The organism is Apilactobacillus micheneri, assembly GCF_002993975.1.
Taxonomy (GTDB): Bacteria; Bacillota; Bacilli; order Lactobacillales; family Lactobacillaceae; genus Apilactobacillus; species Apilactobacillus micheneri.
The window spans coordinates 288,356-346,026 of record NZ_POSO01000001.1; the positions used below are offsets into that span (position 1 = coordinate 288,356).

Annotated in this window: 57 protein-coding genes, 1 pseudogene and 1 riboswitch (2 of these 59 running past the window's edge); of the genes and pseudogenes, 21 read left to right on the forward strand and 37 right to left on the reverse strand. The window is 30.1% G+C overall.

Annotation, left to right across the window (positions count from 1 at the left end; genetic code table 11):
- Positions 1-452, reverse strand: the 5' portion of a protein-coding gene (locus C7N41_RS01495; RefSeq protein ID WP_105963965.1) for a Cof-type HAD-IIB family hydrolase. Its footprint begins 352 nt before the window's first position; the window shows 452 of its 804 coding nt (coding positions 1-452); the start codon lies at positions 450-452; the stop codon falls past the left edge of the window.
- Positions 453-540: 88 nt separating this feature from the next.
- Positions 541-939 carry a transcriptional regulator Spx gene (spx, locus tag C7N41_RS01500; protein ID WP_105963966.1) on the reverse strand — a complete coding sequence of 133 codons (399 nt, stop codon included), beginning with the start codon at positions 937-939 and terminating at the stop codon, positions 541-543.
- A 211-nt stretch (positions 940-1,150) separates the two neighbouring features.
- On the opposite strand from spx, the gene C7N41_RS01505 reads away from it, so the two are divergent.
- Positions 1,151-2,707 (forward strand): bifunctional metallophosphatase/5'-nucleotidase, encoded by a 1,557-nt coding sequence (locus C7N41_RS01505; protein WP_105963967.1) that lies wholly within the window; start codon positions 1,151-1,153, stop codon positions 2,705-2,707.
- A gap of 34 nt (positions 2,708-2,741) precedes the next feature.
- On the opposite strand, the gene rny is transcribed toward C7N41_RS01505, so the two are convergent.
- Entirely contained in the window at positions 2,742-4,325 is a 1,584-nt protein-coding gene (gene rny, locus C7N41_RS01510) for a ribonuclease Y (RefSeq protein ID WP_225362834.1), read from the reverse strand.
- 165 nt (positions 4,326-4,490) lie between these two features.
- A complete protein-coding gene (locus tag C7N41_RS01515; protein ID WP_105963968.1) occupies positions 4,491-5,459 on the reverse strand; it encodes an alpha/beta hydrolase in 969 nt (322 codons plus the stop codon).
- Between the two features lie 101 nt (positions 5,460-5,560).
- Between C7N41_RS01515 and C7N41_RS01520 the strand changes: the two genes are divergently transcribed.
- Positions 5,561-5,983: a helix-turn-helix domain-containing protein gene (locus C7N41_RS01520; protein WP_105963969.1), complete on the forward strand. Its 423-nt coding sequence runs from the start codon at positions 5,561-5,563 to the stop codon at positions 5,981-5,983.
- Positions 5,984-6,016: 33 nt separating this feature from the next.
- Here C7N41_RS01520 and C7N41_RS01525 read toward each other — a convergent pair whose 3' ends face one another.
- Positions 6,017-7,345, reverse strand: coding sequence for an ammonium transporter (locus C7N41_RS01525; protein WP_105963970.1), 1,329 nt, complete (start codon positions 7,343-7,345; stop codon positions 6,017-6,019).
- A gap of 175 nt (positions 7,346-7,520) precedes the next feature.
- Between C7N41_RS01525 and C7N41_RS01530 the strand changes: the two genes are divergently transcribed.
- Positions 7,521-8,363, forward strand: coding sequence for an SAM-dependent methyltransferase (locus C7N41_RS01530; protein ID WP_181400480.1), 843 nt, complete (start codon positions 7,521-7,523; stop codon positions 8,361-8,363).
- 220 nt (positions 8,364-8,583) lie between these two features.
- Here the strand turns inward: C7N41_RS01530 and C7N41_RS01535 are convergent, their stop codons facing one another.
- Positions 8,584-9,111: a hypothetical protein gene (locus tag C7N41_RS01535; protein ID WP_140925924.1), complete on the reverse strand. Its 528-nt coding sequence runs from the start codon at positions 9,109-9,111 to the stop codon at positions 8,584-8,586.
- 15 nt (positions 9,112-9,126) lie between these two features.
- Entirely contained in the window at positions 9,127-9,516 is a 390-nt protein-coding gene (locus C7N41_RS01540) for a hypothetical protein (protein WP_105963972.1), read from the reverse strand.
- Positions 9,517-9,601: 85 nt separating this feature from the next.
- On the opposite strand from C7N41_RS01540, the gene C7N41_RS01545 reads away from it, so the two are divergent.
- A complete protein-coding gene (locus C7N41_RS01545) occupies positions 9,602-10,207 on the forward strand; it encodes a pseudouridine synthase (RefSeq protein ID WP_318530554.1) in 606 nt (201 codons plus the stop codon).
- Positions 10,147-10,488 carry an RluA family pseudouridine synthase gene (locus C7N41_RS07895; protein WP_318530555.1) on the forward strand — a complete coding sequence of 114 codons (342 nt, stop codon included), beginning with the start codon at positions 10,147-10,149 and terminating at the stop codon, positions 10,486-10,488. Before C7N41_RS01545 ends, C7N41_RS07895 begins: the two co-directional genes overlap by 61 nt.
- 63 nt (positions 10,489-10,551) lie before the next feature.
- Here the strand turns inward: C7N41_RS07895 and C7N41_RS01550 are convergent, their stop codons facing one another.
- Both C7N41_RS01550 and C7N41_RS01555 read right to left on the reverse strand, forming a co-directional pair.
- Positions 10,552-12,942: a phosphoketolase family protein gene (locus tag C7N41_RS01550; RefSeq protein WP_105963973.1), complete on the reverse strand. Its 2,391-nt coding sequence runs from the start codon at positions 12,940-12,942 to the stop codon at positions 10,552-10,554.
- 242 nt (positions 12,943-13,184) lie between these two features.
- A complete protein-coding gene (locus C7N41_RS01555; protein ID WP_105963974.1) occupies positions 13,185-13,913 on the reverse strand; it encodes a GntR family transcriptional regulator in 729 nt (242 codons plus the stop codon).
- Positions 13,914-14,016: 103 nt separating this feature from the next.
- Between C7N41_RS01555 and ybaK the strand changes: the two genes are divergently transcribed.
- Positions 14,017-14,520 (forward strand): Cys-tRNA(Pro) deacylase, encoded by a 504-nt coding sequence (gene ybaK / locus C7N41_RS01560; RefSeq protein ID WP_105963975.1) that lies wholly within the window; start codon positions 14,017-14,019, stop codon positions 14,518-14,520.
- 1 nt (position 14,521) lies between these two features.
- On the opposite strand, the gene C7N41_RS01565 is transcribed toward ybaK, so the two are convergent.
- The 3 genes from C7N41_RS01565 to C7N41_RS01575 are packed head-to-tail and all read right to left on the reverse strand — an operon-like array spanning position 14,522 to position 18,109.
- Positions 14,522-15,154 carry an HD domain-containing protein gene (locus C7N41_RS01565; protein WP_105963976.1) on the reverse strand — a complete coding sequence of 211 codons (633 nt, stop codon included), beginning with the start codon at positions 15,152-15,154 and terminating at the stop codon, positions 14,522-14,524.
- A gap of 50 nt (positions 15,155-15,204) precedes the next feature.
- Positions 15,205-15,705, reverse strand: coding sequence for a DUF1836 domain-containing protein (locus C7N41_RS01570; RefSeq protein WP_105963977.1), 501 nt, complete (start codon positions 15,703-15,705; stop codon positions 15,205-15,207).
- A gap of 52 nt (positions 15,706-15,757) precedes the next feature.
- Positions 15,758-18,109 (reverse strand): HAD-IC family P-type ATPase, encoded by a 2,352-nt coding sequence (locus tag C7N41_RS01575; protein ID WP_105963978.1) that lies wholly within the window; start codon positions 18,107-18,109, stop codon positions 15,758-15,760.
- Between the two features lie 87 nt (positions 18,110-18,196).
- On the opposite strand from C7N41_RS01575, the gene C7N41_RS01580 reads away from it, so the two are divergent.
- The 4 genes from C7N41_RS01580 (at position 18,197) to C7N41_RS01595 (ending at position 22,263) form a co-directional block, all read left to right on the forward strand.
- Positions 18,197-19,051, forward strand: a complete 855-nt coding sequence (locus C7N41_RS01580; protein ID WP_105963979.1) for an aldo/keto reductase — start codon at positions 18,197-18,199, stop codon at positions 19,049-19,051.
- A gap of 57 nt (positions 19,052-19,108) precedes the next feature.
- A riboswitch (Lysine riboswitch) is annotated at positions 19,109-19,290 on the forward strand.
- Positions 19,291-19,453: 163 nt separating this feature from the next.
- Positions 19,454-20,956 carry a glutamate/gamma-aminobutyrate family transporter YjeM gene (yjeM, locus tag C7N41_RS01585; protein ID WP_318530556.1) on the forward strand — a complete coding sequence of 501 codons (1,503 nt, stop codon included), beginning with the start codon at positions 19,454-19,456 and terminating at the stop codon, positions 20,954-20,956.
- Positions 20,957-21,142: 186 nt separating this feature from the next.
- Positions 21,143-21,886 (forward strand): SDR family oxidoreductase, encoded by a 744-nt coding sequence (locus C7N41_RS01590; RefSeq protein WP_105963980.1) that lies wholly within the window; start codon positions 21,143-21,145, stop codon positions 21,884-21,886.
- Positions 21,886-22,263: a MerR family transcriptional regulator gene (locus C7N41_RS01595; RefSeq protein ID WP_105963981.1), complete on the forward strand. Its 378-nt coding sequence runs from the start codon at positions 21,886-21,888 to the stop codon at positions 22,261-22,263. Before C7N41_RS01590 ends, C7N41_RS01595 begins: the two co-directional genes overlap by 1 nt.
- On the opposite strand, the gene C7N41_RS01600 is transcribed toward C7N41_RS01595, so the two are convergent.
- From C7N41_RS01600 to C7N41_RS01610, 3 genes are all read right to left on the reverse strand, one after another.
- Positions 22,264-22,875 (reverse strand): SAP domain-containing protein, encoded by a 612-nt coding sequence (locus C7N41_RS01600; protein WP_105963982.1) that lies wholly within the window; start codon positions 22,873-22,875, stop codon positions 22,264-22,266.
- A gap of 77 nt (positions 22,876-22,952) precedes the next feature.
- On the reverse strand, positions 22,953-23,117 hold the full coding sequence (locus C7N41_RS01605; RefSeq protein WP_105963983.1) for an LEA domain-containing protein: 165 nt from the start codon (positions 23,115-23,117) through the stop codon (positions 22,953-22,955).
- A 66-nt stretch (positions 23,118-23,183) separates the two neighbouring features.
- Complete coding sequence (locus C7N41_RS01610; protein WP_105963984.1) at positions 23,184-23,867, reverse strand: glycerophosphodiester phosphodiesterase; 684 nt, start codon at positions 23,865-23,867, stop codon at positions 23,184-23,186.
- A gap of 86 nt (positions 23,868-23,953) precedes the next feature.
- On the opposite strand from C7N41_RS01610, the gene C7N41_RS01615 reads away from it, so the two are divergent.
- A complete protein-coding gene (locus C7N41_RS01615) occupies positions 23,954-24,634 on the forward strand; it encodes a type 1 glutamine amidotransferase domain-containing protein (RefSeq protein ID WP_105963985.1) in 681 nt (226 codons plus the stop codon).
- A gap of 31 nt (positions 24,635-24,665) precedes the next feature.
- Here C7N41_RS01615 and C7N41_RS01620 read toward each other — a convergent pair whose 3' ends face one another.
- The 3 genes from C7N41_RS01620 to C7N41_RS01630 form a co-directional block, all read right to left on the reverse strand.
- The gene (locus C7N41_RS01620; protein WP_105963986.1) at positions 24,666-25,208 is read right to left on the reverse strand and encodes a biotin transporter BioY; all 543 of its coding nucleotides are present in this window, start codon (positions 25,206-25,208) and stop codon (positions 24,666-24,668) included.
- A gap of 123 nt (positions 25,209-25,331) precedes the next feature.
- Positions 25,332-26,285: a biotin--[acetyl-CoA-carboxylase] ligase gene (locus C7N41_RS01625; protein WP_105963987.1), complete on the reverse strand. Its 954-nt coding sequence runs from the start codon at positions 26,283-26,285 to the stop codon at positions 25,332-25,334.
- A gap of 134 nt (positions 26,286-26,419) precedes the next feature.
- Positions 26,420-27,460 (reverse strand): zinc-binding dehydrogenase, encoded by a 1,041-nt coding sequence (locus tag C7N41_RS01630; RefSeq protein WP_105963988.1) that lies wholly within the window; start codon positions 27,458-27,460, stop codon positions 26,420-26,422.
- Positions 27,461-27,663: 203 nt separating this feature from the next.
- Between C7N41_RS01630 and C7N41_RS01635 the strand changes: the two genes are divergently transcribed.
- Entirely contained in the window at positions 27,664-28,251 is a 588-nt protein-coding gene (locus C7N41_RS01635) for a helix-turn-helix domain-containing protein (protein ID WP_105963989.1), read from the forward strand.
- Positions 28,252-28,269: 18 nt separating this feature from the next.
- On the opposite strand, the gene C7N41_RS01640 is transcribed toward C7N41_RS01635, so the two are convergent.
- Positions 28,270-28,650, reverse strand: coding sequence for a hypothetical protein (locus C7N41_RS01640; protein WP_105963990.1), 381 nt, complete (start codon positions 28,648-28,650; stop codon positions 28,270-28,272).
- A 63-nt stretch (positions 28,651-28,713) separates the two neighbouring features.
- Positions 28,714-29,001 carry a hypothetical protein gene (locus C7N41_RS01645; RefSeq protein WP_105963991.1) on the reverse strand — a complete coding sequence of 96 codons (288 nt, stop codon included), beginning with the start codon at positions 28,999-29,001 and terminating at the stop codon, positions 28,714-28,716.
- Between the two features lie 161 nt (positions 29,002-29,162).
- On the opposite strand from C7N41_RS01645, the gene C7N41_RS01650 reads away from it, so the two are divergent.
- Positions 29,163-29,750 carry a helix-turn-helix domain-containing protein gene (locus C7N41_RS01650; RefSeq protein ID WP_105963992.1) on the forward strand — a complete coding sequence of 196 codons (588 nt, stop codon included), beginning with the start codon at positions 29,163-29,165 and terminating at the stop codon, positions 29,748-29,750.
- A gap of 25 nt (positions 29,751-29,775) precedes the next feature.
- Here C7N41_RS01650 and C7N41_RS01655 read toward each other — a convergent pair whose 3' ends face one another.
- Positions 29,776-30,906, reverse strand: coding sequence for a YdcF family protein (locus C7N41_RS01655; protein WP_105963993.1), 1,131 nt, complete (start codon positions 30,904-30,906; stop codon positions 29,776-29,778).
- A 100-nt stretch (positions 30,907-31,006) separates the two neighbouring features.
- Complete coding sequence (locus tag C7N41_RS01660) at positions 31,007-31,546, reverse strand: hypothetical protein (RefSeq protein WP_105963994.1); 540 nt, start codon at positions 31,544-31,546, stop codon at positions 31,007-31,009.
- A gap of 189 nt (positions 31,547-31,735) precedes the next feature.
- Between C7N41_RS01660 and C7N41_RS01665 the strand changes: the two genes are divergently transcribed.
- Positions 31,736-32,761: a DUF805 domain-containing protein gene (locus tag C7N41_RS01665; protein WP_105963995.1), complete on the forward strand. Its 1,026-nt coding sequence runs from the start codon at positions 31,736-31,738 to the stop codon at positions 32,759-32,761.
- 135 nt (positions 32,762-32,896) lie between these two features.
- Positions 32,897-34,177, forward strand: a complete 1,281-nt coding sequence (locus C7N41_RS01670; protein WP_105963996.1) for a hypothetical protein — start codon at positions 32,897-32,899, stop codon at positions 34,175-34,177.
- Between the two features lie 29 nt (positions 34,178-34,206).
- Here the strand turns inward: C7N41_RS01670 and C7N41_RS01675 are convergent, their stop codons facing one another.
- From C7N41_RS01675 to C7N41_RS01710, 7 genes are all read right to left on the reverse strand, one after another.
- Complete coding sequence (locus tag C7N41_RS01675; protein WP_105963997.1) at positions 34,207-35,100, reverse strand: GIY-YIG nuclease family protein; 894 nt, start codon at positions 35,098-35,100, stop codon at positions 34,207-34,209.
- 19 nt (positions 35,101-35,119) lie between these two features.
- Positions 35,120-37,636: an SIR2 family protein gene (locus tag C7N41_RS01680; RefSeq protein WP_105963998.1), complete on the reverse strand. Its 2,517-nt coding sequence runs from the start codon at positions 37,634-37,636 to the stop codon at positions 35,120-35,122.
- On the reverse strand, positions 37,633-38,019 hold the full coding sequence (locus C7N41_RS01685) for an SIR2 family protein (RefSeq protein WP_105963999.1): 387 nt from the start codon (positions 38,017-38,019) through the stop codon (positions 37,633-37,635). The genes C7N41_RS01680 and C7N41_RS01685 overlap by 4 nt, the downstream gene beginning before the upstream one ends.
- A 19-nt stretch (positions 38,020-38,038) precedes the next feature.
- Positions 38,039-39,238: a restriction endonuclease subunit S gene (locus C7N41_RS01690; RefSeq protein ID WP_225362843.1), complete on the reverse strand. Its 1,200-nt coding sequence runs from the start codon at positions 39,236-39,238 to the stop codon at positions 38,039-38,041.
- A gap of 9 nt (positions 39,239-39,247) precedes the next feature.
- On the reverse strand, positions 39,248-40,843 hold the full coding sequence (locus C7N41_RS01695) for a type I restriction-modification system subunit M (RefSeq protein ID WP_105964001.1): 1,596 nt from the start codon (positions 40,841-40,843) through the stop codon (positions 39,248-39,250).
- Between the two features lie 14 nt (positions 40,844-40,857).
- Entirely contained in the window at positions 40,858-44,019 is a 3,162-nt protein-coding gene (locus C7N41_RS01700; RefSeq protein WP_105964002.1) for a type I restriction endonuclease subunit R, read from the reverse strand.
- 400 nt (positions 44,020-44,419) lie between these two features.
- Positions 44,420-44,692 carry a hypothetical protein gene (locus tag C7N41_RS01710; RefSeq protein WP_105964004.1) on the reverse strand — a complete coding sequence of 91 codons (273 nt, stop codon included), beginning with the start codon at positions 44,690-44,692 and terminating at the stop codon, positions 44,420-44,422.
- 100 nt (positions 44,693-44,792) lie between these two features.
- Between C7N41_RS01710 and C7N41_RS01715 the strand changes: the two genes are divergently transcribed.
- On the forward strand, positions 44,793-45,116 hold the full coding sequence (locus C7N41_RS01715; protein WP_105964005.1) for a hypothetical protein: 324 nt from the start codon (positions 44,793-44,795) through the stop codon (positions 45,114-45,116).
- Between the two features lie 47 nt (positions 45,117-45,163).
- Here the strand turns inward: C7N41_RS01715 and C7N41_RS07730 are convergent, their stop codons facing one another.
- The 8 genes and pseudogenes from C7N41_RS07730 to C7N41_RS01745 form a co-directional block, all read right to left on the reverse strand.
- Positions 45,164-45,340: a hypothetical protein gene (locus tag C7N41_RS07730; protein ID WP_167390222.1), complete on the reverse strand. Its 177-nt coding sequence runs from the start codon at positions 45,338-45,340 to the stop codon at positions 45,164-45,166.
- Positions 45,341-45,411: 71 nt separating this feature from the next.
- Complete coding sequence (locus C7N41_RS01720) at positions 45,412-46,899, reverse strand: hypothetical protein (RefSeq protein ID WP_105964006.1); 1,488 nt, start codon at positions 46,897-46,899, stop codon at positions 45,412-45,414.
- Positions 46,900-46,980: 81 nt separating this feature from the next.
- Complete coding sequence (locus C7N41_RS01725; protein WP_105964007.1) at positions 46,981-47,397, reverse strand: Hsp20/alpha crystallin family protein; 417 nt, start codon at positions 47,395-47,397, stop codon at positions 46,981-46,983.
- 40 nt (positions 47,398-47,437) lie between these two features.
- Positions 47,438-47,686 (reverse strand): annotated as a pseudogene (locus C7N41_RS07765) (Hsp20 family protein); the annotation flags it as partial.
- A gap of 32 nt (positions 47,687-47,718) precedes the next feature.
- Complete coding sequence (locus C7N41_RS07770) at positions 47,719-47,862, reverse strand: hypothetical protein (RefSeq protein ID WP_225362836.1); 144 nt, start codon at positions 47,860-47,862, stop codon at positions 47,719-47,721.
- 207 nt (positions 47,863-48,069) lie between these two features.
- The gene (locus C7N41_RS01735) at positions 48,070-49,386 is read right to left on the reverse strand and encodes a GH25 family lysozyme (protein ID WP_140936091.1); all 1,317 of its coding nucleotides are present in this window, start codon (positions 49,384-49,386) and stop codon (positions 48,070-48,072) included.
- A 143-nt stretch (positions 49,387-49,529) separates the two neighbouring features.
- Positions 49,530-50,831 (reverse strand): sensor histidine kinase, encoded by a 1,302-nt coding sequence (locus tag C7N41_RS01740; RefSeq protein WP_105964009.1) that lies wholly within the window; start codon positions 50,829-50,831, stop codon positions 49,530-49,532.
- A complete protein-coding gene (locus C7N41_RS01745) occupies positions 50,828-51,517 on the reverse strand; it encodes a response regulator transcription factor (RefSeq protein WP_105964010.1) in 690 nt (229 codons plus the stop codon). The genes C7N41_RS01740 and C7N41_RS01745 overlap by 4 nt, the downstream gene beginning before the upstream one ends.
- A gap of 110 nt (positions 51,518-51,627) precedes the next feature.
- Between C7N41_RS01745 and C7N41_RS01750 the strand changes: the two genes are divergently transcribed.
- From C7N41_RS01750 to C7N41_RS01770, 5 genes are all read left to right on the forward strand, one after another.
- Positions 51,628-52,026: a GtrA family protein gene (locus C7N41_RS01750; RefSeq protein ID WP_225362837.1), complete on the forward strand. Its 399-nt coding sequence runs from the start codon at positions 51,628-51,630 to the stop codon at positions 52,024-52,026.
- Entirely contained in the window at positions 52,023-54,125 is a 2,103-nt protein-coding gene (locus tag C7N41_RS01755; RefSeq protein ID WP_105964011.1) for an ArnT family glycosyltransferase, read from the forward strand. Before C7N41_RS01750 ends, C7N41_RS01755 begins: the two co-directional genes overlap by 4 nt.
- An 18-nt stretch (positions 54,126-54,143) precedes the next feature.
- A complete protein-coding gene (locus tag C7N41_RS01760; protein WP_105964012.1) occupies positions 54,144-55,109 on the forward strand; it encodes a glycosyltransferase family 2 protein in 966 nt (321 codons plus the stop codon).
- Positions 55,110-55,222: 113 nt separating this feature from the next.
- Positions 55,223-56,158, forward strand: a complete 936-nt coding sequence (locus C7N41_RS01765) for a restriction endonuclease (protein ID WP_140923867.1) — start codon at positions 55,223-55,225, stop codon at positions 56,156-56,158.
- A 249-nt stretch (positions 56,159-56,407) separates the two neighbouring features.
- On the forward strand, positions 56,408-57,671 hold the 5' portion of the coding sequence (locus C7N41_RS01770) for a hemolysin family protein (protein ID WP_105964014.1). The gene runs 116 nt beyond the window's last position; only the first 1,264 of its 1,380 coding nucleotides appear in the window; its start codon is at positions 56,408-56,410; its stop codon lies beyond the right edge, outside the window.

A 57,671-nucleotide genomic window follows, 5' to 3' on the forward strand; every position in this document is an offset into this window, starting at 1 on the left:
GCTTTACTATATTCCTTATCAGATAGGTCATCAAATTTAGCATTAATAAATTCTAAATCAGAATTTAAAACTTCTTTATAAGTAGACTTAACTAAGTCTGTTAATTCATATACTTTTTCAAAATCTAAAATATCTAATGGTAAATCGTTCTCTTTAGCAAAGTTATGCACCAAATCAAAATCTTTTAATTTTAAGCCTTTTTTGAATAGTAAGTGCTTATCACGATTTCTAATAACCATTGCTCCATTAAAGGTAATGGTGTAGTCTTGTCCTTCTGTTAATCCTAATTGTTCAATATATGGCCACACTGCATTAATTGGACGCCCAGTACATAAAACAATTTTAATGCCTTGGCTATGTAGTCTTTTCAAAATATCTTCATTTTTTGGGCTAATTTCTTTATGTGAATTTAATAAGGTATTATCTAAATCTAACGCAATCATTTGTATCATAAAATTCATCTCCCCTGTTAATACCATTCTATACAAAAAAAGCATTAATTCAAATATGAATTAATGCCGTATACTCTAAAAATCAAGCTTAAGCTTCGAGTTGTGATTCGAGTTCCTTCAATTCAGTTTCGCGAATAGAACGTGGTAAGAAACGACGAATTTCTTCTTCGTTATAACCAACTTCTAGACGCTTGTTATCAAACACGATAGGGCGCTTAATTAAATCTGGATATTTAACAACTAAATCAACTAATTTTGATAATGATAGACTATCAAAATCAATGTTTAATTTCTTAAATATTTTGGAACGAGTTGAAATAATATCTTCACTACCATTTTCAGTTAAACGAAGAATTTGTTTTACTTCGTCTGCATTTAATGGATTAGAATTGATGTTTCTTTCCTTAAATGAGATATTATGAGCTTTTAACCAAGCTCTGGCTTTACGACTTGAAGCACTACTTGGTGCAACATAAAGATTCAACATATCTATCACCTCTAAAATCGCTTAATTAACGAAAAAACAAGTATATCTAATTATAAATACTTACTAATAGTAAATATTCATAACTACTTTTATGCTAACACAATAGAATTAGAAATCAACAGCATTTAAAAACATATTATAAATTTACACAATCATAAAATAAGATTATAATTTCAATAAATGAACGGAATATATACGGGAGTGAAAAAGAATGAAAATTAACATTTTAGCAACTAGTGATACTCACGGATTCTTATTCCCTACTAACTATGTAAATTTAAAAGATAATAAACCTTTTGGGCTTTTAAGATGCGCATCTTGCTTTAAAGACCAAAAAGAAAAAATGGAAAATACTGTAACTATCGACAATGGTGACTTTATAGAAGGATCGCCTTTAGCGTATTTTATAGCTAAAGTTAAAAAGCAACCTTCACCCTCTCAAATTAGTAATACCTTCAATATGATGGATTATGATTTTGGAGTTTTAGGTAACCATGAATTTAATTATGGATTGGATTATTTACATAAAGCAATTAAAGAATCTGACCGCCAATTTTTATGTGCTAATATTATCGACGAGCACAATAATCATCCACTTGGTAAACCATATGCAATTAAGAATATCAATGGTATTAAAATTGGCTTTTTAGGCTTAACCACTCAAGGTACTACCAAATGGGAAAATCCCGATAATCTAAAGGGTCTAACATTTTTATCAGCAGCTGATACTGCTAAAAAATACATTCCTGAAATGCGTAAACAAACCGACTTAAATGTTATTGTTTATCACGGTGGTATTGAAAAAGATGAATTTGGCAATCCCACTGAAGAACTAAATGGCGAAAACGAAACCTACGAAATTTTGTCTAACATTGATGGTATTGATGCCATCGTTACTGGTCACCAACATCGCAAAATTGCTGGCCACCTATTCAATGTTCCAATCATCCAAGTAGGTCATCGTGGTGAATATGTGGGACACATTGAACTAGATATTGATCAAAAAGACGGCAAATATTTTGTAAAAAATAGTAATGCCGAATTAATCGAAACAAAAGACTATAAAATAGATAACGAAATTGCTAAAACATTATTACCTACACAAAATCAAATTAATAATTGGTTAGATGAACCGATGGCAAATATTCAAGGTAATATGGAGTTTAATGATTCTTTTAATGTTCGTTTAAATAAAAATAGTTTTATTCAATTTATCCAAGAAATTCAAATGACAACTATGGGTGTTGATATTTCAGCTACTGCTCTCTTTAACAATGAAGCGCATGGATTTGAGAACCCAATCACGATGCGTAATATTATAACTAATTATGTCTATCCAAATACACTAGCTGTGTTAGAAATAACCGGTGCTGATTTAAAAGCTGCTATTGAAACTAGTGCCAAATATTTTACAGCTGAAAATGGAAATATAACCATTAATCATGATTATATTTTCCCTAAAGCTAAGCATTATAACTATGATATGTATGAAGGAATTGACTATGTAATCAATGTTGCCAAACCATTTGGTCAACGTGTTACAAAATTACTGTATCATGGCAAACCAGTTGTTAGTGATCAAAAACTAAAAATTGCTTTAAATATTTATCGAGCTGTTGGTGGTGGTAATTTTACAATGTTTAATGCTAGTAAAATTATCAAAAAAGATGGTCGTATGATGAGTCAATTAATCGCTGATTATTTAAGAAATCATAAAAATATTAAAGCCAAAAACAATCATAACTTTAAAGTGATTTATGAACCATAAAAAATAACCTCTAGAAAAATCTAGAGGTTATTTTTTATTTACTACTTGAATACTGTTTTTTGCGTTTTCCAACATATTGAACTGCTTTTAATGAACGAATAGCTGTCACTTTAATTTTACCAGGATAAGTTAATTCATCTTGAATCTGATCTCTAACATGTTGAGTAAGTGCTTTACTCTTGTCATCATTCAGAATTTCTGGATTAACAATAATTCTAATCTCACGACCAGCTTGAATAGCATAACTATCTTTAACACCTTTATGTTGATTAGCAATATTTTCAAGATTTCTTAAACGAGTAACATATTCTTCAATTGATTCACTTCTAGCACCAGGTCTAGCTCCTGACATTGAATCCGCAGTTGCTACTAAAATGGAAATGGCATTAGTTGGCTCGACATCCCCATGATGAGAAGCAATTGCATTAACAACAACGGGATCTTCATCAAATGCTTTAGTCAATTTAACTCCTAACTCAACATGCGTCCCATCAACTTCGTGGTCAATGGCTTTTCCAATATCGTGCAACAAACCTGCGCGTTTGGCTAATTTAACATTCATTCCCAATTCAGCAGCTAACACACCAGTGATTTGAGCAACCTCAATTGAATGATATAAAACATTTTGCCCATAACTAGTTCTAAATTTTAGTTTTCCAATAATCTTCATTAAATCAGGATGCATTAATCCCACTTTTAATGAACGAACAACATTTTCACCAGTTTCACGCAAACCAGCATGTACATTTTGTGTTGAAACATTAACTTGGTTTTCAATATTACTATTAGTAAATTGGCGAGAAATAATTAAGTTTTCGATGGTTGTACGAACAATTTCACGACGAAAGGCGTCATGAGTAACAATATGCAATAATAGCAAATTTTCATCATCAAATATTAATTCAGTTCCCGTCAACGATTCTAATAGTCGAATATGTTGTTCGTCTCTTCCAATTAACTTAGCTTTTAGATCGCCATTTGGTAAAACTATATTTCTTTCAATGTGTGTCTTGGGTTCATCACGAGCACCACGTTGAATTGATTCAATTAATAATGAGTTAGCTCGTTTATTAGCAGAAACCTTACTTTCAGCCAATTGATACTTAACTTCAATATCCATTTCTCGTTTTAACTTTTGCTTAGTATTTACTAATACATAATCACGAGCTTGATCAAAATTAAAATCACTAATTTGTTCAAGTTTAGCATGCCGTTGATTTAAAATATCATGGGCATTATCTAAAGTCTTATCAACATCTGAAGCCAGTGCATCTTGTTGTGACTTACGATTATTTAAGTCGTTGGAAAACCCTAGTAAACGTTCTTTCATTTGATCTAAAAATTCTTCATGTTGATCAAGACGTTGATTACGAGTCTCATTTTCATATTTTTGTGTGTCAATTTCATCATTAGAAGTCTTAATATATTGATCAATATCATGCTTTTCTTTATTAGCGATATTATTACAATATTCTTCAACTTTGCGATTATCATCTTCAAGATAGTATTTTGCCTTTATTTGTGCATTATTTATTTCATTATTCATTTTAAATTTATTGATAAATACACCAGCGATAATTCCTAATGACAAAAATAACGCAAATAATAAACCAACCAAAATGGCATCCCCCCTTTCTAAAATTATTAATTACTTTTTATATTAAATTTAATTTAAAGTATCTATATACTCTTATTATCATAACATTTTAAAACCCTTTTTTTATAATAATAAACAATAATTTTATAAAAAATAAGCTATAAAATCAATTATAGCTTATCTATATTAGTTAAAATAACGATCTAAGAAAGATTTGATTGTTTTAACATATAATTCTGGATTAGTTTGATAAGATGCCGCATGTGGAGCATTTTTAACTAATAATAGTTTTTTAGGTCCCTTGGTTGCATTGTAAACAGGATAAACCATTCTAGTAGGTACAAAATTATCTTTAGATCCATGAATAAATAACATTGGTTTATGATTCTTTTTAACTTGTTTCAAGGCAGAAGCTGTATACAAACTATAACCAGCTCTAATATGGGTAATACCACTTAAAATTGGTACTAATGGCCATCTAGGGAAATCTGATAAATGATATAACTGTTTTGCTTCATGATTAATTTCATCTGAAGCACTAGTGTACCCACAGTCTTCAATATAAGCCTTCAATTGAGATGGTACAGATTTTTCACCAGATACCATCATGGTAGTAGCACCCCCCATGCTAACTCCAAACATAATCAATTGAGAATCCTTACCATTTTCTTCAATTATTCGACGCATCCATTTGATATAATCCATACGATCGGGCCAACCATATCCTACGTAATTACCTTGACTTTGACCATGGCCACGACTATCAGGAGTTAAAACATTGTATCCCATTTGATGAAAGATATAAGCATATGGAGCCATTAGCTCTTTATTTCCCATATATCCATGTGCAATGACTACCGTTTTCTTTGTGGGTTTATCAGCTGGTAAATAGTTAGCAACTAGTTTTAGATGATCAGTTGTCGACATTTGGGTCCAACGATATTTTTTAGCTGATTTATACCACTGATCACCTGGATAAAGTGGTGATGATTTAGATATTTTTTTGTCCTTCAAGAAATTCTTCTTTCCTGGAACTACTGCCACATGATAGAAATATAGTCCAGCTCCCAAAAAGCCAAAACACAATAGGAAAAAGAATATGCCTAAAGTAGTTAAGAAAATTTTTATTTTTTTACCCAAATCAAACCACTCCATTTAATTTAATATTATTTTGATTATATGTTGCATATTACTAAAATACAACTATCTAACAGGATTTATTATTTTAAGTTATACTATTATTAGAGGTGATTCAGTTGTTTCCAATAAGATTAAAAGCATTAAGAAAAGGCCAAAAAATTAGTTTAAAACAATTGGCAGAAAACTTGAATAAGTATTCAAAGGATAGTAAACATCATAATACCCCTGCCCAAATTGGTAATTGGGAACGTGGTGTTAGGTCGCCATCATATTTAGAAATCAAAAAATTATCTTCATATTTTAATGTTAGCATGGACTACTTAATTGGTAGAACATCAATTCAACATGTCAATTTAGAGACTGTTTTAATGAGTGAAAATAAAATAACATTTAATGATCAAACATTGACTCATCATGATCGTTATGAAATTTTCCAATTAATTAATGGCTATTTGCATGGCAAAGATAACAATAATACAGAAAATAAAAATAATGAATATCAAGAAAGTTTAAATTTGGATTTAGATGATGATAAATAAAAAGATGATTTCAAGAAGAAATCATCTTTTTTGTTAATCTTTTGGTAAATTGGGATTATTTAAATGTCCAACTTGCCCTTTAAATTCATTAGCATTAACTTCAATATCTTTATTTTTATTAAATGCTCGATCATTAATTGAAACTGTATAGTCTGCGTTTTCACCATGTTCAGATTGATCTAGGCCACGCATTTCTTCCTGCTTAGTTACACGCATTGGCATAACTAATCTTAATAAAGAAATAATAATTGAACAGGCAATTACAACAAAAATAATAGTGCCAAATGTAGCAATTAGTTGAATAAATACCATATGGAAACCACCACCATAAAATAAACCATTGGTAGTTACGGCCGAGTTAACTGATTTAGTAGCTAAAAATCCGGTTAAAATGCTACCAACAATTCCGCTAACTCCGTGGCAACCAAAAGCATCTAAAACATCATCTACCCCAATTTTAGGCTTCAAATAATTTACAAATAAATAACTAGCAAATGTAGCTACAATCCCAATCACAAATGAACCTGTAATAGTGACAAAACCGGCAGCTGGAGTAATACCCACTAATCCACATAATGTTCCAGTACATACGCCATCTAATTGTGGTTTACCGACAAAATACATATCTAATAGCATCCAAACAAGCATTGAAGTGGCTGTTGCAACCGTTGTTGTCATAGTTGCTTGCATCGCAACATTGTTAACTGCTAATGCAGATCCAGCATTAAATCCATACCATCCAATCCATAAAATAGTCGTACCCAATAAAACCCAAGGTAAATTATAATGATGGGCATGGCGATTGCCTTTCATTCGCTTACCTAAAAAGATAGATAAAATTAAAGCAGTAATTCCCGCATTAATATGAACAACGGTCCCCCCAGCAAAATCTAAAGTTCCTAATTTTGCTAAAATACCATTTGGTGACCAAACCATATGTACCATTGGATAATATAAAACGATTGACCATAATATAATAAAAACCAATAGAAATTTAAAATGGATGCGTCCAACAACAGATCCAACAAATAACGCTGGGGTAATCACCGCAAACATCATTTCAAAAATAGCATAAACACTGGTTGGAATTTTATTAGGCATCAAAGTCTTTAAGTCAATTCCATGCATCAAAGGATTTGATAAGTTCCCAATAAATCCTCCAATATTACCAGAAAAAGATAAACTATAACCTAAAATAATCCATAATAAGATTGCCAAACCAGTAATAATAAAAACTGACAGCATCGTGTTAACTACATTTTTCTTTGAAACCAGTCCTCCATAGAAAAATGCTAAACCTGGAGTCATAAATAATACCAAAATACTTGATAAAAATACGAATGATGTACTAGCTAAATCCATTATTATCGCTTCCCTTATGTTTATGTAATGAATTATAACATTAAAAAGGGATAAATGTTAAAAATATTGAAATTTCGTTATTTTTTCGTAAGATAATGTTATAAGTTATTACATAAAATGTATTTTGCATCATTTGTTTTTTTCAAATACAATTAAATAGTTAAAGGTGGTTATTATGAATAAAAAACAGCTAATAAAAAAATTACGTAAAAATAAAAAAAAAGTCAAAAAGCCCTCATATATTGAAAGAATGAAAAAATATAGAAAAATCTTCAGTGATTTTCCTGCCATCATTTTTTTAGTTAATAATATATTGGAAGCTGATCGACTTTTAAGATCAAATCAATTACCACAAGATTTGCCAGAATTAATTTTACCCGATAATATTCAAGATGAAATTTTCCAGTTTGTTAATAATCAATACTCAATGAATGATCGTGAAGGTGACAAGGTATGGAATAAATATGTAGATCAATTGCCTATCTTAGATAAAGATTTAAGGTCATTTCGTGATTATTTAGAAGCTGAGTATGGCATGTGGGCATATATATCAGCTCCATTTACAAATGGTATTGCTAAATATCTAAATGGTAAAAAAACACTTGAAGTCATGGCTGGGAATGGTTATATTTCGAAGGGTTTGCGTGATGCCAGAGCAGATGTTATTTGTACTGATAGTATGAGCTGGCAAAAAGAAAATGAAACTGGCCATCATTTAGTAACTAATATTGAAAAATTAGATGCTAATGCCGCCTTTGATAAATATAAACATGAAATTGACGTTGTCATTATGTGTTGGTCGCCTGATGGTGTGGATATCGATTGGCAATTACTACAAAAAATTCGTGAATATAATAAAGATATTCATCTAATAGTAATTGGTGAAAAGTATGGTGCTACTGATTCCAAATCATTCTGGGATAATGCAAAAATTATTAATTCAGACATCGCAAATGAATTAAATAAACATCATCGCCCGTTTGACTTAATTAAAGATCAATTATATTTTGTAAATTAAAATAAAAAAATCCCCCAACTTAATAGTTGGGGGATTTTTGTGGCATTTATCAAATAAATGGATAAGTGGTGTTCACATCACCAACATTATCAAACACGCTACAATACGGTAGCATTATGTGTCCCACATCAAAAACGTCACTTAATCATCATCTGATGAAAACAACACAAGTTGCGTGACCTTCTCGACTCATCGCAAATTAATTATAACATGTTTTGAATTATTTTTTGCTAGATTTTTTCTTTTTAGTCGTTTTCTTTTTGCCTTTAGAATCTTGAGCCAATTCTTTTTCAGCTTTAAGACGTTTTTCTGTATTTTCATCAATTGATGCCAACTGATCTTTAGACCAATCAGCTATTTTTTGTTCTAGCTTAGCGTTATCAGAAAAATCATCTTGAGAAGATAATTCATCAATACGTAATTTAGAACGATTAACATCTGGTGATTCCACAATCATGTATATATTTAAGTCGCAATCTCCATCGCCAGACATCATTTTACTAATATTTTTAGAATAACGATACGGTAAGTTAACAATACAATTTTGCAAGAAAAAGCTGGTTTCTTCACCTTTTACATGTAGCATTGCAGACGCTAAGTGGCCCAAATTAACTTGTTCTTCCATAAATTTTAAAAGTGGTTGAAATGACTTAACTGGATTATTAGCTAAGTCGGCAGAGGTTACTTCAACAGTTTGCACCTCAAATTGTTCATCATTAATCTTATCAATGAATTCTTGTACATCCATTTTCATTTTTTACACCTATTTTTTCTTTATATTTCGTTTTACAATTCTTACATAGTCATTTTTTATACGTGGCCATGCAAGACGATACCAAAAGAGATTTACAATTACACCAATGATAGCAATTAAAATGGCACCAAAACGATGTAAAGCAGGCACATCAGAGCTTCTAAACATAGTATTGATAATTACAAATAAACTAAGTGTATAGATACCAATAATGACCCCTAAAAAATGATATGCAAACTTCCATCTAATGTAGCCTAAAACATTAAAACCAACATATAAAATAATTGCAATAATAATTGTTTTAAGTAAATCAGCACTATTTCCACTCATTAAAATATCGCATATAATAAATATTATTAATGATAATGCACTGACTAACGCAATTTTATGTTTATTCATATTCTCCTCCAGTACATTTTACTCATTTACACCTTATCACAACTTATTATATTTTACTAAAAAATTTTCAGAAAGCAGGCCTGAAATGCATAAGTGGATGTATCAAATAATAGTTCAAAATCTTAAATCGACTATTAGCATTAGAGAATATTTAAGCCAATATTTATTAATACCTAAACATTTAATTTTTTCATTAAGAAAAGATAAAAGAGTAACTGTTAATAAAAAATATTTACCCATGAATTTTACCGTCAAAAATGATGATCATATTAAAATTACATTTATTGATAATGATTTCAACTTGCCAACCCAAAATTTATTTCCTGATAATAGTCAAAGTATCAAAATATTATTTGAAAATAACGATTTATTAGTAGTAAATAAAAAACGTGGTATCAAGACCCATCCTAACAAGCCTCAGGAAATTGGAACTCTTTTGAACTTTTGTGAAGGATACCTAAATAAGTTCAATCAACACGCTTATATGATTCATCGCTTAGATCAAGAAACTTCAGGAGCCATTATAGTTGGTAAGAATCCTGCTGTTGTTCCAATTTTAGTAAGATTAATTAAGGACAAGACAATCCATCGTACATATTTAGCATGGGTTAATGGAATCTTCCATCAAAAATGGGTAAAATTAATTTACCCATTGGTTATGACCAAACAGATAAAAGAAAAAGAGCAATAAACGGTCCAAATGCCAAAAAAGCATTAACTGAATATCAAGTTATAAAAGAATACAAAAACAAATCTCTAGTCGAAATTAATATCCAAACAGGACGCACCCATCAAATTAGAGTTCATATGCAAGCAATGGGACATCCTATTATTGGTGATCCATTATATAATGAAAAAAACAACGTCGATAACATGTTATTACATTCTTGGAAACTAAAGTTGATCACACCATATTATATGCAAACAAAAATTATAGTATCGCCTATTCCAGAAGAATTTAAAATTGTATAACAAAAGAGCCGCATCCAAATGGATACGGCTCTTTTTAGGTTTTAAAAGTTAATTATTATCTAATTACTTTAATGGTTTCCATTGCCAATCATTTACTTCTGGTAAGTCAGTACCAACTTCACGGATGTAAGCATTGTGCTTGTCAACCATGTCATTCATACGTTGTACGAATGAAGCACCCTTAACAGAGTATTCTGGAATATCATTTACAACTTCCTTAGCTAAGTCGTAACGATCTAATTGGTTCAATACACGCATGTCGAATGGTGTAGTAATGTCACCATTTTCACGGTAACCATGAACATGTAAGTTATGGTTGTGACGATCGAAGAATACATCTTTAACTAGACCTTCGAAGCCGTGGAATGCAAATACAACTGGCTTGTCAGTAGTAAATAGACGATCAAATTCTTCATCAGTTAAACCACGAGGGTCAACCTTAGGTGAACGTAACTTCAAGAAGTCAACAACGTTGATGTATCTAATCTTCATTTCTGGGAATTCATCGTGTAATAATGAAATTGCAGCAAGACTTTCCCAAGTTGGTTCAGTACCAGCTGAAGCGATAACAACATCAGGTTCTTGACCTTGGTCAGTTGAAGCCCAGTCAATGTAACCTAAACCATTGTTTACAAGGTTAGTTGCTTCTTCAATTGAGAACCATTGTGGACGTGGGTGTTTTGAAGTAACAATTAAGTTAATCTTTTCTTCACTTGCGAATGCAACTTTACCAACAGCTAATAATGAGTTAGCGTCAGCTGGTAAGTATTCACGAATGAATTCAGGTTTCTTTTCAGATAAGTGAGTTAACATACCTGGATCTTGGTGAGTGTAACCATTGTGATCTTGTTGGAATACAGTTGAAGTATCAACAAAGTTCAATGATGGATAACGTTTTCTCCATGGTTGGTCAGCTGCTTTACGTAACCACTTGAAGTGTTGAGTTAACATTGAGTCAACTACACGACCAAATGATTCATAAGTAGCAAAGAAACCATGACGACCAGTTAGAACGTAACCTTCTAACCAACCTTCGTCTTGATGTTCAGATAATTGTGAATCAATTAAACGACCATCATGAGCGATGTATTGGTCATTTGGTTCCATAATGTCTTCCATCCATTGACGGTTAGTTTCATTGAACACACCGTATAGACGGTTTGACATTGATTCATCAGGACCAAAGGCACGGAAGTTGTTAGGGTTTGCATCCATAACAGCACCTAACCAGTTTGACCATACACTCATATCTTCAGCGACTGTTTCACCTGGAGTTTTAACATCAACAGCAAATTTCTTTACGTCTGGTAAAACTAGAGGCTTAGGATCGATACCACCATTAGTGATAGGGTTTACTGACATACGACGGTCACCCTTAGGTGCTAATGCCTTAATGTCATCCTTGATAGTACCATCATCGTTAAATAATTCTTCTGGCTTGTATGACTTCATCCAATCTACAAGTAGATCAGCATGTTCCATATTGTTTGAAGAAATTGGTAGTGGAACTTGGTGAGCACGGAATGAGTTTTCGATAGGTTCACCATCAAGACTCTTCTTAGGACCAGTCCAACCTTTTGGTGTTCTAACAACAATCATTGGCCATACAGGTTCAGTTGCTGTGTCAGCAGTTTCGTTTTCACGAGCATTCTTTTGAATGTCTTTGATTTCTGGAATAACTTCATCCATAACTTTAGCCATTTTTTCATGGTAAGCCATGTGATCGTCAAAGTCTTCTTCGTTTTCAACGAAGTAAGCTTTCCAGCCCATACCCTTGAAGTAGTCAGATAATTCTTCATCTGACATACGTGACATGATAGTTGGGTTTGAAATCTTGAAACCATTCATGTTAATGATAGGCAATACAGCACCATCTTTAACAGGGTTGATGAATTTGTCTGAGAACCAACCAGCAGCTAGTGGGCCAGTTTCAGCTTCACCATCACCAATTTCAACAGCAGCAATTACGTCAGGGTTATCTAGGATAGCACCAACACCATGTGATAGTGAGTAACCTAGTTCTCCACCTTCGTGAATTGAACCTGGAGTTTCAGGGGCAGCATGTGATGCAACTCCACCAGGGAATGAGAATTGTTTGAATAATTTAGCCATACCCTTTTCATCTTGTGAAATGTTTGGGTAAATGTCTGAGTAACTACCATCAATGTATGAGTTAGATACCATAACTTGGCCACCGTGACCTGAACCTTCAATGTAGAACATGTTTAGGTCATATTTATTGATTGCACGGTTTAAATGTGCATAAATAAAGTTTTGAGATACGATAGTACCCCAGTGTCCAATTGGTTTAACTTTAACATCGTCTGATGTTAACTTGTTCTTTAATAATGGGTTATCTCTTAGATATAATTGACCTACTGATAAGTAGTTAGCAGTACGCCAGTATTTGTCTAATTCTTCCAAATATTGTTTGGAATCGAAATCTTGTGCCATTAATTAACACTCCTTTTTAATAAAAAACTATTGAAATTAATAATGGTTTACATAAAAAATCATCAACAAAATGGTTAATAATTTTTAATACAATGAATATAATAACTGGTTTTTATAAAAAGTCAACCTTTTTATAATTGATACGGTCCAATTAATATAATTGTAATAAATCATTATTAATATCGTCATTATTATGAACGATTTATTGGTAATAGTCCAATATTTCTCACAAATTTTAACAATTAATCATCATTTAACATGACAAAGGTATTATACCTTAAATATTGATAATGAAGACGCATATTTGAAACTTCAAATGGCGTTCCATCGTCTAAGAAAAAGATTCCTTCCATCAATCCAACCGGTTCATTAGGCTTCAAATGAAGCAATTTTTGGTCTTGTTCATTTGAGGGACTAGCTAATATTGATAAAAATGATTGTGTTACACGTTTATTAATCTTGTCTTCAACATAATTAAAAATAGAACCTGAAACAATTTGTTTACTTAGTTCTGGTGCAATCTTAATTGGAATGTAACCTGTTTCAATCATAAATGGCTTATCATCGAACAAGCGAAGCCGTTGAATCTCATAAACAAAATCACCCTCAGATAAGAAAAGATCTTGCTGGATTTCTTTACTTGCTGGAATCACTTTAAAATCTAACAATTTAATCTTAGGTGTTTTCCCCTGACTTTTTAAACTATCAGTAATTCCTAGATTAGAACCTTCGTAGTGAAAAATAGTTTGGTTCTTCATATATAATGGATTAATAAAAGTTCCAGAACCACGTTTCTTAAAAATAATTCCATCATCAGCTAATAGTTTCAGAGCTCGTTTTATGGAACTACGACTTACATCATATTCTTCACTTAGGCTACGTTCATCAGGAAGACGTTTATTAGGAAATTTATTGTTCACAATTTTTTGTTTCAAATCGTGCATAACTTTACGATAAACTAAATCAGCCATTGTTTACTCCTAACTCGAACAAATTTATTAAAATAAGTATAACAGATTTGTACATTAAATTTTAAACAAATAATATGCTAAAATATCCATTGAGGTGATTTGAATGTCAAAAAAGAAAAAAAAGAACAGCATTCATAAAACTTTAGTTGAACAAATTCTAGATAAAAATAAAATTCCATATAAACAATATACTTTTGCTACTCACGAAGAAGGTGACGTTAGACAAATGGATATTGAAGAAGGTGTTGACCAACATCGCGTTTATAAAACTTTAGTCCTAAATGGTAAAAATACTGGACCGGTTGTTGGCGTTGTCCCAATGGATGAACGTTTAGATGAAAAAAAATTAGCTAAAGAATCCGGGAATAAAAAAGTAAATATGGTGCCACTTAAAGATTTACTAAAGACTACCGGATATGTGCATGGTGCTAACACCCCAATTGGAATTTATGAAAAATTTCATTATCCAGTTTATATTGATCAAGAAGCTAAGAAACAAGAAAATATTCTAGTTTCTTCTGGTCAAGTTGGTCGTTCAGTTGAAGTTAATGCTGAACAAATGATTAATTTAGTTAAAGGAAATTTTGTTGATATTCGTCAAAAATAGTTTATTGCCATTCATTTTTAAATTCATTTACAAAATTTTCCATATATTTTTTTCTTGGAGCCGCAAGTTTTCTTGCGGCTTTTGTATTCATTAAATCTGGTAATTTAAATAATTTTTCATAAAAATGATTAATCACAGTCGTATGCTTACGATATTCTTTTTTATCCATATTAGTGCGCGGTAATTGATCAGGATCATACATATTATCACCAAAATGGCCGCCAAAATAAAATGCTCGTGCAATTCCAATGGCTCCGATTGCATCTAGTCGATCAGCATCTTGAACAATTTGGCCATTAATATCTAACTGATAACGGTTAGTTAGATTTTGGCTATAAGACATATGTTCAATAATATTCATAATTTGATTAATATATTCAGAAGAAAAATCCAATTCAGATAATTTATCAATTACCAAATTTTTCTGTTTATTAGTGTCTTTAACCAACTTATCATCAATCACATCATGTAAATAAGCAGCGGCTAAAACAATCATTTGATTAGAGCTAGGAATCATATCTGATAACTTTTCTGATAGTCTAACGACACGCTTAATATGTGAAAAATCATGCCCTGTTTGATCATCGGCTAATTGTCTTTTTACGAAATCAGCGATTTCTTTTATCTCATTCATAAATAACATCCCTCTTCATAAATAAAAAAGAGTGATATGAAATTATCACATCACTCTTCATGCATCATATCTGAATAAATTTCATTCGCAATTAAACGATTGATAATTGTATCAGCAATTGCGTTTAATAAATGATCTGTATCATTATCACTAACTGGTTTTTCACCCTCATCAGCAATATGGTGTAGTTTTTTGGCTAACATCTTAATAAACTCATCATATGCTTGTTTTGGGAATTGATTCTTAGTAATCTCGTCAATTCCTTGTCGAATATCCTTAATTGAGAAAACTGGTTTTAATAAACTAATAATAATAATATCAGCAACATGTACAGTTTGATACTTTTTCTTTACTGGTGAAAAAGTAGCTTTTTGTTTTACATAATTATTCACCATCGATCTAGTAACTGTATCCATACCTAATGGCCCAATAGCTTCATTCACAACGGCAATTAATTGATCCATGTACAAATCAAACTTTGGTAAGTCTTCCCATTTAGGCAAACTTACACTTTTCATTTGCGTTTGCCATTTATTATATTGCTTATTCATATAACCACCTCTTTGCAATGATTATATCATATTATCTAGTCTTTAGAACTACTTAACCTAATTTACGTTTCCGATATTGGCTACAAAATTTAACTATTTTCGTAACTATTAATGTAACAACAAAGAACACTGGAATTGAAGTTCCTACAACCAGAAGAGCGTGTAAATTAATTGGATAATTTAATATTGATACCAATGAGAATACTTTATTAAAGAAGATAAAAATCATCGCAAAAATAACGATTGTTGGAACAATGATGGCTAACTTAGTTCGATTAAATGGCTTTGAAACCATAAATAATGCTAACCAATAAATAAATCCAGTTACAAGAACACTTAATGTTGCTCGTTGTAGATAAGTAAAATCAACCCATTCTCCAATTAGCATAATCAATAAGACATAACCAACAATGGTAATTGCTGCTGGTAATGCCACTTCATATATCTTCCGATAAAATTGATTAGTTACTCGTTGATAATTTGGTGAAAGTGCTAATAAGAAAGAAGGTAATCCTACCATAAATGTATTAATTGGTGTTAATTGAATTGGTTGAAATGGATAACTATATGCACTGAACATAAATAACACTGTTAATGCTAATGAGAACATCGTTTTAATTAAATATAGTGATGCCACACTGCTGATATTATTAATCACTCGACGTCCTTCGCCTAAAACATTAACCATTGCTGAAAAATTAGAGTTAATCAAAACAAAATCAGCAATTCCTTTAGTACTTTCACTACCAGAGGCCATCGCAACTCCACAATTTGCTTGTTTCATAGCTAGCATATCGTTAACTCCATCACCAGTCATCGCCACAGTATGACCATTGGATTGATAAGCTTGAATTAAGCGTTTCTTTTGCTTAGGGGTCACTCTACCAAAAATAGTATATTTCTTTACTAACGCTTGATAATCAGCGTTGTCTGATACTGTAGACATATCCACCAAAGAGCTACTATTGGGCAGTCCTACACGCTGACCAATATTGCTAACGGTTTTAGGATCATCACCTGAAATAATATTTAAATCAGTATCTTGATTTCTAAAGTAAGCTAGTGTATCACGTGCATCAAAACGAATCTCATCACTGATTAAGACTAATCCTAGTAAATTAACATTATCTAGTGGTTGCTTTAATTCACCATTTACTTTTGCTAAGCATAATACTCGATAGCCACTCAAAGTATAACTATCAACTGTTTGTTGCAATTTATTATCCATCTTTTTTATAACGAACTGTGGCGCACCCATTACATAATTACCATTATCAAATTTAGCCCCACTCCACTTTTTATCAGAAGAAAATGGAACACTTTCCACTAAATTCCAATTTGGATTATCAATGGATTTTTTGATCGCTAAAGAAGTTTCATTGTCATCCTCACTAGAGTAAACAATGCCTCCCAAAGCTGATTTCATATTTTCTTTTGAAATTTTACCAATAGGCACAACATCCTCAAATTTGAGATTACCGGTGGTGATAGTCCCAGTTTTATCCAGACAAATCGTGTCTACTCGTGCCAATGTTTCAATCGCTGATAAATCTCTTACCAGCACATTTTTCTTCGCTAATTTCATCGCCGATACTGCTAATGTAACTGAGGATAAAAGTACCAGGCCTTCAGGAATCATCCCAATAATGGAAGCAACTGTTCCTAGCAGAGCTTTATTAATATCATCGCCTGATAATAATTTGATTGCTAATAAAGCACTGCCTAAAGGAACAATAATAAAGGTAAGAATCTTAATAATACGGTTGATAGTATGGAGCATCTTACTATCAGACTTTTTATCAGTTTGGTTAACTTCTGATTCCATCCGATTAACAAATGTATCATCACCAACTTTAGCTGCTAAGATCCGTGCACTCCCACTTAGAACAAAACTACCAGAAGTAATATGGTCTGAAGCTTGTTTAGCAATTGAATTGGTTTCACCCGTAATTTGTGATTCATCTACTTGTAACCCAGTTGCCGTTAAGATTTCACCATCAACTGGCACTTGGTCACCGTGACTAAGCAAAATTACATCTCCCAAAACAATTTGTTCAGGATCTATCTCCTGCACATTGCCATCGCGAACGACCTTAATCTTACTTTCAGATAAAATGGCCATCTTATCTAGTTGTCTTTTAGAACGAATTTCTTGAATACTACCAATTATAGTATTTGCCACGGCAATTATTAAGAACAATAAGTTTTTATAATCACCTGTATATAAAACCATTAACGCTAACACAATGTTAATTAAATTAAATAATGTAAATGTATTGTTTTTTAAGATTTGTGAAATGCTTAATGTAAAATCATGACTTTTATTATTGTGAAGACCTTTTGCATATAATTTACTTACTTCAGACTGGGTTAAACCCTTCTGGCTGTTTACTTGTTCTGCCAATATCTCACCTCATTTATGTTTTTTTGATTGATTTTATTTATCAAATTGTCTTACTATTAAATTACTCTAAATCCAAGGAGGATTATTATGCCTAATTCAATTAAAGATACAATCAAATTAGCAGATGGTAACCAAATGCCAATGGAAGGCTTTGGAACCTATAAATTAACAGATCAAGATACCATGGATGCAGCAATTAAAACTGCATTTGAAAGTGGTTATCGTTTGTTTGATACTGCACAGTTCTATAATAATGAAGAACTACTAGGTAATTCAATTAAAAAGCTAAAAATTAACAGAAAAGAAATATTTCTTACTACTAAGATTCCTGAACCAAAACAAGGCTATCAATCAACTTTAGATGCAATTGATGAATCATTGGAAAAATTACAAACTGACTATATTGATTTACTATTGGTACATTGGCCAATTCACTCTCAATTTTTTGATACTTGGCGTGCCTTTGAAAAAGCAAAAGCAGAAGGTAAAGTTAAATCAATTGGAGTAAGTAATTATCATCAAACACACCTTGATTTATTATCAACTACAGCTGATGAAATGCCCGTAGTTAATCAAATTGAAGATCACCCATATCTTACTCAAGAACCAATGATTGAAGCTAATAAGCAAAGAAATATATTAACTCAAGCATGGAGTCCAATGGGTCGTGGAGCAACCTTAAACGATGCTACGATAAAGGACATTGCTGAAAATCATGGTAAATCTACTGCTCAAATTATTTTGAGATGGCATTTACAACGTGGAATTGCAATTATTCCAAAATCCAGTAATCCTGAAAGAATCAAACAAAATGCTGATATCTATGATTTCAACTTATCAGATGAAGAAATGAAACAAATTAGTGCATTGGATAAGCAACAACGTACTGGTGATGATCCAGAAATCGTATATGAAATTGAACACCAATATCCTACTCATTAATTTAACCATTTGCATTATTAAAAATTAATGATAACATTATAAATGTAAATTAAATATATCTAAGGAAGAGGCGCAATTATTATCAGTAGACTTAAGTAATGGTTTAAGACATGTTGATATAAGTTGAAAGGAATAATTGCCGAAACTATTAATTTGCTTAAAGAATTAATTTGTTGGGGCTTAGCTCAATAAGCTAAGAACTGTCGTAAGTAAGCAACTTACGGGGTGCTTTTAAGGTAAAATAACGATAAAATAAAGCGTTGATAATACTTTAAGGGGACTATTCCAATTTGAATAGTTCCCTTTATTTATTAACTTGGCAATTTATACCTGTGAATTATAAATATTCCAATTTATTTTATCAATTAAAAGTATCTTCCTCATTGAAGGGAGTAATGTTTCATGGAAAACATGCAGAGTCAAAAGAAGATTTCTACAATGGGATTAGTATTAATTATCTTTTCCACCATTTTTGGAATCTCCAATTCACAAACAGCCTTTTATCAAATGGGCTATTCAAGTATTATTTGGTACATATTAGGGGCAATTTTATTCTTCATCCCCACTAGTTTAATGTTTGCTGAATATGGTTCAACTTTTAAAGATGCTCATGGTGGTATCTACTCATGGTTGGAACAAACTATTGGTAAGCGTTGGGCATTTATAGGTAGTTTTACTTGGCTAGCTGGTTGGGTTATCACATTAGTTTCATTAGTTACTAACATGTGGATTCCTTTAGCCGTTACCATCTCTGGTAAAGATACTACTGGAAGTTGGCATTTATTTGGTTTAGATTCAACCGCTACTATTGGGGTGCTAGGAATTTTAGTTATTATGTTTGTAACTTGGTTAGCTTCTCGTGGTATGAAATCTATTGCCGGATTATCATATGTTAGTGGAATTATTGGGATTGTTGATTTAGTTATTTTTGTTGGATTATCAATCTTAGTATTAATGGCTAATCATGGACAATTTGCTGAACCAATTAATATGCACACCTTGGCAGTTTCACCTAATCCTGCCTTTCAATCACCAGTTTCAATGTTTTCTTTCTTAGTTTATGCAATCTTTGCATATGCCGGAATGGAAACACTAGGTAGTATTACCGATAATACTAAGAATCCTAAGAAGACATTCCCTCGTGCTGTTATCATTGCTACTGTTGTAATGACTGTTGGTTACCTTCTAGGAATTCTAATGTGTGGGATTAGTGCTAATTGGCTTCGTGATTTAGGCCATAGTGATATTAATTTAGGAAATGTTCGTTTCGCCCTACTAACTAATTTAGGGGTTGAATTTGGACATAACTTACTCCACTTAAACACCGGTCAATCATTATTAATGGGACAATGGGTTGCTAGATTTACTAGTTTAACTGGTTTCATCAGTTATTTAGGTGAATTTATCTTCTTAACTTATGCTCCAATTAAGTCATTTATTGAAGGTTCACCAAAGAAGTTATGGCCTAAGACTATGACTAAGCTTAATAAATTCGATGTTCCTGCCCATGCACTTTGGGTTCAATGTTTGGTCATTTGCTTAATTATTGCCGGAGTTTCATTTGGTGGATCATCAGCTCAAGCCTTTTACACAATTTTAACTGATATGAATAATATGACTACTGCGGTTCCATACTTATTCTTAGTTATCGCCTTCCCACTATTTAAGAAGAAAATTACACAAAACAAAGATGGCTTTATTTTCTATCAAAATAAGACATTTACGAATGTAACTACTGTAATTACAATTTTTACTTTAGCATTTGCTATCATTTTCACCACCATTCAACCTTTGATGGATCATGATATTCAAACTGCATTCTGGACTTTGTTTGGACCAGTCTTCTTCATCATTGTGGCATGGTTATTCTATTCACATGGTGTTAAAAAATTAAATCAAGAATAAAATTTCTTAAGAAAGCCCAACTTACTGCAATGTAAGTTGGGCTTTTTTGGTGTTTACACTTTTGTTATTATTAGTCGCAAAAGAAAGGAATTAATGTATGAAAATAAAGAAGACTAATCATTTGCATTATAGTTGGGTATAAGGTTTATTATAAATGAACTTAATCAAATAAAGGAGTGTTTTATAATGACTTTACAAAACAAGGTAATTGTTATCACAGGTGCTAGTTCTGGTATGGGAGCTGCAACTACCAAAAAGGCAGTTGCTAAAGGTGCCAAAGTTGTAATCGGAGCTAGAAATGAAGAAAAACTAAAAGCAATTGCTGATAGCACTGAAAATCCAGCCAATGTTGTTTACCAAAAAACTGATGTTACTAATTTAGAAGACGTTAAAGCTTTAGTAAAAACTGCCATTGATAAGTTCGAAAAAGTAGACATAATTTATAATAATGCTGGTATTATGCCACAAGATAAGTTAGTAGATAGTGATCCAGAATCTTGGAAAGCAATGTTTAATACTAACGTTATTGGTGTTCTAAATGGAATTAAAGCTACTTTACCAATTATGCAAAAACAAGGTAAAGGTTTAATCATGGCTACTGATTCAGTTGCTGGTCATGTTGTTTACCCTGGTTCTGCTGTATATAACAGTACTAAATTTGCTGTTCGTGCAATTATGGAAGGCTTACGCCAAGAAGAACATGGAAATGGTATTAAGACTGGTATTGTATCTCCAGGCGCTGTTAATACTAACTTAGTTTCAACTATCGGTAATAAACAAATCCAAGATGCTATTGCAAAAATGTCACAAGATTCAAATATGGCATTATCAGCTGAAGATGTTGCTAACTCAGCTATCTTTATGATGGAACAACCTGATAATGTTAATATGAATGAAATCTTAGTTCGCCCTACTGGTCAAAACGTTTAATGCAAATTTCAGAAGTAACTCAAAAATATAACATTTCTAAGCAAACATTATATTATTGGGAGCGAATTGGTTTACTTTATAAAATAGCTAAAGATAGTAACGGTTATCGCAACTATAACGAAGAGAATTTAAAACAAATTGAATTCGTTTCTTGTATGCGTAATGCCGGCATGACTATCAATAAATTACAAAAATATATGATTTTATATAATTCTGGTGAACAGACTTTTGAACAAAGAAAGCAACTAATTGCCGATCAATTAGATGAAATTAAATATCAAGTCTTAAAATATAAAAATGCTCAACAAGTTTTAGAATATAAACTGAATCATTATAAAGAACTAAGCAATCAGTTTAAGCAAAAGGATGCTAAATAATTATTTAGCATCCTTTTTGTATTGTTTAATTAATGGATAATATTTTGTCATTAACGCATGATGATATTCTGATAATCTGTAATCACGTACAGCTTTCCACAAAGTCGCAGCAACCTTTATTGGGGTATTAAAATCTTTGTATGCATCATCTTTATAAAAATCTCGTAAAAAATGATTCCATTGATATGTATGTTCTTCAGAATTATTTATAACCTTACTAGGATTATTTAATATTGCAATCAAATCTTTAACCGTTGCCCTATCATCATTATTTTTTTGCACAGCGCGCATTTTAATAGCCATCGACTTTTTAAAATGAAAGTTACTAAGATGAAAATAATTAGCAAAATATTTTCGAGCTTCATTATTTAATTTAAATCCTGAATGCAAAAGTTTAGTATCTAAATTAATCTCTGAAAACTGCAAAGATCTTTGCTTATTCAATTTTCTTAATGGCTTAATATCTTTCGGCAACACACCATGTAGCATTTTTAAGATATAATCGTTTAATTCCGCTTTAGTCCCATTTGCAGGCAATCCATATTTTCTGCAAAGATTTTGCAAATCCTTTTTATAAAAATAATGATTATTAAAATATTCGATAGTTAGCATTCATATATTCAACTCTTTTCACAAAAAAATGTACATGCTAAGTATAGCATGTACATTTTAGTAATTTGTTATTGATATTATTTATCTGAGTCGGCTTTGTTAGTCATTTCAGACATTTTACCTTTAGCTTTACCAGTCATTTCAGAAGCCTTACCTTTGGCTTTGCCAGCTGCTTCTGAAGCTTTGCCCTTTAAGTCACTAGCAGTTTCGCTAGCCTTATTCTTGATATCATCAAAATCCATAATATCATCTCCTTCAACTATGTTGTAACACTCACATATGTTGAATTCAAAGAATACGACTTTTAGCTAAATTTCATCCCTAAGTTTTTGAGCTTTTTCAAAATCATTAGTAAAAATACCTTGGATTCCAATTTTACATAATTGATGGATTTCCATATCATCATCAACTGTCCAAATTCTTTCATGATCTTCAATACCTGGGATATATGTACCGGGGTGTAAACTATTAAGATGTTCACTTTCCATAAACATTTTAGGATCTACATTCATTCTTTTATCAAATAAAAAGTTATAGTCTTGATCAGGATCAATTCTTTGTGCCACTTTAATGCTATCAATATTAAATGAAGAATAAATCACTGGATACATTAAGTCAGTATCGTTAACCATGTTCATAACTTTTTCTTCGATATCTTGATAATGAATTTTATTAGTTTTAAATTCAAGATTTAATCTGATATCTTTACCGGCAAATAAATCTAAGAATTCAGCTAAACTTGGAATAGGTTCCCCATTAGCTAATTTAAATTTACGTAAATCTTTAAAATTATAAGAATTAATTAATCCTTTACCATCAGTAGTGCGATCAATCTTTTCATCATGCATAATCACTGGTGTTCCATCCTTGGTTAAATGAACATCAAATTCAACTGCATCAGCATTATTATCGATACAATATTTGAAGCCTTCTAAAGAATTTTCAGGGCATTTAACCGGAATACCACGATGTGCAAAAATCATTGTTTTCATAATATATTATCTCCTCACTATATACTTCATTTTAGACCAAATGTGCTATATAATAAAATCAATTAGTTTATATGGGAGATAGAAACATGAAAAAAATCCTAGTAGTGCTAACAAATACCACCAGATATAGGCATACAAATGAGCCAACTGGACTTTGGCTAGGTGAAGCCACAGAATTTGTCGACATCATTCATGAAGCTGGATATTCAGTTGATTATGTTAGCCCTAAAGGTGGATTTGTACCAATTGATCCACGTAGTATGAAATACGTAAATAAAAATATTATGGAAAGTTATGAAATCGGTGATTTTCAACAACGAGCACTGTGTAAATCTTTAAAACCTAACGAAATTAACCCCGATGATTATGTCGCTATTTATTATACTGGCGGACATGGAGTTATGTGGGACTTTCCAAATAATGTAGAATTACAAATGATTGCAAAAGAAATTTATAATAACAATGGTTTTATTACTTCAGTTTGCCACGGTATTGCTGGTTTAATAAATATCAAGGATGCTGATGGTAAATATATAATTGAAGGTCGTAACATTACTGGTTTTACTAAATCAGAAGAAATGTTAGCTGGGAAAATGCGATTTATTCCATTCTTAAATCAAGAAATTACTGAAAAACGTGGCGCTATTTTTCAAAAACGTCGTGCTTATAGAGAATTTGTTGTCCAAGATGGTCATATTATTACCGGACAAAATCCTTTTTCCGCTAAAGCTGTTGCTAAAATGTTAATTAGTAATTTAAGTCATTAAAACCAAAAGCAGACTCATTTGAGTCTGCTTTTTATTTTATAATTTTATTTAATCTTTGTGCTAAAAAGACAGCAATGACTGCTTTTAAAATGTCCCCCGGAATAAATAAAAAGTTAGCATAAAATGCATTAAGAATTGAAATGTGACTTTGCCAACTTAACCATAAAATGGCTAACACATAAGTAAATATAATGGATGTAAATATGGTTGCAATCAACAATGAGCCAAAATTATTTTTCCAATGAGTATATTTACTAATTAAATTATTAATCAATGCAATCAACATTGGTGTAAAAAGCCATGCGAATAAATAGCCTGCTGTTGGTCCAATAAAGACGGCCATGCCACCTTGAAATCCAGATAAAAATGGTAGTCCCATCATTACTAACAACATAAAAATTAGCACTGAAAAAGTTCCCTTTTTACCACCTAATAAAATTCCTGCCAGCATAATCCCAAAATTTTGTAGCACAATGGGCACTGGGATTAATAAAACCGGGATTCCAGGAAACATCCCTAAAACAATAATTAAAGCCGTCATTAAAGCAATCTGGGTTAAATCTTTAGTTTTCATAACTTACCTCACATATGTATTAGTTAACCTAAAATATAAAACAAGTTAACAATTAACTATAATATATTTAGTTAACCGATAAGTCAATTCAAGTTAACAAAAAAGCACATAAGAATATGTGCTTTAAAAATGAACTTTAACTACTTCACCAGTCATAATAGCCTTTGTTTCATTACCATTATCTAAAATTAATCTGCCATGGTGATCAAAATCAATAACTTTACCAGCAATTAAGCCTCTATGCGTTTCAATTTGCACTTGATGATTAATCAACATTGATAACTGACGATATTCATCCATAAATTCACCCTTTTGATAATTAGGATATAATTTATAAAATGCATTCAAAATATCAGCAACTACTTTATTCTTATCAACCTGATTATTACTAATGGCACCGATTGGTCGCCCCATATCTTTAGGAAAATTATTGGAATTAAGATTAATCCCAATGCCAATAACTAATGCAGATGGATGCATTAATTCAACGTCCATGACCGATTCAGTTAAAATCCCTGAAACCTTTTTATTATTTACATAAATGTCATTAACCCATTTTAATTGGAAATTAACGTTCGGATATGATTTTTTTAAACCATGGACTGTCGCAACTGCTGTCATAGTAGTTATCAAGCCACCATCAAAAACTGCATTATCATTAATTGGTAAAATCATGCTCATATAAATTCCTGTATCTTTAGGTGAATAAAATTCACGCCCACGACGCCCATGACCAGCAGTTTGTTTATCAGCTACAATAACTATCGGATCGGATATCTTACTTTGACTTAATATTTTTTTGGCATAAGTATTAGTGGAATCAATTTCATTAAAAGTTTGAATTTCAAATGGTGCATGTAAATTTTGTTGAATCAATAATCGATCAAAATTATTAGATCCAACATATTTATACCCAGCATTTTTCTTACTTTCGATTTGATGACCTAATTGTTTTAAATTACGAATCATCTTCCAAATCATCGTTCGACTAATTGATAATTTATCGGCTAATTCATTTCCTGATAACCATTCATCTTTATGCTTAATAAATAAATTTAATAATTGATCAGTTTGCATAATTTTCTCCTTGCTATATCTTTAATACAAATCATATCACAAAATTAAAATGTTGATATAACAATGATTCATCGAACATCTTAAAAAAATAAAGCGGCTACTAAAAAGTAGTCGCTTTTTTAATCTATTTTTAATTAGTCAATTGTAATTGCAGCCTTGATAACTTCACGGTTAGTCATAGCTTGGTATGCATCGTCAATATTATCTAGGTCAAAGCTCTTAGTAAAGACTTTTCCGGGATGAATTTCTCCATCTAAAACAGCCTTTAATAGAACATTTTTATCATAAGTTGTTACTGAAGCAATTCCACCGGATAATGCAACATTCTTAATGAATGGGGTAACAACATCTGGGTTCTTAACGTGTGGAAGACCAACACGACCAACACTTGCACCTGGACGAGCAACCTTAAGTGCAGTTTCAGTTGATAATTCAGTACCAACACATTCAAGTACAGCATCAGCACCTTGGTTATTAGTTAATTGCATAACCTTTTCCACAGCTTCGTCACCACGTTCAGCAACAGCGTCAGTTGCACCAAATTCAAAGGCTAATTTTTGACGATCTTCATGACGACTCATGATGATAATCTTTTTAGCACCCATCATTTGTGCAGAAATAACTCCACATAGACCAACGGCACCATCACCAACAACGACAACTGTATCACCCTTGCTTACTTCAGCAGCATGAGCAGCGTGATAACCAGTAGCCATAACATCAGATAATGCTAGTAATGAATCTAACATTGCATCACTGTAATCATCAGGATTACCGGGAACCTTAACTAATGACCATTCAGCGTGTTGATAACGTAGGAATTCAGCTTGAGCACCGGAAGTAGTATTATCTTTGTGGTTCAAACAGTTACCATCGTATCCAGCACGACATGCAGCACATTTACCACAACCATGGGTAAATGGAGCAATCACAAAGTCACCAGGTTTTACAGTAGTAATATCTTTACCAACTGATTCAACAACTCCGATAGCTTCATGACCACCATTTTGTGAATTCTTTTCCTTATCAGACAATCCACGATATGCCCATAAATCAGAACCACAAACACAAGTACGAACAACACGAAGAATTACATCATCGTCAGCTTGAATTTGAGGTTTGTCAACATTTTCAATCTTAACTTTGCCTGGTTCAACAAATAAAGTATTTTTCATTTTATGCGCTCCTTAGTTAAATTATTATGTAAATACATTCTCTTATATCAAAATTTTAAATACAAATAATTTGTTTGCTAAATTATTTATTAATACTAATGTACTACCTATAGTGAACTATAGGTCAAAGATTATGCATCATTGGTTGTAAATATAATCTAACTTTTCTATACTAGTTATAAATACATAAGGTGGCGTTTAATATGGCTCTAGGCGAAAGATTAAAAGATATTCGAGATGATAAAGACATATCAATTCAAGAATTGGCTGCTAATACTAAGATTTCAGCAGACAAACTTTATAATTTTGAAATTAATAATGAAAAACCTAACATAATACAAGTCAACAAAATTAGTAATTATTATGGCATCCCAATTGATGAAATTGCTAATAAAGAAGATTTTAAAGATGAAATGAAAAAGCGCTATTTAATTAATAATATTGCATTTATTCCTTTAATGACTGCATTTATTTGGAATTGGCAAAAATTATTTTTCATTTCATATATTTTCTTAATAATTAGTGGAATTTTGTTAAACTATGCTAATCATTTTGGTAAAGCAAATGAAATTGCCAATAAATTAGGTTTTGAAAATCCCCTGGCTAAATGGATTAGAAGTAAATTCACAAGAGTTGTTTCATATACATTATCAGTTGCTTTATTATTAGCGGGTGTTTTATTAATGATTATCAATTTTGATAAATTAGGTGCATTCGGTGCGATGTTCTTAGACGTAGGAATTGTTGCTGTTTTAGCTTCTGTAATGGTATGGGATGCAAATAAAAATTAGTATAAAAAATAAGCATCATTATTGATGCTTATTTTTATTGTTAATATTTACTAATTTTCTTACATGTTTTGTTGAATGAATTTTCTTAGGTTTGTCATTATTACATGGCATATCGACAAAATTCATTTTCTTTAATGGTGCTTTAGGGGATCCTCCTGGTAAAATCATTGAAACATGAACCTTGCCATGACTTACATAAACATTTGTATTACGATCAGTTCTTTTCATTTCATAGAATTGTTTTAAAGTCTTTTTACTAACTTTTTTCAAATTATATGTAGCAACTAATTCAATGCGTGGCTTAAGCTGACTCTTTGCATTAACATTCAAGTTAGTCATAGTAATTAAAGACAAACAAGCAGTAATAAGCAATAATATGTTTAAAAATTTATTTTTCAAAATACACCCTCCTTAACAATTAATATAACATAAAAAAGATTGCCCAAAATTGGGCAATCTTTTTTATACGTTCCAAGTAGAACCGCTTTTAACAAATTTAGGTGCTTTATGCTTTTTGATGTCTTCTTCAGCATCGCTAACTGCTTGTTCACGAATTGATTCAGTATAATTAGATACCAATTCGATGAAATCATCATCTGATAAATTAGTATCATTTTGATCATTGTATTCTTTAGCATATTTTGCTTGAAGTGCTTGACCAATCTCTTCTACTTCTGCGTCTTTTAAATCAGAAATAACTGCAACCCATAAATTGTACATGTAATTAAAAACAATTTTATCGTTAAACATTTAGACATCTCCCCAGATATATTCGTATTATTATAACTACAATTTTACTATACATATTAGGCAATTTGTATGAAGAATTTAAATTTGTTGGCACCAAGTGGTCTTGTATTCACCCAAAAATTATCTTAGAATTTGCAATAACAGTTAGGAGATGTGACATTATGAGACTAATTGGTCAAAGATTAAGAGTCATTAGATTGTCAAAAGATATTAGCATTGAAAGTACTGCTCAAAATACTGGTCTTACAGAAAAAGCCATTAAACAATTTGAATCTGGCTATAACATCCCCCAAATTCAAGATTTATATCAGTTTAGTCAATACTATCAAGTTCCATTAAACTCCTTGGTACCAGAAAAGAAACTCAAATCGCAAATGCTAACATATGATATTTTTACTACCTTACTTATAATTTTTTATCTATTAGTAACCTCATTTGGTAACTTAGATGTTATAGATTTTCTCTTACCAATCGGATTATCTGGTATATTTATAGATCCTATTAAAATACATAATATCGCTAAAAGTATAAATATAGAAGATCCCGTCTTTTCGTTTATCGCAAAATACACTAATCATAAATTTGCTAAAGCATTAATTTGGATTTTATCAATCATATCTATATTAATTTTCATAGTAAATGCTGTGAAATTTTTATTTATCAAACCTATTATTACTACTATCGTATTATTAATATACTTAGCCTTTTTTACAGCGCTTTATTTTAAGAAATTCAAAAAAGAAGCATAATGGATATCCTCCACTATGCTTCTTTTTATCTCTGAATACCTGGTAATAACCAAAAACCAGCGACTCTCAATACATCATTAATAATTTTAGGAATATCACGTGAATTATTTTCTAATGCTTTAAATTCATCTTTGGATTCAAAGACCACATACTGATCTAACAAATATTTACCGCCAGTAATTAGCCGAGCAGTTTTAAATAAAGTGTATGAACGTTTCATATGTGAGGCATTAGAAATAATGGTGACTGTTTTAGCACCATTTTCATTCAAAATATCAGTTGAATTAACAGTATTCTGAACAGTATCTCTCGAATAAGTTTCTTCAAAAATGCGCTTAGCTTTAATGCCATGATTAATTAGCCATTGTTTCATTACCTTCGCTTCAAAATCTGGTTCGCGAGGCAATTTTCCTCCACTCACTAAGATTCTTGTATTAGGCATTCTTTTAGCTAATTTTAATCCCGCACGTAGACGTTTCTTAAGTTTTAACTTCATCTGACCTTCCGCCGTTAAAGAAGCGCCTAAGATCACGATGAAATGTTTACTATTATTATCATCGTAAACACGATTCAAATTGGTCGTGAGACGAATTGTTTTGAGTTCTTCTAAATATTTTAGCCACCCTGCAACTTGCTTCGTCTGTTGACTATCAATTTGATTTAATCGTGACAACGAGTGTTTAAATGCCTTATGATTCTTATTAAATTGCGTATAAACAGCCAAACTTAATAAGGCTTGATAGTTATTAGGATTAATCCGCAAAATTTTTTGCCAAATATCGGTAGCTAAATTTAAATGTTTGCTTAATCGATACATGGAGGCTAATCCTAATAGATATTTCTCATTATTAGGTGAAATCTTTAAAGCATCTTTAAATAACTTAATTAAAGTTTCATTATTGTATGATTTATTCATATTGTCATGATTAACTGATAATAATACCGGCTTGTACCAGTAGTTATAGCGAATAACGGCATCTAAGAAATTCAATTTTTCAGGATTACTAATAATTCGTTTTAAATACTCCTGAACTGAACTATAAGAATAGTTAGAATCATATTCTTGGATATGCTTACCATTGATTGAAAAGCTGGAAATCTTGTTCACCGCTTTTGGCAATACCTTAGTCGCAGCATTTGATTTTAATAATTTCATTATTAAATCACCTCAGTTTCAAAAACTAACGTCTATGAATTAAATCGATTATAAGACTATTTATGCAAAAAAGTAATTATTTTGAATGTATAATTAAAAATTAATCTTCGTAGTAACTATAGTGTGGATAACGTTTATGCATGAATTGTTTTGCTAACTTAAAGCTACGGTAATAATGTTGAGTTCCCCATATACCCACACCATAAGCAGTACTCAACACTTGATGCCCATTATGCTTAGAAAAATTATAAAAAGTACCATCTCCAGCACCTGAATTCCAAACAAGTGCATTAATCCAATTCATACCATGATACTTAAATTGATATGCATACAACCAGTTAATGGTAGGACTTTTTTTAGATAAGGAAGCATTTCCAATTGGATATTTCTTTTGTTGATGCAAATTATGTAAATATGATTTCTGTACATGTTTACCATTATTATATTCAAATACCTTTTTACCCATATAATACTTAGACTTGCCATCTGAAGCATACCAATAACCGCGCATTTGTTTTGGAAAAATGTTAATACTTGATGGCTTGGTAGATGCTTTACTCGTTAAAGTACTATTCTCACTCCAAATAAAAAGTGCTATAAAAAATAAAAATGTTAAATAGAAAAATTTTTTCAATTTCATTATATAATCCCCCATCTACTTCAACTATAGTGCCAAGTTATTTCAAATTAAAGAATAACTACCTTAATCATTTTAAATTGGCATTTTTCAGTCAGTATCTTTACAATAGACTTACTGAGTTTTTAATCTAAAGTTAAGTAATAAAAACTATAATCTAAATAAATTCTTAAATATGGAGTTATGTAAATTATGAATAATGAAGAAATGGAAAATCACAATTTAATTACTGCATTTAAAAAAATGTGGTCAAACATGTTTTATATTGAGGGAAAAACAGAACGTGTTGATTTCTGGTTAGGCTATGTCACTATAGCCATTATCGATCTACTATTTTTCACCCTTGTTTTAGGAACTAATAATAGTTTATGGTCAGTCATTTTATTTTCAATTGTTAGCGCTTTTGGCTTAATCATGACTTTTACCGCAGCTATTCGTCGTCTACATGATGCTAATTTTTCAGCACACTTTTTATGGCTATTATTGATTCCCATTTTTGGGGTAGTGATTGTTTTTGTTTTATTGGTAACACCTAAGTCTGATGAAAATCGACACGCTCCTTCTACGAAACCAGCGGGGATGAAATGGGAAAGTAGTATTTTAAATTGGTTAATTATTATTGTTACTGCATTAGCATTATTTGGAATTAATGAATTGATTTCAAATGCTGCTAATAGTTCTAATAATAAAATTGATGTTACTAATACTTCTGATAATGACGATTCCAGTAGTAGTGACAGTAGTTCTTCTTCACAAAGTAGTAGTTCTTCTTCTGAGTCATCTAGTGAATCTAGTTCTAGTGAAGAAAGCTCCTCTTCTTCATCGGATGAAGATAATGATAAACATGATGACGATAACAATGATGACCAAGATCAATCTGATGATAATCAAGATGAAGACAAAGACAAAAATAATGATGATCAAGATCAAGAAGAGCAAAATTCAGCTAGTGAACAAAGTTCTTCATCTGAAGATAATAATAAAGAAAATGCAGATAAACATGATGATCAAGATAAGTCTGATAATCAATCAAATGATGACAATAATAAGCAAGATAATAACGATCAACCAAAGCAAGAAGATAACAAGCAAACCAATAACCAAAGTAATGAACAAAGTAAACCTAACGATGATCAAAATAAGCAACAAAACCAAAATGAATCATCAAATCAACAAGAAAATCAGAATAGTAATGCAAGTAGTTCAAGTTCAAAATAATTGAAAAATAAGGCCAGCTAAAAATATAATTGTTTTAGCTGGCCTTTTATATATCCTAAAAAAAGTAATTGTTTAATAATTTACTTATGATAAAATAATTAAATCACAAAAATACATATTATAGGAGTTTACCAATTGAAAAAATTTAATAAAGCATCACTAGTAATTGCCCCTATGGCATTAATGTTATTTAGTAGTTCATTAAACATCCCTAAGGTTATGGCAGATAATAATGGTAGTTGGTCAGAACAAGAACAAATTAATCAACAAAATAAATATAATCAAGAATTAGTTAATAAGTATAAAAATTATACGACTAAAGAACTATATGAATATTTATCTAAAGTTGAGTCAACAATTCCAAGCATTATTAATGGTGCAAATGATGGGTTCAAAAAAGCATTAGATAGTAATTATAATAATGAAAAAAATACATTTAATAGTTGTAAATCAGATATTAATAACTTTGATTTAGATAATAAAAGCAAAGTTTACTCTACAAATAGTCTTAATAATTGGATAATACATTATCATGGAAACAATGATATTAATAATAGAATAAAAGATTTAACTAAAGTAATAGATTCAAGTAATAACGATTCAATTAATGATGAACAATTAGAACAAATAAAAAATATTAAATCAGACTATTTAAATTTCTTAGACAGTTCAATAAATAATTTAGATAATAAATATCAATCAGATTTAAATAATTTAAATAAAGAAATAGATAAAGATAAAGAATATTCAAATAATGCCTTATCATATGCAACAAAATATCAACAGATTTCAAAATTAAGTAATGATATTATTTCTACAAAAAACATTGATGATATCAAAAACGTTTTATCTGATTATAACTTTGCTACTAATAATATAAAAAGTTATCAATACGCAAAAAACGACATAAATACTACTAATAATTTAAGAGAATTAGAATCATACTTAATGAGAACTTATATTGATGAGTCTAATAAATCATCTATAAGTTTGGATGATGAAATTGATAATCTTAAGAACCAAATAAATTCAATAAATAATAAATCAAATAATTCATACATTCCAGTATCAAACAATTCGAATGTTAATAACAACAATGATGCATTAAAAAATGAACTAAACAATGCCAAAAATAATATTAACAATATAATTAACAAAAATGTTGAGTTAAGTAATACTACAAGTTCACTTAAAAATGAAATTGAAACTTTAAAAAAACAAGTTCACGAATTAAAGAACAATAAAAGGTCAAAAAATAAAAACACTAAGGCAAATAAAAGAACTTTAAACCAAAAGAAAAAAGAATTGAATAAAGTAAATAAAGAGCTTAAAAAACATATTAGAAAAAGTAATAAAAAGAAATTAATTCAAAAAAGAAACTCTATTTTAAAAAGTATTAAAAAATTAAACAAATAAATTAAAAACACATCCAAATTGGATGTGTTTTATTTATCTAAATATTCTTTTAATGTTTTTCCACTCTTATCTTTCCACAGTGTATTCCCATTAGCTGAAGACTTATAAATCATTCTAGCAGCAGTTGATGGACTATCAAAAACATAATCTTTTTGAAATACATTATCTTTAATAACCCCACTATCAACTAATGATTGATAACTACGTAAGTTAGCAGTATTAAAACTACTACTAAAATATTTTGGTGACAATTTGGAACCTTTTAAGACTTTGAAGTCATTTTTAATAACAGCCTTGGCATCACTATCTCGACCATTCATATAAAAGATGGTCTTAGATATATCCAATGATGCATTGTTTGTATTATCAGTCACTAATTTTACAGGTTTAGCTTTCTGCATATGAAAAATGGGTAATCCCAATATTCTTAATAGTGTATCAAGGTCAGCAAAATCGTTTTTAAAGTTTTCTTTATCACGTAAACTAATCATTGAATTTCCACTAGGTTGATGTTCAGAAAATAGTGAGATTCTTTCTTTTTTATTAATTAGCTGATAAATATAACGTTCAAGATATAAGATTTCATCTTGAGTAAATGATGTGTCATTATTCTTAATAAATAAGATTGCTAAATTCCACCAGTTTTCTTTATCAACATTATGCTCATAAGTTCTTTTAGTAATATTTTTAGCTTGTCCTATATAAATTTTAGTTTCATTAGTAATTGAATGATTTGCATCAACATTCATTAATAAATAAACCCCAGAATGTTTTAATTCATCATGTCTATTTAATACATCATTAACTTCATTCCTGGGAACATAATAGGCAATAATACTACCACCATTATTATATCCACAATATTTAAAACTAAAATAATCATCTTCATTTGATAAGAATGTGTAAATGTCTTTTGATCTCATAAAACACCTCTTAAATGTATTAATTATTTAAAGATTCTTTATAAACGTCAACTCCCATTTTCATCAATATATAAATAGTCTCTTGATCAAGTTTCCCAGATTTTAATTTATTTTTTAGTTTGCTATTAAATATAATATTTCTATTTTTCTTAAGATATTTCAAAAATTTATTTTTTCCATTTAAAAAATCAAAAAATATGGATCTTAACCAAACATAACTATCTAAATTTACTAAGGAATAATCAAAATTTTCAGGATCATATAAAAAGTTAATTATAGGATATTTATTTTTGATAGGTTCTATACTTTTTTTCTTAAAATTATATCCACTTGATTTTAAAATCATAATCAACAATAATCTATTTTCAGGATCAAAAGAACTAGTTTTAATATTTTTATTATCGTTTTGAATTTCTTCTACTATTTTTTTAAACATTTTTTGTAAATTTTTACCATATATATATCCGTTAATATAAAGTTCACATAATATATAAACATCTTCATTAACATATTTATCAACAAATCTTTTAGAAAATCTTTTATTGAAATATGCTTTATTAATAGTAAATCTAAATAAATAAACGTAATATAAATCTATATTATTATAATATAAAATATTATTTTTAACTTTTAAAAACAATTCATCGTTATTGCTATATTTATACCATAAATTAACAAATTCATAATTTAGAAAATATTTGTGAGGAAGTTTATTAAAAAGCTCTATATTAGAAAAAATATTCAATAAATATAAATCTGATTTAAGAAAATTGTTCTTATTAAAAAGAACTTGGTTATTAACAAAATAATTGAAAAAATTTCTAACTAAATTTACTGAAGTGTATAAATGATCAAATATTATATCTGTAATCTTTTTATAAATAGTCAATATATTATCTTCTGTTAAATTTTTACTATAAGAAAATAGAATTAAAAAATTCGATATATAACTAAGCATCTTATTAATTATATATCTATTAAATTTATTTTTTAGCATAAAATTATAAGAATCACAAAGCATGACAAAAGATTTAATTATTTCATCAATGTTGTCAAATAATATATATTTAATATTAGAATCATTTATAATATTTTTTAAATGTTCTTCATCTAATTTTTTGATAATAATATCAATATCCAATAAGTTCAATTTATAATCATTATCATAATGATTACCGAATATTCCATTATTGGTATTAATATAAGTAATTAATATCAGTTTTAAATACAATTCATATAAGTCTTCATTTGCATTATTTTCAAACATTCTATTAATAATAGAATAATTATAAATATCATAAACAATAGGTTGCAAATAATCCAACTTAAAATATGTCTTTTTAAGTTTTATTGTATCCCCAACATCAAATCCAAAAGATATTCCCTCGTATCTATTAAGCTGCTCTTTATAAAAATCTGATAGTTTATCTCTTTTAATAATTGAACCATTTAATATTTCTTTATTAAATTTGGAATATTTGTCCTGTAGAGTGGTTTCGTTAATATAAGAATTATTTCGTCCATTAAAAGTTATTATATTTTTTTTGTTAATAAAATAATTAATATAGTTATTTTCCTTATTGAATGAAACATCATCTAATTCTTTTGAAATAACATTTCTATTATCGTCTTTAAAGAAAGGATCCTTCGAACAAAAAATATATCTAATATAAATTAAATCAACCTTGAAAATATCTTTTGCATACATTTTTTTATATAAGTTTATATAATCATTGAATTTTAAACTATTATAAATATAATCACGAATTTTATTTTCTTTTACATTAAACGTCTTACCATTTTTACATACAATATAAAATTCGGAAATTTTATTAACAACATCTTTTAATAAATTACTTAAATCATCATTATTAGAAATAATTTTAATAAGTTTATCGAATATAGGTTCAGAAACAATGATGATGTTATTTTTCACTCTAGTTTCATTAGAAGATTCATCGAGTAATGGAAATATAATATCTAATAAGTATTTATATGAAACATAATTTAATTTATGAATTTGCTGTAAGGATGTTTTTAAATCAAAATCATCGCCATTATATAAATATTTCATGACTGAATAAATAGGAACCGCATGTTTTTGGTCTAATAAACAATTATAATTATATTTTGATATTAAAGAATCAACATCATTTAGATCAATAAGATCAATATTATTATTATTAAAGTATTTTTTCTGAATATCATATCCATACCTATCTTTTTCAGATACATTAATAAGTAAAACGTTGTTCTTATAATCATTAATTGATAATTTTTGTTTTAAATAATTATACCAATTCATAATTAATTTTAGATTATTATCACTTATGGAATAACCAATAAATAAAAAAGTATGCGTTGCTAATAAACTTTTTATAAAATTAGAAATTAATAAGTGATCATTTTCGTAGTTCAAGTAATCTTTATCTTTCAAAACTATAGATTCAAGATGATTAATATCGCCATGCATTTTAATTATAAAGTGATTACTTTTAGAAGAATTGTTTATAAAAGAACTATCATCATAAATCATTTTATAATTTTTTCAGACCCTACATTGTTTATAGATTGTTCTATTAATGTGTCATAATTAGTTGTGATAATATGATCAGGTTGTAATTTGATTATTAGATCGTCCAATTGATTAGTTTCATAATCATTATTTAAGACTTCGTTTAATACCTTTTTATATTCATCTGGGCTTTTATCAAATAACATTTGAGGTATCTTTAGATAATCATCACTACTTAAATCATCTACATTTATTTCAAGACTTTCTCCCATTTTTTTAACAAGATAACCCCAACCTGGAATATTAGAATTCCTAGATATACCTGATCCCACAAATATCACTAATTTTGAATCATTGTTAGCATTAATAATTTTGTTTAAAATATTTTTATAATTACTATTCATTTAGTACCTCATCAAAATATCATATAAATAATCTTTGAAAATATGATTGCTTTATTTTTCTTAAATTATATTCTTTTTGTGATTGTAAATTAATTAGTTGATCTAGTTTATTGAAAAATAAACCCATTTTTTGTTGTTCTTGTTTTTGAGGAATATTCAATAATAAAGAATTTATTATTTTTCCGGAAAGATTGCCCTGTCCACCTTGTAAATATTTTCTAACAATATAATTTTTTTTATAAGACAATAAATTATATATATAAATATTATTACAATAATCATTTACCTTAATTGCTAGTATAGCCTGATTAATAGCACCATTAATTTTAGATATACTTACCTCACCACTATTGGCACCATATAAGGCATATAATATAGTTCCTTTATCGACTAATTTAGCAGATGAGTTCTTTAGTCCTTCTTCTGATATATTTATCTTAGTATTCTTAGAATCTATCTCTCCTGATCTAATAAAAGGAATTTCTCCATTGTAATAAGAAGTTACTGAAATATTAGGTGTACCTCCAGAAAAGGATACTGAAATATCTGATATTTTTTTATACTCCCATTCTCCACTAAATCCATAAAATCTTAATCTAGGAACACTTTCACCTTTTTGTGGAAACATTTTTTGTAAATATCCATGTTTTAACTTTTTAAGTTGTTCAACTTTTTTAGATTGAAGATCAATTAATTGATCTAATTTAGCAAAGAATGATCCTATTTTTTCTTGTTCATTTATTTTAGGTAAAATTAAGGGCATATTTTGAAATGTTACATCTTTAACTGCAATTCTATCTGATCTAGCTCCTGAATTACCATTTTGATAAATAAATTTATGCCATTTGGAAGAAATAAAATAATTATCTAAAAAATTATAATCATTATTATTAATATTAAATACATAATACAAAGGTGAAACTATTCCTTTAATTCCAGTTTTATTTCTTCTTATAGGTCCATATTTAGCAAATTTAGAAACCCTAGGATTATATATATAGTCATTTGGATTAACTTTATAATAACCATTTATATTTTTAGAATTAGCAATTTTTTTATCAAAAAAATTTTTTTGAGTAATAACACCAAATTCAGCAGAATCTGTTAATACATTTTTTATAGATTTCTTTTCATTTTTATAAACCCTTTTTTCTGATACATCACCTAATCTTTTCTCTTCCCATTCACCTTCAAATCCCTTAAATCTTAAACGAGGGATTTTTTTATACTATTTTTTGTCATCAGATTTCACATCCGTTTCAACTAAATCTGCTGCCATGGCATCGAAGTCTTTTTGCACTTGGGCAATTTGAGCATCTAAGTCCTTAATATTATTTTTAACTTCATCGATATCAATATCTGGTTCGGGTTCAAAAGTATCGACATAGCGTGGAATATTTAAATTAAAGTCATTTTCTTTAATTTCATCATATGATGCAACATGGGCATACTTATTCACATCTTGATGTTCTTTATATGTTTTAACGATTTTAGCGATATTATCAGGCGTAATATTATTTTGATTCTTCCCTTTTTCAAATTCACGTGAAGCATCAATGAACATAATGTCTGAATTATCTTTATCTTTTTTCAATACCATAATTAAAGTTGGAATACTTGTAGAATGGAAAATATTAGCAGGCAAACCAATTATGGCATCAATGCGATTATCTTCGATTAATTTTTGTCTGATTTTACCTTCTTTGGCACCTCTAAATAAGACTCCATGAGGTAAAACAATCCCCATTGTTCCATTTTCTTTTAGATGGTATAAACCATGTAATAAGAACGCATAATCAGCTTTCGACTTAGGAGGTAACACTCCATAATCTCTGAAACGAGGATCCGATAAGCGTTCATTACTGTTATCCCAATGTGCTGAATATGGTGGATTCATTACCACAGCATCAAATTGATATGGTTCTTCAACTGGCCAATCTTTGTCTAAAGTATCGCCATTACGTAAATCCATATCTTCATAAGACACATTATGCAACATCAAGTTCATACGCGCTAAGTTATAAGTGGTAGTATTTAGTTCTTGTCCATGATATTGAATTAAACTAGGATCTTGTACATGTTGTCCGACATTCAATAGTAAGGAACCAGAACCAACGGCTGGATCATAGATAGTTCTAATTTGATTATCACCAGCATTACGCTTATAAGTTACAATTTGTGAAATGATATCAGAAACTTGGCGTGGAGTGTAGAATTCACCAGCTTTTTTACCAGAATCACTAGCAAATTGGGCAATTAAATATTCATAAGCATCACCTAGAACATCTCCATTATGACCTAATAAATCAATATCATTTAAGGCCAACATGGTATCACTAATCACTTGATTACGTTGACGTAAGTTACCGCCTAATTTATTACTGTGTAAATCAACATCATCGAATAAGCCTTCAAAATCTTGTTGGGAAGTTTGTCCATTTGTAGAAACTTCTAGTTCATGCAAAGCCTTTTCTAGGTTTTCTAACTCAAAATCTCCGGAATTAATTTCAGCGATTAGATTACTATATAAATATTTAGGTTCAATGTAGTAACCAACTTTGCTTAATAATGAGTTATATATAAATTTACTAGTATCATCTTCAGCTGATAAATATTTTTCATAGGCATCCTTAATCATTTGAATATCTTGATCTTGAATATCAGTACTTTCGGCAAACGCTTGCAGTGATTTAATTGATAGAAAGCGGTAAAAGATTAAGCCTAATAAATAGTTTTTGTATTCAGAAGCATCCATTTTACCTCTTAAGACATCGGCTGCATTCCATAATGAACTTTCTAAGTTGCTTGATTGTTGATTAGCCATTTCAATTCTCCTTATTAATAATCATTCATTTCACGAATGAATCGTTCTAGTTCTGGTTGTAAAGCTTGATTATAGCTTAATTTGTTCTTAATTAGTACATTTACTAATTTACTAAATTCACTATCTGGTTGTTGTTTGGCCGCTGCTTGGTAGTCTCCAGCATCCATTAAGTCTTGAATATGTGGAAAGTCATCATTAGCGGCATCATAATCTTCAGTTATCTGTTTTAGTTCATTGGTTGGTAATCCCCATTTTGTGGCAAATTTTTCATAAGATTGATGCTTTTTGTTTTCTTCATAATGGGCAACAAAAGCATCAAATTTATCTGGAGCAACGTAATTATGTTTTAAATATCCTAACATTTCTCGCAATAATGTAGCTTGCTTAGCATGACCAGATTGATCGTACTCATTAATTTTGGTTTGAACTTCTGCTTCTTTTTGCAGATATTCAGGCATGTTTTCTTGATATTCTGTATCAGTTTTATATTGAGGGGTTAAATCAACTAATTCCTTAATTAAATTAGTAATGTAATCATAGTCAACTAATGTCGTTGAACCAACTGATAATGAGAAATCTAGATTATCTAATTCATCGTCTTTATCAGTATCATTATCTGGCTTATCTTTAACTTCTTGTTTAATCCGTTCATATTTACCAACATAATGTTGCACTTCATCTTCAGCTAAACCAAATTCTTGTTCACTATTATTCCAAGAAAAATCATTATACATAGATAGTGAATTCAATTTGTTAATTACTTTTCTAAATGTTTTTACAAAACTAACTTTAGCATTATCGCCCTTTAAATCATCAGCTGCATTAGCATTCGGAGCAACTGCTTTTAAGTCAGCCACCAAGCCACTAAATTCTTTAACGGCATCTTGATAATCAGGACGAATCAATTCCTTGTAAGAACCACCTTCACCGTATAATTGATAAGCATCAATTTCATTTTGTTCTGTAGTTGCTGGTCTTCTAAAAGTAACGATTTGTCCTTCACGTTTATAGTCATTATTCTCTAAACGATTAGTTCTGGAATAAGCTTGAATTAAGTCTGCATATTCAAAATTTCGATCAACAAATAACGTATTTAATTTAGGAGCATCAAAACCAGTTAATAAACGACGAACTACAATTACAATATTGATTTCTTTATCCTTATCTAAATGTGCATAATAAGATTCACGACGTGCAGCACGTTTAGCGACATCTTCATTATATAAATTAATTTCTTCATTATTATTATGGAAGTTTGTCCCATATTGCTCGTTATAGTCTTTAAGGATTGTTGTCATTTCATCTTGGTTCTTTTGACTATCATCATTATTTTCAGTTAATGAATAAGTAATGGCAACACGAGGCCAACCGCTATCTTTTTTATTAACAATATTTTGCTTTTGCGCTTTAAATTTTTGATAGTATCGCATGGCCATTTCAATGGAGCTCGTAGTTAGAATAGCATTGTAATTACCATGACCTAAACTAGTCTTACGTGGTCCTTGCTTTAAGATATAATTAACAACTTGATTTAAATGATCATCTTTTTCATACATCTTACTAGTTAGGTATTTTTCTTTATCAATTTTTTTCATTGAATGAACATCAGATATAATTTTTGCTTTGTCATCTTCAGTCACAATTTTACCGTGATTTGATTTTTTCTTAGCTTCCTTATCTTCCACTTTTTGAATGACAATGTCATCTAAATTATCAATTGTATCAACATGTTCAACATTGAATGGTAAAACCGCATGATCTTCTAAAGCATCCCGCAAATTATAAGTATGACAACACTTACCAAATAATTCTTCGGTAGTAACTCCAATATCACCTTTAAATTTTTTCTTGTTTTCATTGAAGATTGGAGTTCCGGTATAGCCATACCAATTACTATTAGTAAAAGCTTGTTTAATACTTTGACGCATTTTACCAAATTGTGAACGGTGTGCTTCATCAACAAAGAAGCATACTCGTTTCTTAAGGATCTTGCTAATTTTGGTATTACGACCATCTGCTTGTGCCTGTTGCTCATCACTAACTAAGTTGGCCATTTTTTGAATTGATGATACTAAGATTTTACTGTCATTTTTCAAAAGTTCACGTTTTAAGCTACCTGTATTTTTAGCATCTTTAATTTGCATATCATCATTATATGCATATGCATTAAAATTGTTAGTAGTTTGGTCATCTAAAGCTTTACGATCAACTAAGAATACTACTCGATCAACTGCTGGTAATTGAGCTGCTAACTTAGCAGTTTTATATGAAGTTAGGGTTTTTCCAGAACCAGTTGTATGCCATACATAACCATTTTCATGTTCTTTTATTCTTTTCATAACAGCTTCAATCGCATAAATTTGATATGGTCTTAGCAATAATAATTTTTTACGTTCTTCATCTAAGGCTGTATATTCACTAACAATTTTATGTGCCATTGGAATATTCAATGCTTGTTTAGTAAAGTCCATCCCATTTTCAATCAACTTATTGTTGGCATCACGCCATTTAAAAATAAATGACTTATTAAATTCATCAGGCTTACAATTAGCAAAATAGGCGGTACTGTCAGGACTCATAATGACAAACATTTGTAGTAATGAATAAATATCACTATATTTATTTTCTTTGGAATATTTTTTAATTTGGTTAAATGCTTGATTAATTTCGACAGTAGATTTCTTTAACTCTAATTGAATTAATGGCAGTCCGTTAATTAATAAAGTGACATCAAAGCGACGATCTTTGGTATCCCCCATGGATGAATTACCTGGTCGAATTGCTTGGCGTACAATTTCATAGCTAGAATTGCCACCTGCCACATCAGCTTTCCAAAAAATACTAAGTGTAACCTGCTTGCCCAAGCTTACATCATCACGTTCAATTTCAATCTTACCGATACCATTTTCAGAATCTAATAATTGTGCAGCTTCATATGGACTTTTAACATTACTAATTTTGTTTTGCACTCTTTTAAATTCTTCATCAGTTAATGGCTTTTGTTTTAAAGCTGCCATATTATTATGATTTAATTTATTGCGAAAATTATCCCATAATTGTTCAGGAGTAGCTTCATACAAATCTTTTCTCTCCGTCCATTGATTACTATCAGTGGAAAGTTGTTTAACAACTTGTTTTTCAAAGTCTAGTTCACCTTGAGTTTTATAATTAGTCATATTGTTCCTTTCAAAAATAAAAACACCTTAACCAAAATAATGGTTGAGATGTTTTGTTTGGTTAATCATTAATTCATATATGTATAATATTTATTGTATCATATATGAAAAATTATAATATGTTAATATATGATTTAAGGATGGTGATTATATGCAAACTCAAGATGATAAATCATATAGTGCTTATATTAGCTTTCAATCAATATTATTATTTCTTTACATAATGACAATTAACAATATGGGTATGATACTGCGAATTATATCTGCTTTAATATTACTAGGTATGTATTTTTTGGAATATACAAGTTCCCTAATCATTTTCATAAAAATACCAAAATAATAACTACATTTTCAATAATTATAGGTTTGTTTTTAATGGTTCTTGCTTCAAGCATGTAAACTATTTAATCGCGTTCATAGCCCAAAAAGCAAAAACAATCATTAATATAAACAATAAACCACTTACAGCTGAAATAATTGTTCCTGCGATAGCAAATCCTTTAGGCTTTTGGAATAATCCAATTATTGAAAAAATAATTCCCAGTATCCAAAAAATGACACTAAAAAGAGACGTAAATGATACCACAACTGAAACAATCGATAATACAAATCCAGCAATTCCAATTCCATTAGATACTTTAACGTTTTTAACTCTACTATAATTTTCATCCATAATGATTGCTCCTAAATTGAAAAACTAATATATAAACAAATTATTAATAGTCAATAAACATATGTGTTAGCATTATCCAGTATATAGGAGGTGTTGAAAAATGAAAAATAAACTATCAATTAACAGATGGATTGGTTTCTTAAACATCGTATTTATTATTTCTCAATCCATCTTAGGTGTTATGGAATATAAACACTCCATTTCAATTTCTGAACTTTCAATGATAACAATCATCTCAGCAATTATTTTAATTATTTTAGATATTATTTCATTGATCAAGAGTAAAAGTGCTGGAATTTCTATATCTGGTTCTATTATCGGAATTATCGGAAGTTTAGCATCTATTCATTTTGGAATTATTGGATGGATTATCTTAATAATCTCATCTGTTCAATTATTCAGACAAAAATCTACAAAAAATTAATAATATAAAAAGTACCATTCAGATTTTATATCCTGAATGGTACTTTTTTAATGTCTTTTACGCATGAAATTAACGATCAAACTGATTACAGCTTCTAATAACATCCCAACTGCCATCATTTTCATCGCAATCATTTGTGCTCCCATATCATTATTAAATGCAAAATATAATAAAACTAAATAAAAGATCACAAAAAATAATGAGATAATTTTAGAATTGCACATTTAAATCGCCTTCTTATAACTTTATATATACAGTTTATAACAATTACAAAGTAATAACAAGTACATATTATTTATTTGGGGCCATTAACTAAATTCCAAGTAGCCGTTCCCCTATAATTTCCAGAATGTAATCTTATATTATTAGGAATCTTAATAGATATATTATTTAAAGAAATATCTTTAACCCCATCTTTACCAGAAAAATTAAAAGTTTTATTTTTATTATTATAGGAAGAATTATTGCCTTGGAAATATTTAGAACTTATTGTATCTTTTCCATCAGTCATATCAGATAATGATAAATTCATACGCCAGTTACTATTATTAAAACTTCTGATCTTAAAAACAGGAGAATTTTGTATCCTAGCAATTGTATTTCCCATATAAGATAAGCTTTGCGTTCCAAAATTGAGGTTAGGAATACTATCTATCGATAAGACTTTCTTACTTAAAAGATCTTTCATTTCTTGAATTGTATTAAATTTTTGGTCATTAAGATTTGATAAAATATCATTACTATAATTTCTGCTACGGTGAACAATTTGTTGTACATAATGATTGATATGATCCTCATTTTTGTTACATATATCTCTTACTTGCTTATCTAAATAATTTTGCGTATTAGAATCATACTGTTGATCATTGTTGATTTGCTTTTGTAAATTAGATAATTCTTCATTTAAGTCTTTGCTTACTTTTTGTTCTCTATTTTCTAAGACGGCTGCATTATGTTGATCTCCATGAAGATCATGGTAGCTTAGTATTCTAAGCACTTCAAAAACAGGAGAATTCATATACCAACTTATAGGAACTTTTCCATTTAAAGTATTACGAATTAAATAAAAATAAATTTTTGAATCTTTGCTGATAAAATGATTTTCATAATTATTATTAAAATTAATGGATACTTTAAAATTACTTAATGAATTATTATTCAAGTAAAAATTAGATATATCATATCCATCTTTACTGGAATCATTTTTCTTTTGAAAGTTATTATCTATTCCATAAATGGAATTATAAGCAAATCTATCGGCTTCTTTAGATAATGAAAAACCATTATCCTCACTAATACCATAATATTTTGTGTTACTTCCATTAAAATAATTGCTAATTGAACCTTCTGTTCTAACTCTGGTATCAATGTAAGCATCATTATCCTTTAAATTTGGAATATTAACTTCATAAGATATATTGTTAATATTGTTAATAATATTATTTAAAGTAATATTTCTAGGATTATAACCATCATAAGGATTATATTTATATAAAATAGTATATGGGTTGTCAGAAAATCTATTATAATCTATTTTGGGTCCTACTCCATAGTAATCGGGGTTAAAATAATCCCCTTTACTAATAAAATATCCAGATGGCTTTGGTTCAAAAAAGCTTCTGCTATGTAAAGTATTATAAAATTTTCCATCATTAAAATTATAATAATTCCCCGCATCACTACCATCACCCTTAGCACTTACAGGAAGAAAATAGACTAAACATAAACAAAAAATTAAAAAAAGCATCAATTTTGATGCAAAAATTAATTGATTTATTTTCATCTAATATCCCTCCTATCCAAAATAATTATAGTACAAAAAAAGACCCGAGCACAAAGTCTCGAGTCTTTTCTTATTTAGAAATTAATCAATGTTAATTTCATGTTTTGCTTTATCTTTTGCTTCTTTTGGTAATGTAATCTTTAAGATTCCACCATCATATGATGCTGAAATTTTATCACTTTCAACATTAGGAAGGTAAAATGCACGACTAACATTACTAGATGAACGTTCACTTCTAATTAATTGTCCATCCTTATCCTTTTGATCTTTATTCAAATCATGAACAGCATGGATACTTAAAGTATCGTTACGATAATCTAAGTCAATATCATTCTTCTTGAAACCAGGTAATTCAGCATTTACTTCAAAGTTATTATCATTTTCAATAACATCGGTCTTCATTTTAGAAGTATTAGTAAAATTCTTACCAAAGTCACCAAAGAAACTTTCCATTGGATCCAACATATCAAAAGCACCATTTCTTAATTCATTAGCCATAATACAATCCCCCTATATTTTTATATTATTTAATTTAAAATTAGTCGATATTAATCTTGTGTTTATTATTATCTTTTGCTTCTTTTGGCAATGTAATCTTCAAGATTCCACCATCATATGATGCTGAAATTTGATCATTTTCAACATCAGGTAGATAGAATGAACGTGAAGTATTACGAGCTGTACGTTCTTTTCTAATGACACGTCCAGCTTGGTCATTATTTTCTTTCTTCAAATCGTGAGTTGCACGAATATTTAAATTATCATTTGCGTAATCAATATGAATATTATCTTTTTTAAATCCAGGTAATTCAGAGGTTACTACGTAATTATCTTTATTTTCAGTAACGTCAGTTTCATTTGATTACTAGCAATTGAATTGAAGAAATTCTTACCAAAGTCACCAAAGAAATCATCGGTTGGTTCGAATACACCTAAATCACTGTTTCTTAATTCGTTAGCCATAATCAAAAACCCCTTTCAAAAGTCTTTATTATTTGTTGATTTGTTATTTCCTTATCAACAGTTTCTATATTAGTCAGTAATGGTCAGATAGTCAAGAGAAAAGTAGCACTCTTTTGATGAGAGTGCTAAAAAGTGTGTATAAACATTGATATCAAAGCATTTATGATAATAAAAAAAGTAGTAATTAAATTACTACTTTAATAAATATTATTTAAATGCACTTTGATAAATCCAACCAACTAGCTTACCTCGATAATAAGCTTGATAATAATAACTATGCCAGCCATCTTTGTTAGCACGACGAGTAATAGTCATTTTCTTATTAGCATAATCAGAACCATTAGCAGTAGTTACAGTCCTAGCAAAACCACTATTGTTAACATGATTATGGAAAGCTACTTTAGGGTTATTTTTCATTACTTTAGTAGTTGAATATTTAGAATACTTAACATTAGGAACTAATGCGTTCGTATTCACCCAACCCATAGCATGACCATTAGAATACATACGATAGTATGTCCTTCCATTAATAGTTGCGATGGAATTGATATACATACGTTTACGAGTATTCTCACTTACACTGGAAAGTGCATAAGTTTTACCGATAAATTTATTATCACCGGGAACATGATTATAAAATTTATAATTATAACCAGCCTTAACAGTCATAGTTTTATTTTGTTGAACATATTGTGTATTTCTTGTTTGTTGTTGTGATTGATCTGAATTGTTTTTTTGATCTTGGTTTGATGAATTATCATTATCTTGTGATTGATTGTCATTATTTTGATTATCATCAGCTGGTTGAAGTTGTGAACTGTTATCAGAACTATTACCAATAAACCAATTAGCATCTTTCGAAGTTAATAAATTAGCATCAATTCTTTGACCTAAAGAATTTGAATAAAATTTACTAGAGAATTGCCATAAAACATGTTCTCTGCTAGGTTCTTGGTTTTGATAAGCAGCCAACCAATAACCATCATAATTACTAACAGCTGAAGCAGCATGGGCCTGCATAAAGCTAACATAAGAATAGAATAAAATCTTACGTTGCCCAACTAGTGGACGCAATGCATCAACCCAAGCTTTAGTAGCATTGTTAGTTCCACCAGATTTAACTGTTTGTGATTCATAATCATTTACATAGAATTTTGCATTAGGCGCACGGCGATATAAAGTTTTAGCTTCATCCGCAGCATCCGATGGACTTTCATATTGACTAAATGAATATACTCCATATGGAACGCCATACTTTTCTAATAAATCACGATTATGGTTAAAGGTCTTATCATAATATTGACTACCATATTGAACTCGCAAAATAACAAATGGCACTTCATTTTTTAATTGTTGCACTTGTGCATCAGTAAAATTATGTTGCCATTCAGATAAATCATAAACTGTATTGCTAGCATTAGCATCACTAGCGCTTGCAGCATGAACATTACTCTTAATTGAACCAAAACTAACCAATAATAGCGCCATTGCTACAATGGTTAATAAGACATTTTTTATTTTCATACACTGATAGTGAATATTATTCAACATAATACCCTATATCTTTTACACCTTCCTTCTATTGATAATATTTTAATTGTAACAAAGAGCAGTATGAAAATAGGTTAAATAGAGTTTAAGTTTTCTTTACAAATATAACAGTTCAATTAAAGACTAATATTTACAATGAAGACAGTCCCTGTAGGATGATTATCACGTACCGAAATTTTTCCATGGTGTTGATTAACAATCCATTGGGCGATGGATAATCCTAGTCCATTACCACCAGTTTTGGAATTCCTCGATTTATCGGTTCGATAAAACCTTTCAAAAATATGCGCTTTGTCTGCATCTGAAATACCATTTCCTGTATCGGAAATTAAAAGTTTTAAGTTGTTATGATTATTAGATATTTTTACGTTTACACTACCACCAGTAGGAGTATATTTAATCGCATTATCCATTAAAATTACCATTAATTGTTTAATTAAATCACCATCTAAATTACCATGCCCACTGACATTAATGTCACTTAATAACACTTTTTGTTGACTATTAGTAATTTCAAAAAATGGTTGCACGATCTGATCAAAAAATGGTTTTAGTTCCACATTTTGTTTATTAGATTGAATGATATTGGAATCCGAACGTGCTAATGTTAACAATCTTTGCGTCAATGTTTTTAGATGTTTAGATTCCTCTAAAGTGGTTGAAATGGGTTGAATTTGATCAATGATTTTATCATTGGGCTTCGTTAATAAAAATTCCATTTGATTCTGAATCACCGTTAATGGGGTTCTTAATTCATGTGCAGCATTCGCACTAAATTCTTTTTGTTTATGCCAAGCCTTCATTACTGGTTTCATACTAGATTTAGATAGATAATAAGCAATCAAAATTGCGATAATCCAAAAGAAAATTAAGGTAATAATTAATGCTTCAATAAAACTGTGCAGTGCTAATAAATCGGCATCAATATTCTGTAAAATCAATACATAGTTGCCCGCATAATCTGGATTATCATTATACTTATCAACTTTTATTAATAATGAGCGAAAGTGCGTCGTAAAATCACGAGCGTTTAAATTAACATCCTGAGTTTCATTAATATTATGTTTACTTAAAGTGATTTTATTTAATAGGGTATAAGAACGTTGTCCCAACATATTTTTGTTTAAAATTTTACCATCTTTATTAAAAACAATGATATTAGTTTGAAAGGCTGCATTCTTATCAGGATTGAATGGCGTTGGACGATTACTAGGTTGTACCGACAAAGGTCCTTGATTGACATTTCTTTCAATATGATGTTTTTGACTATAAAGCCCAGCATCAATATTAGAATAAATCGAATGTTGAAAGAAAAAATAAACAATAAATCCTAGTGATGCAAATAAAATAGCAAAACCAATTAATTCTTTAATAAAGAATTTTAACTGTTGTTTATGTTCTAAAACTTTTTCTTTCACTGTTCAGCACCCTCTAGCATATAGCCAACATTCCGCAATGTTTTAATTGGATTCTCTCCTGAAACTTGTTTAATTTTCTTTCTTAAATTACTCATATAAACTTCAACTACTGTTAATGAAGTCTCTGATTCAAAGCCCCATAAGCGATCAAAGATCTGATCTTTAGTGATAATAGTTGAAGGATTTTGCAAGAAATAAACCAATAAATCATATTCCTTACCATTTAATTGCAAGTGTCGGTCTTTATATTCCACCTCATGGCGATTAAATTCCACTGTAAAACCAGCATATGTTAATTGATTATTATTACCAATGCGACCTGCTCGTTTTAGCAATGCTTTTACTCGCATCACTAGTTCTTCACGGTGAAATGGTTTGGTTAAATAATCGTCCGCACCTAGTTCAAAACCTCTTACTTTATCACTTAAGGTATCTTTAGCAGTTAAAATCAATACTGGCATGTCAATTTCATCAACATTGCGCCAATGTTTTAAAATGTCATAACCACCAATTTCTGGCAACATTAAATCTAAAATAGCAATATCATAAATACCATCTTGACCAAGCATCTGGCCTTCAAAACCATCATGTACAACTTTAGTTTTTCCAATTGGTTTTAAAAATTGTTCCACACTATCAGCAAGTGCTTCGTCATCTTCTACAATTAAAATATTTAAATCTTCCATTTAAATACCCCCAAAAATTTTATTTTTAAGTTTTCTTTATGATTAGTTTAAGTTTAGTTTATGTCGCTTAAATTATACTTAAAATATTCAAAAGAAAGGAATTGGTCAATATGATGTTATGGATTAAGCAACTTTTTAAGTTCGGTATCATTGGCTTAATTAATACCATTTTAACTTATCTTATTTATACATTATTATGGCACATAACTAATCCGACAATTGCAATGGCAATTGGGTATGGGATCACTTCAGTTATTGGTCTGACTATTAATAAGCAATGGGTATTTAAGTCCAATAATAATTTAAGTAAAATTGCTGTTAAATACTATACAACTTATCTATTAACATGGCTATTAAGCGTTACGATAACGTATTTAATAAGCACTCAATCTACAATTAATGAACAAATCATTCCATTAATTGCTTTAATTATTACCATACCGACAAACTTTTGCTTAAGCAAATATTGGGTCTTTTCTAATCATCAAAATAAGGAGGAATACGAATGAAAAGTAAAAATCGATCACAAGCTCGTCATTATAGATTTCATATTGATTGGATTTTAACGATTATTTTAGTAATCGCATTAGTTCTGTATGGCTATGGGACTTGGAAAACTGGTTCCGCCAATGATTTTTATACTTCTGCAATTACTAGCATGACACAAAGTTTTAAGAACTTCTGGTATGCCAGTTTTGACCCTGCTGGATATATTACGGTGGATAAACCGCCAGTTGCTTTATGGTTTATGGCCATCTCGGCTAAAATCTTTGGGGTCTCAAACTTTAGCGTCGTTTTACCTTCTGTTTTATTTGGCGTTGGTTCTGTTTATTTAATGTATCGACTAATCAAACCCAAATTTGGTAAAAATGCTGGGCGCATTGCTGCGTTTGTAATGACAATCACGCCTATTGTCGTTGCTGATTCAAGAACTAATAATATGGATGCTACATTAGTCTATTTCCTATTATTATCATTATGGATGCTACAAAAAGCCGTCGATAAGAAAAATATTTTCTGGTTAATGGGTAGTTTTGCCTTAATTGGCTTTGCCTTCAACATCAAAATGCTCCAAGCATTCATGATTGTCCCAGCCATGCTTCTATTCTATTGGATTGCTAGTAAGACTAACTGGAAGCAAAAAACTATGCACACCGTGCTAGCAATCATTTCCTTAGTAGTTTTAACGCTTGCATGGCCTTTATCGGTAGATATGACCTCTGCCAATAATCGTCCTTATGAAGGTGGTTCCGAACACAATTCAGTGATGGAATTGGCCTTTGGTTATAATGGAACCCAACGTTTATTGGGGCAAACTACTGGTACCGGTGGCACCTTTAAAGGCATGGGTAATCAAAAATCTAAAAATAATCAAACTAATAAAAATCAACCGACCCCACCTAATATGAGCAAAAAGAATCAACAAAAGAGTCGTATGAAAATGCCCGGTGGCAATAAACCTGCTGGCATGAAAAATGGTGGTGCTCCTGGTGGAGGTGGCGGTAGTATCTTTAACATCGGTACTGCTGGTCCATTAAGACTATTTCAATCAGCGCTAGGCCCACAAATTAGTTGGCTATTACCATTTGCTATTATTGGGATGCTTGCCTCTTACATTGTATATGCTGATCCTAGAAGAAAATGGTATCAAACTACCGAAAAGCAAAAACAAATTGTACTATGGACCGGTTGGTTAGTACTAGTTGGTGGCTTTTTCTCCGTCGCTAGTTTCTTTCATCCCTATTACACGATCATGTTAGCACCAGCAATTGCTGCTTTAAGCGGAATTGGCTTAATAGGTATGCTTAAGGCGCTCAAGATATTTAATCGTAAAGACATCCGTTTTTACTTCTTACCACTGGCTATCGCTGTTACTGCAATGCTTCAAGCATGGTATGTATCAAATTATTACTCATGGTTAACAATTCTGATTCTAGTAATTGGTATCGCAGCTAGTTTAGGCATTATCTTTATCAAATCCAAAAAGGTAATGAAAAATGTCATTATTGCTGGTTTGATAACTATCTCAATTGCGCCTAGTTTCTGGTCAATGACCCCTACGATTGCTAAAACTTCGGATGCTATTCCTAGTGCTGGCCTTGATTTATTAACCAGTCATGGTAATCAAGGTGGCATTGGTAGTGGATCCGTCAATAACAAATTATTAAAGTATTTACAAAAGAATCAAGGTAATGCTAAATACCTATTCGCTACTGCCGATTCAGGAACAGCTGCGCCTTATATCATTAAGACTAAAAAAGCAGTCATGGCTATGGGTGGATTCAATGGAACTGATCCTGCAATGACCCTATCCAAATTTAAGCAATTAGTTAAATCTGGCCAAGTTAAATACTACTTAGATGGTGGTAAATCTGGTTCAACTAATAGTTCCATTGTCAATTGGATTAAAAAACATGGTAAAAAAGTATCAGCTAAAACATATGGTGATACTTCTACTTCAAATAATAAACAAGGTCATTTCGGTAACAAGCAAAAAATGGGCATGCCTAATCAAATGATGCCACGCAAATCATCCAATCATCAGATGAATGGTGGTCCGCAAAATTCAAGTGAAACATTATACGACCTTTCAAATATTTATAAATAATTGTTAGGAGGTAAAAAGATGCCAAATAATCAAGCTTTAATTTCAATTGTGTTACCAGTCTTTAATGAAGAAGCTGGGATTAACAACACAATTGAAATATTAGAAAAATTTATTAAATACCAAGCAGAACAATATGAATTAATTTTTGTTGATGATGGATCAAAAGATAAAAGTATTGAACTCATTAATAAAGCACAAAATAAATATTCAAATATTAAAGTTATTGAATTTTCACGAAACTTTGGTCATCAATTAGCAATTACCGCGGGTATTAGATATGCTAACGGTGATGCAGTGGTCGTTATGGATGCAGATTTACAAGACCCTCCTTCCGTCATTCCTAATATGATTCAAAAATGGCGTGCTGGTTATGATGTTGTTTATGGTAAACGTCTAGTACGTGAAGGTGAAACATTATTTAAAAAAATAACTGCCAAAACTTTTTATCGAGTGATGCATAGAATATCTAATATTGATATTCCATTAGATACTGGTGATTTTAGATTAATGGATCGAAAAGTAGTAAATACTTTATCGAAACTAAAAGAACCTGAGCCATTTGTTAGAGGCTTAGTTAGTTGGGTTGGCTTTAAGCAAACTTCTGTTCAATATGAACGTCAAGAAAGATTAGCTGGTGAAACTAAATATCCACTTTCTAAAATGACACGTTTAGCAAGTGATGGTTTAACATCATTTTCAGATGTTCCTTTAAAATTAATAAATTATGTCGGTGCTATTAGTATCATAATTGGCTTGCTATATGGATTTATCATGATGTTTAATCAATTTACCACCGTTATCTTTGCCACTTCAGCATTGTTTGTCCTAAGCGGAATGATTATGCTTGGCATGGGCATTATTGGTAACTATTTATTTAGAACGTTTGATGCATCTAAGCACCGTCCACAATATGTAATTGCCAATAGTTATGGTTTTCAAAGTCATCGCAAAAATATAAAAACACTCAAACAAAATAAAGGTTAATAAAAGGGATGCATTATATGCATCCCTTTTATCGTCTATCCTTGTCATACTAGGAATTATATCCTTTTTTTGATAAAATAATGGTAATTATAAATTAGAAAGAGTAATTAACAGTGAAAACCTGGAATACTATTAGAAGATGTCTATGTATTTTAATCGCTATTAGCATGATTACTGGAATTAGTGAATTTAAAACTAGTGAATTAAATATTTGGATTACGCAAATATTGTCTATATTTACCAGTTTAGCCCTAATTTACATAATTATGCCTAGTCGTGAAAGAAACTTATTAAAGACCATTTATTTTAATCTAACTGGTCGTAAAGCTTTCATCTTCAAAGTTAAGTATAATCAACATAAAAATATTCAGTATAATAATTCAAGTTTAAAAATGAATCAAGAAACGTTCTATCAGCAATCTAATAATTACATTAAACAAATCGAACAAATGAGAATGCAAAAAAATAGTTTAGAAGAAACGATTGATTCAATGACCGCATATAAACAAAAATTAAGCCAACAAGTGAATGAAATTAATAAAGTTTACCAAGATTTAAGTTATTTAAAAAATGAAAAAAGTGAGCTTTTAACAGAAATTGATGAATTAAAACAAAAAGTAGAACAATTAAAAACAAAAACATCAAGTCATCAATACATTGAATTTCTAAACTTCCAAGCTAAAAATAAATTACAAGAAATTGATGGATTTGATGGCTATCAATTTGAAAAACTGACTTGTAAATTACTAACCAAATTGGGCTTTCAAGATGTGAAATCAACTAAAGGTAGCAGTGATTATGGCATCGATGTCCTGGCTAAAAATGGAGAAACCACTTATGGATTTCAATGTAAGCTATATTCCTCACCGGTTGGTATCAAAGCAGTTCAAGAAGTTAGTTCTGGTGTTGAATACTATAAATGTAAAAAAGCAATTGTTATTAGTAATAGTTATTTTACTCCACATGCTATCAGTGCTAGTAAGGAATTAAATGTTGATCTTTGGAATCGTGACAAACTATTAGATTTATTAACCGAAATAATTGAGTAAAGAAAAAGAGCAGCCAGCGGCTGCTCTTTTCCTGCTTGATGAGTTACTTTTCTTATTTTATGCGATTTTACAAATTATTTAAACCATTTCGAACAATTTATTTTTTATTCTTCATAAATTAGGCAATAATAACAGACAATAATGGCACTTCATTAGCAAATGACTTAAAATAAGGCCTAATAACAGGTATAATGTAGTTAATGTAGTTAATTACATATAATTTATATAAAAGAAACGGGGAATGTTCTGTTGGATAGTGGTGCATTAGCTTTTCAAATCATCATTGTTTTAATAGCCTTCTTCTTTGCGGCATTCTTTGTTGCGTGTGAATTTGCTTTAGTCCAAACACGTTACAGTATGTTGGAAGAGGAACAAGAAAATAAAGGTAAATCTAAAAAGTTATCTCGTGAAATGTTCATGATAACTAATTTAAATGATTATTTATCAACAACTCAAGTGGGAGTATCACTTAGTGGTATTATCATGGGTTGGATTGGTGAAGCATTATTCGTAGATGGATTATTCGATCTACTAGAAATTGATCCTAATTTCATTAATCCAGGTACTGCTCATGCAATTGGTAGTATTGTTGGTGTATTAATTTTAACTTACTTAGAAGTTGTATTTACTGAAGTTGTTCCTAAGAACATCAGTATTGCAATGCCTAGAAAGATTTTGGGATTTGTCGCTACTCCATTACATTATTTCCATAAAATTTTCTACCCTGGTGTTTGGGCAATTAATGTCACCGCAGCCGGTGTAGTTAAATTGATGGGTCTTAAAATGACTGACGAAAGTGATGAATCCATGTCACAAGCTGAAATCTTAAACATTTCTAAAGACGCTGTTAAAAATGGTGCTCTTGAAAAATATGACTACTTGTATATGCAAAGAGCCTTTGATTTCAACGATAAAGTGGCTAAGGATATCATGATCGATCGTACTCAACTAACAGTTATGGACATTAATACTAATGTTAAAAACGCTATTGGTAAATATCTACAAACAAAATATAGTCGAATTCCAATTGTTGAAAATAATAATAAAGATAACATTCTGGGCTATGTTTACTGTTATGATATGATCCGTCAATCACGTGTCAATCCAGATATTAAAGTTGAACGTTTATTAAGAGATATCGCAACCGTGCCAGAAAACATGAAAATCACTGAAGTTTTACAACAAATGATTAAATTACGTACGCCTATTGTCGTAGTTGTTGATGAATACGGTGGAACTTCAGGAATTATTACTGATAAAGATATTTACGAAGAATTATTTGGTACTGTCAGAGATGAAATTGATCCTGCAACCAACGAATATATCTTTAAACAACCTAAAGGTACCTACCAAGTTAGCGGTAAAATGACTACTTATGATTTTGAACGTTACTTTAGAACCGAAATCAAAGACTTCAGCAAATCAGATAGCGTAACCCTTTCTGGTTACTTTATTGATAATCATCCTAATATGAAAATTGAACCCGGAACTGAATTTACAGTTGATCAATTTA

What these genes read in the sequence shown, in the direction of transcription:
- C7N41_RS01680 (WP_105963998.1), bottom strand. Translation starts at nt 37,636, where the DNA reads ATGATTTATGATGATAGTTCTTTTATAAACAATTCTTCTAAAAGTAAT.
- C7N41_RS01550 (WP_105963973.1), bottom strand. Translation starts at nt 12,942, where the DNA reads ATGGCACAAGATTTCGATTCCAAACAATATTTGGAAGAATTAGACAAA.
- C7N41_RS01545 (WP_318530554.1), top strand. Translation starts at nt 9,602, where the DNA reads ATGCATAAGTGGATGTATCAAATAATAGTTCAAAATCTTAAATCGACT.
- C7N41_RS01745 (WP_105964010.1), bottom strand. Translation starts at nt 51,517, where the DNA reads ATGGAAGATTTAAATATTTTAATTGTAGAAGATGACGAAGCACTTGCT.
- C7N41_RS01580 (WP_105963979.1), top strand. Translation starts at nt 18,197, where the DNA reads ATGCCTAATTCAATTAAAGATACAATCAAATTAGCAGATGGTAACCAA.
- C7N41_RS01675 (WP_105963997.1), bottom strand. Translation starts at nt 35,100, where the DNA reads ATGAGATCAAAAGACATTTACACATTCTTATCAAATGAAGATGATTAT.
- C7N41_RS01665 (WP_105963995.1), top strand. Translation starts at nt 31,736, where the DNA reads ATGAATAATGAAGAAATGGAAAATCACAATTTAATTACTGCATTTAAA.
- C7N41_RS01525 (WP_105963970.1), bottom strand. Translation starts at nt 7,345, where the DNA reads ATGGATTTAGCTAGTACATCATTCGTATTTTTATCAAGTATTTTGGTA.
- C7N41_RS01660 (WP_105963994.1), bottom strand. Translation starts at nt 31,546, where the DNA reads ATGAAATTGAAAAAATTTTTCTATTTAACATTTTTATTTTTTATAGCA.
- C7N41_RS01760 (WP_105964012.1), top strand. Translation starts at nt 54,144, where the DNA reads ATGCCAAATAATCAAGCTTTAATTTCAATTGTGTTACCAGTCTTTAAT.
- C7N41_RS01645 (WP_105963991.1), bottom strand. Translation starts at nt 29,001, where the DNA reads ATGTTTAACGATAAAATTGTTTTTAATTACATGTACAATTTATGGGTT.
- C7N41_RS01600 (WP_105963982.1), bottom strand. Translation starts at nt 22,875, where the DNA reads ATGCTAACTATCGAATATTTTAATAATCATTATTTTTATAAAAAGGAT.
- C7N41_RS01605 (WP_105963983.1), bottom strand. Translation starts at nt 23,117, where the DNA reads ATGGATTTTGATGATATCAAGAATAAGGCTAGCGAAACTGCTAGTGAC.
- C7N41_RS01700 (WP_105964002.1), bottom strand. Translation starts at nt 44,019, where the DNA reads ATGACTAATTATAAAACTCAAGGTGAACTAGACTTTGAAAAACAAGTT.
- C7N41_RS07770 (WP_225362836.1), bottom strand. Translation starts at nt 47,862, where the DNA reads ATGGCTAACGAATTAAGAAACAGTGATTTAGGTGTATTCGAACCAACC.
- C7N41_RS01615 (WP_105963985.1), top strand. Translation starts at nt 23,954, where the DNA reads ATGAAAAAAATCCTAGTAGTGCTAACAAATACCACCAGATATAGGCAT.
- spx (WP_105963966.1), bottom strand. Translation starts at nt 939, where the DNA reads ATGTTGAATCTTTATGTTGCACCAAGTAGTGCTTCAAGTCGTAAAGCC.
- C7N41_RS01515 (WP_105963968.1), bottom strand. Translation starts at nt 5,459, where the DNA reads ATGGAGTGGTTTGATTTGGGTAAAAAAATAAAAATTTTCTTAACTACT.
- C7N41_RS01555 (WP_105963974.1), bottom strand. Translation starts at nt 13,913, where the DNA reads ATGGCTGATTTAGTTTATCGTAAAGTTATGCACGATTTGAAACAAAAA.
- C7N41_RS01570 (WP_105963977.1), bottom strand. Translation starts at nt 15,705, where the DNA reads ATGAATAAGCAATATAATAAATGGCAAACGCAAATGAAAAGTGTAAGT.
- C7N41_RS07730 (WP_167390222.1), bottom strand. Translation starts at nt 45,340, where the DNA reads ATGTGCAATTCTAAAATTATCTCATTATTTTTTGTGATCTTTTATTTA.
- C7N41_RS01635 (WP_105963989.1), top strand. Translation starts at nt 27,664, where the DNA reads ATGGCTCTAGGCGAAAGATTAAAAGATATTCGAGATGATAAAGACATA.
- ybaK (WP_105963975.1), top strand. Translation starts at nt 14,017, where the DNA reads ATGTCAAAAAAGAAAAAAAAGAACAGCATTCATAAAACTTTAGTTGAA.
- C7N41_RS01610 (WP_105963984.1), bottom strand. Translation starts at nt 23,867, where the DNA reads ATGAAAACAATGATTTTTGCACATCGTGGTATTCCGGTTAAATGCCCT.
- C7N41_RS01565 (WP_105963976.1), bottom strand. Translation starts at nt 15,154, where the DNA reads ATGAATGAGATAAAAGAAATCGCTGATTTCGTAAAAAGACAATTAGCC.
- C7N41_RS01590 (WP_105963980.1), top strand. Translation starts at nt 21,143, where the DNA reads ATGACTTTACAAAACAAGGTAATTGTTATCACAGGTGCTAGTTCTGGT.
- C7N41_RS01535 (WP_140925924.1), bottom strand. Translation starts at nt 9,111, where the DNA reads ATGGATGTACAAGAATTCATTGATAAGATTAATGATGAACAATTTGAG.
- C7N41_RS01530 (WP_181400480.1), top strand. Translation starts at nt 7,521, where the DNA reads ATGAATAAAAAACAGCTAATAAAAAAATTACGTAAAAATAAAAAAAAA.
- C7N41_RS01595 (WP_105963981.1), top strand. Translation starts at nt 21,886, where the DNA reads ATGCAAATTTCAGAAGTAACTCAAAAATATAACATTTCTAAGCAAACA.
- C7N41_RS01540 (WP_105963972.1), bottom strand. Translation starts at nt 9,516, where the DNA reads ATGAATAAACATAAAATTGCGTTAGTCAGTGCATTATCATTAATAATA.
- C7N41_RS01750 (WP_225362837.1), top strand. Translation starts at nt 51,628, where the DNA reads ATGATGTTATGGATTAAGCAACTTTTTAAGTTCGGTATCATTGGCTTA.
- C7N41_RS01710 (WP_105964004.1), bottom strand. Translation starts at nt 44,692, where the DNA reads ATGGATGAAAATTATAGTAGAGTTAAAAACGTTAAAGTATCTAATGGA.
- C7N41_RS01620 (WP_105963986.1), bottom strand. Translation starts at nt 25,208, where the DNA reads ATGAAAACTAAAGATTTAACCCAGATTGCTTTAATGACGGCTTTAATT.
- C7N41_RS01650 (WP_105963992.1), top strand. Translation starts at nt 29,163, where the DNA reads ATGAGACTAATTGGTCAAAGATTAAGAGTCATTAGATTGTCAAAAGAT.
- C7N41_RS07895 (WP_318530555.1), top strand. Translation starts at nt 10,147, where the DNA reads ATGGGTAAAATTAATTTACCCATTGGTTATGACCAAACAGATAAAAGA.
- C7N41_RS01505 (WP_105963967.1), top strand. Translation starts at nt 1,151, where the DNA reads ATGAAAATTAACATTTTAGCAACTAGTGATACTCACGGATTCTTATTC.
- C7N41_RS01625 (WP_105963987.1), bottom strand. Translation starts at nt 26,285, where the DNA reads ATGCAAACTGATCAATTATTAAATTTATTTATTAAGCATAAAGATGAA.
- C7N41_RS01735 (WP_140936091.1), bottom strand. Translation starts at nt 49,386, where the DNA reads ATGAAAATAAAAAATGTCTTATTAACCATTGTAGCAATGGCGCTATTA.
- C7N41_RS01695 (WP_105964001.1), bottom strand. Translation starts at nt 40,843, where the DNA reads ATGGCTAATCAACAATCAAGCAACTTAGAAAGTTCATTATGGAATGCA.
- yjeM (WP_318530556.1), top strand. Translation starts at nt 19,454, where the DNA reads ATGGAAAACATGCAGAGTCAAAAGAAGATTTCTACAATGGGATTAGTA.
- C7N41_RS01720 (WP_105964006.1), bottom strand. Translation starts at nt 46,899, where the DNA reads ATGAAAATAAATCAATTAATTTTTGCATCAAAATTGATGCTTTTTTTA.
- C7N41_RS01630 (WP_105963988.1), bottom strand. Translation starts at nt 27,460, where the DNA reads ATGAAAAATACTTTATTTGTTGAACCAGGCAAAGTTAAGATTGAAAAT.
- C7N41_RS01685 (WP_105963999.1), bottom strand. Translation starts at nt 38,019, where the DNA reads ATGAATAGTAATTATAAAAATATTTTAAACAAAATTATTAATGCTAAC.
- C7N41_RS01755 (WP_105964011.1), top strand. Translation starts at nt 52,023, where the DNA reads ATGAAAAGTAAAAATCGATCACAAGCTCGTCATTATAGATTTCATATT.
- C7N41_RS01655 (WP_105963993.1), bottom strand. Translation starts at nt 30,906, where the DNA reads ATGAAATTATTAAAATCAAATGCTGCGACTAAGGTATTGCCAAAAGCG.
- C7N41_RS01725 (WP_105964007.1), bottom strand. Translation starts at nt 47,397, where the DNA reads ATGGCTAATGAATTAAGAAATGGTGCTTTTGATATGTTGGATCCAATG.
- C7N41_RS01715 (WP_105964005.1), top strand. Translation starts at nt 44,793, where the DNA reads ATGAAAAATAAACTATCAATTAACAGATGGATTGGTTTCTTAAACATC.